The organism is Flavobacterium sp. AC267 (genome assembly GCF_979258715.1).
This window is the reverse complement of the sequence record NZ_OZ409875.1, coordinates 4,436,982-4,494,652: the sequence shown is the minus strand read 5'-3', so window position 1 is coordinate 4,494,652 and position 57,671 is coordinate 4,436,982. Positions and strand designations below refer to the sequence as shown.

The 57,671-nt window shown below is 34.0% G+C and carries 52 protein-coding genes and 10 pseudogenes (1 of these 62 only partly in view); 36 read left to right on the top strand and 26 right to left on the bottom strand.

What is annotated here, in order from left to right; all coding sequences use genetic code 11:
• Nucleotides 1-43 precede the first annotated feature (43 nt).
• The 3 genes from ACZZ95_RS23785 to ACZZ95_RS23775 form a co-directional block, all read right to left on the bottom strand.
• Nucleotides 44-775: a GNAT family N-acetyltransferase gene (locus ACZZ95_RS23785; protein WP_463470973.1), complete on the bottom strand. Its 732-nt coding sequence runs from the start codon at nucleotides 773-775 to the stop codon at nucleotides 44-46.
• Nucleotides 776-846: 71 nt separating this feature from the next.
• A complete protein-coding gene (locus ACZZ95_RS23780) occupies nucleotides 847-1,176 on the bottom strand; it encodes a Crp/Fnr family transcriptional regulator (protein WP_463470972.1) in 330 nt (109 codons plus the stop codon).
• Nucleotides 1,157-1,453, bottom strand: coding sequence for a cyclic nucleotide-binding domain-containing protein (locus tag ACZZ95_RS23775; protein ID WP_463470971.1), 297 nt, complete (start codon nucleotides 1,451-1,453; stop codon nucleotides 1,157-1,159). Before ACZZ95_RS23775 ends, ACZZ95_RS23780 begins: the two co-directional genes overlap by 20 nt.
• 311 nt (nucleotides 1,454-1,764) lie before the next feature.
• On the opposite strand from ACZZ95_RS23775, the gene ACZZ95_RS23770 reads away from it, so the two are divergent.
• The 3 genes from ACZZ95_RS23770 to ACZZ95_RS23760 all read left to right on the top strand — a co-directional run bounded on the left by ACZZ95_RS23770 (nucleotide 1,765) and on the right by ACZZ95_RS23760 (nucleotide 2,689).
• Nucleotides 1,765-1,893, top strand: coding sequence for a hypothetical protein (locus tag ACZZ95_RS23770; protein WP_463470970.1), 129 nt, complete (start codon nucleotides 1,765-1,767; stop codon nucleotides 1,891-1,893).
• Nucleotides 1,894-2,022: 129 nt separating this feature from the next.
• Nucleotides 2,023-2,151, top strand: coding sequence for a hypothetical protein (locus ACZZ95_RS23765; RefSeq protein WP_463470970.1), 129 nt, complete (start codon nucleotides 2,023-2,025; stop codon nucleotides 2,149-2,151).
• A 403-nt stretch (nucleotides 2,152-2,554) separates the two neighbouring features.
• Complete coding sequence (locus tag ACZZ95_RS23760; RefSeq protein WP_463470969.1) at nucleotides 2,555-2,689, top strand: hypothetical protein; 135 nt, start codon at nucleotides 2,555-2,557, stop codon at nucleotides 2,687-2,689.
• 195 nt (nucleotides 2,690-2,884) lie between these two features.
• Here ACZZ95_RS23760 and ACZZ95_RS23755 read toward each other — a convergent pair whose 3' ends face one another.
• The 6 genes and pseudogenes from ACZZ95_RS23755 to ACZZ95_RS23730 all read right to left on the bottom strand — a co-directional run bounded on the left by ACZZ95_RS23755 (nucleotide 2,885) and on the right by ACZZ95_RS23730 (nucleotide 9,890).
• Nucleotides 2,885-3,904 carry a TolC family protein gene (locus ACZZ95_RS23755; protein WP_463471760.1) on the bottom strand — a complete coding sequence of 340 codons (1,020 nt, stop codon included), beginning with the start codon at nucleotides 3,902-3,904 and terminating at the stop codon, nucleotides 2,885-2,887.
• Entirely contained in the window at nucleotides 3,795-4,304 is a 510-nt protein-coding gene (locus ACZZ95_RS23750) for a TolC family protein (RefSeq protein ID WP_463470968.1), read from the bottom strand. Before ACZZ95_RS23750 ends, ACZZ95_RS23755 begins: the two co-directional genes overlap by 110 nt.
• Nucleotides 4,305-4,642: 338 nt before the next feature.
• A pseudogene (locus ACZZ95_RS23745) lies at nucleotides 4,643-7,817 on the bottom strand (efflux RND transporter permease subunit).
• 40 nt (nucleotides 7,818-7,857) lie between these two features.
• On the bottom strand, nucleotides 7,858-8,538 hold the full coding sequence (locus ACZZ95_RS23740) for an efflux RND transporter periplasmic adaptor subunit (RefSeq protein ID WP_463470967.1): 681 nt from the start codon (nucleotides 8,536-8,538) through the stop codon (nucleotides 7,858-7,860).
• A gap of 96 nt (nucleotides 8,539-8,634) precedes the next feature.
• Entirely contained in the window at nucleotides 8,635-8,874 is a 240-nt protein-coding gene (locus tag ACZZ95_RS23735; protein ID WP_463470966.1) for a hypothetical protein, read from the bottom strand.
• Nucleotides 8,875-9,296: 422 nt separating this feature from the next.
• A complete protein-coding gene (locus tag ACZZ95_RS23730) occupies nucleotides 9,297-9,890 on the bottom strand; it encodes a TetR/AcrR family transcriptional regulator (protein ID WP_463470965.1) in 594 nt (197 codons plus the stop codon).
• A gap of 741 nt (nucleotides 9,891-10,631) precedes the next feature.
• Here ACZZ95_RS23730 and ACZZ95_RS23725 point away from each other — a divergent pair.
• The 8 genes from ACZZ95_RS23725 to ACZZ95_RS23690 all read left to right on the top strand — a co-directional run bounded on the left by ACZZ95_RS23725 (nucleotide 10,632) and on the right by ACZZ95_RS23690 (nucleotide 16,141).
• On the top strand, nucleotides 10,632-11,069 hold the full coding sequence (locus ACZZ95_RS23725) for a cupin domain-containing protein (RefSeq protein ID WP_463470964.1): 438 nt from the start codon (nucleotides 10,632-10,634) through the stop codon (nucleotides 11,067-11,069).
• Between the two features lie 228 nt (nucleotides 11,070-11,297).
• The gene (locus ACZZ95_RS23720; RefSeq protein ID WP_463470963.1) at nucleotides 11,298-11,846 is read left to right on the top strand and encodes a type 1 glutamine amidotransferase domain-containing protein; all 549 of its coding nucleotides are present in this window, start codon (nucleotides 11,298-11,300) and stop codon (nucleotides 11,844-11,846) included.
• A 1,008-nt stretch (nucleotides 11,847-12,854) separates the two neighbouring features.
• Nucleotides 12,855-13,088: a hypothetical protein gene (locus ACZZ95_RS23715; protein WP_463470962.1), complete on the top strand. Its 234-nt coding sequence runs from the start codon at nucleotides 12,855-12,857 to the stop codon at nucleotides 13,086-13,088.
• Between the two features lie 193 nt (nucleotides 13,089-13,281).
• Nucleotides 13,282-14,148, top strand: a complete 867-nt coding sequence (locus tag ACZZ95_RS23710) for a nucleoid-associated protein (protein ID WP_463470961.1) — start codon at nucleotides 13,282-13,284, stop codon at nucleotides 14,146-14,148.
• Nucleotides 14,093-14,317, top strand: coding sequence for a hypothetical protein (locus ACZZ95_RS23705; RefSeq protein WP_463471806.1), 225 nt, complete (start codon nucleotides 14,093-14,095; stop codon nucleotides 14,315-14,317). Before ACZZ95_RS23710 ends, ACZZ95_RS23705 begins: the two co-directional genes overlap by 56 nt.
• 165 nt (nucleotides 14,318-14,482) lie before the next feature.
• The gene (locus ACZZ95_RS23700) at nucleotides 14,483-14,923 is read left to right on the top strand and encodes a hypothetical protein (protein ID WP_463470960.1); all 441 of its coding nucleotides are present in this window, start codon (nucleotides 14,483-14,485) and stop codon (nucleotides 14,921-14,923) included.
• Between the two features lie 74 nt (nucleotides 14,924-14,997).
• A complete protein-coding gene (locus ACZZ95_RS23695) occupies nucleotides 14,998-15,651 on the top strand; it encodes a hypothetical protein (RefSeq protein ID WP_463470959.1) in 654 nt (217 codons plus the stop codon).
• A 190-nt stretch (nucleotides 15,652-15,841) separates the two neighbouring features.
• Nucleotides 15,842-16,141: a hypothetical protein gene (locus ACZZ95_RS23690; protein WP_463470958.1), complete on the top strand. Its 300-nt coding sequence runs from the start codon at nucleotides 15,842-15,844 to the stop codon at nucleotides 16,139-16,141.
• Nucleotides 16,142-16,261: 120 nt separating this feature from the next.
• Here the strand turns inward: ACZZ95_RS23690 and ACZZ95_RS23685 are convergent, their stop codons facing one another.
• From ACZZ95_RS23685 to ACZZ95_RS23665, 5 genes and pseudogenes are all read right to left on the bottom strand, one after another.
• Complete coding sequence (locus ACZZ95_RS23685; protein WP_463470957.1) at nucleotides 16,262-16,894, bottom strand: efflux RND transporter periplasmic adaptor subunit; 633 nt, start codon at nucleotides 16,892-16,894, stop codon at nucleotides 16,262-16,264.
• Nucleotides 16,812-17,348 carry an efflux RND transporter periplasmic adaptor subunit gene (locus ACZZ95_RS23680; RefSeq protein WP_463470956.1) on the bottom strand — a complete coding sequence of 179 codons (537 nt, stop codon included), beginning with the start codon at nucleotides 17,346-17,348 and terminating at the stop codon, nucleotides 16,812-16,814. The genes ACZZ95_RS23685 and ACZZ95_RS23680 overlap by 83 nt, the downstream gene beginning before the upstream one ends.
• A gap of 219 nt (nucleotides 17,349-17,567) precedes the next feature.
• Nucleotides 17,568-20,857: pseudogene (locus tag ACZZ95_RS23675) on the bottom strand (efflux RND transporter permease subunit).
• A 10-nt stretch (nucleotides 20,858-20,867) separates the two neighbouring features.
• On the bottom strand, nucleotides 20,868-21,638 hold the full coding sequence (locus ACZZ95_RS23670) for a TolC family protein (protein WP_463470955.1): 771 nt from the start codon (nucleotides 21,636-21,638) through the stop codon (nucleotides 20,868-20,870).
• Nucleotides 21,639-21,686: 48 nt separating this feature from the next.
• Nucleotides 21,687-22,250 (bottom strand): TolC family protein, encoded by a 564-nt coding sequence (locus ACZZ95_RS23665; protein ID WP_463470954.1) that lies wholly within the window; start codon nucleotides 22,248-22,250, stop codon nucleotides 21,687-21,689.
• A gap of 174 nt (nucleotides 22,251-22,424) precedes the next feature.
• Here ACZZ95_RS23665 and ACZZ95_RS23660 point away from each other — a divergent pair, with 174 nt between their 5' ends.
• The 4 genes from ACZZ95_RS23660 to ACZZ95_RS23645 are packed head-to-tail and all read left to right on the top strand — an operon-like array spanning nucleotide 22,425 to nucleotide 24,774.
• Nucleotides 22,425-22,943, top strand: coding sequence for a hypothetical protein (locus ACZZ95_RS23660; protein WP_463470953.1), 519 nt, complete (start codon nucleotides 22,425-22,427; stop codon nucleotides 22,941-22,943).
• Complete coding sequence (locus tag ACZZ95_RS23655) at nucleotides 22,861-23,463, top strand: sensor histidine kinase (protein ID WP_463470952.1); 603 nt, start codon at nucleotides 22,861-22,863, stop codon at nucleotides 23,461-23,463. Before ACZZ95_RS23660 ends, ACZZ95_RS23655 begins: the two co-directional genes overlap by 83 nt.
• Nucleotides 23,460-24,257, top strand: a complete 798-nt coding sequence (locus ACZZ95_RS23650; protein WP_463470951.1) for a LytR/AlgR family response regulator transcription factor — start codon at nucleotides 23,460-23,462, stop codon at nucleotides 24,255-24,257. Before ACZZ95_RS23655 ends, ACZZ95_RS23650 begins: the two co-directional genes overlap by 4 nt.
• 43 nt (nucleotides 24,258-24,300) lie before the next feature.
• Entirely contained in the window at nucleotides 24,301-24,774 is a 474-nt protein-coding gene (locus ACZZ95_RS23645; RefSeq protein ID WP_463470950.1) for a hypothetical protein, read from the top strand.
• Between the two features lie 264 nt (nucleotides 24,775-25,038).
• Here the strand turns inward: ACZZ95_RS23645 and ACZZ95_RS23640 are convergent.
• The 9 genes and pseudogenes from ACZZ95_RS23640 to ACZZ95_RS23600 all read right to left on the bottom strand — a co-directional run bounded on the left by ACZZ95_RS23640 (nucleotide 25,039) and on the right by ACZZ95_RS23600 (nucleotide 33,907).
• Nucleotides 25,039-25,804, bottom strand: a pseudogene (locus ACZZ95_RS23640) (SDR family oxidoreductase).
• A 190-nt stretch (nucleotides 25,805-25,994) separates the two neighbouring features.
• Complete coding sequence (locus tag ACZZ95_RS23635) at nucleotides 25,995-26,723, bottom strand: SDR family oxidoreductase (protein ID WP_463470949.1); 729 nt, start codon at nucleotides 26,721-26,723, stop codon at nucleotides 25,995-25,997.
• 250 nt (nucleotides 26,724-26,973) lie between these two features.
• The gene (locus ACZZ95_RS23630; protein ID WP_463470948.1) at nucleotides 26,974-27,897 is read right to left on the bottom strand and encodes a helix-turn-helix domain-containing protein; all 924 of its coding nucleotides are present in this window, start codon (nucleotides 27,895-27,897) and stop codon (nucleotides 26,974-26,976) included.
• Between the two features lie 428 nt (nucleotides 27,898-28,325).
• Entirely contained in the window at nucleotides 28,326-28,583 is a 258-nt protein-coding gene (locus ACZZ95_RS23625) for a hypothetical protein (RefSeq protein WP_463470947.1), read from the bottom strand.
• Entirely contained in the window at nucleotides 28,543-28,887 is a 345-nt protein-coding gene (locus tag ACZZ95_RS23620; RefSeq protein ID WP_463470946.1) for a 2'-5' RNA ligase family protein, read from the bottom strand. The genes ACZZ95_RS23625 and ACZZ95_RS23620 overlap by 41 nt, the downstream gene beginning before the upstream one ends.
• An 83-nt stretch (nucleotides 28,888-28,970) precedes the next feature.
• Nucleotides 28,971-30,758, bottom strand: a complete 1,788-nt coding sequence (locus ACZZ95_RS23615; protein WP_463470945.1) for an amidohydrolase — start codon at nucleotides 30,756-30,758, stop codon at nucleotides 28,971-28,973.
• Between the two features lie 210 nt (nucleotides 30,759-30,968).
• Complete coding sequence (locus ACZZ95_RS23610; protein ID WP_463470944.1) at nucleotides 30,969-31,658, bottom strand: hydrolase; 690 nt, start codon at nucleotides 31,656-31,658, stop codon at nucleotides 30,969-30,971.
• A gap of 231 nt (nucleotides 31,659-31,889) precedes the next feature.
• Nucleotides 31,890-32,204, bottom strand: coding sequence for a hypothetical protein (locus ACZZ95_RS23605; protein WP_463470943.1), 315 nt, complete (start codon nucleotides 32,202-32,204; stop codon nucleotides 31,890-31,892).
• Between the two features lie 671 nt (nucleotides 32,205-32,875).
• A complete protein-coding gene (locus ACZZ95_RS23600; protein WP_463470942.1) occupies nucleotides 32,876-33,907 on the bottom strand; it encodes a helix-turn-helix domain-containing protein in 1,032 nt (343 codons plus the stop codon).
• A gap of 107 nt (nucleotides 33,908-34,014) precedes the next feature.
• On the opposite strand from ACZZ95_RS23600, the gene ACZZ95_RS23595 reads away from it, so the two are divergent.
• The 5 genes and pseudogenes from ACZZ95_RS23595 to ACZZ95_RS23575 all read left to right on the top strand — a co-directional run bounded on the left by ACZZ95_RS23595 (nucleotide 34,015) and on the right by ACZZ95_RS23575 (nucleotide 39,183).
• Nucleotides 34,015-35,472, top strand: a complete 1,458-nt coding sequence (locus tag ACZZ95_RS23595) for a TonB-dependent receptor plug domain-containing protein (RefSeq protein WP_463470941.1) — start codon at nucleotides 34,015-34,017, stop codon at nucleotides 35,470-35,472.
• Nucleotides 35,473-35,503: 31 nt separating this feature from the next.
• Nucleotides 35,504-36,409 (top strand): TonB-dependent receptor domain-containing protein, encoded by a 906-nt coding sequence (locus ACZZ95_RS23590; RefSeq protein WP_463470940.1) that lies wholly within the window; start codon nucleotides 35,504-35,506, stop codon nucleotides 36,407-36,409.
• A 141-nt stretch (nucleotides 36,410-36,550) separates the two neighbouring features.
• A pseudogene (locus ACZZ95_RS23585) lies at nucleotides 36,551-36,778 on the top strand (DUF4374 domain-containing protein); the annotation flags it as partial.
• 60 nt (nucleotides 36,779-36,838) lie between these two features.
• A complete protein-coding gene (locus ACZZ95_RS23580) occupies nucleotides 36,839-37,672 on the top strand; it encodes a DUF4374 domain-containing protein (protein ID WP_463470939.1) in 834 nt (277 codons plus the stop codon).
• Nucleotides 37,673-37,749: 77 nt separating this feature from the next.
• A complete protein-coding gene (locus tag ACZZ95_RS23575; protein WP_463470938.1) occupies nucleotides 37,750-39,183 on the top strand; it encodes a PepSY-associated TM helix domain-containing protein in 1,434 nt (477 codons plus the stop codon).
• 120 nt (nucleotides 39,184-39,303) lie between these two features.
• Here the strand turns inward: ACZZ95_RS23575 and ACZZ95_RS23570 are convergent, their stop codons facing one another.
• Nucleotides 39,304-39,798: an alpha/beta hydrolase gene (locus ACZZ95_RS23570; protein WP_463470937.1), complete on the bottom strand. Its 495-nt coding sequence runs from the start codon at nucleotides 39,796-39,798 to the stop codon at nucleotides 39,304-39,306.
• Nucleotides 39,776-40,243, bottom strand: coding sequence for an alpha/beta hydrolase (locus ACZZ95_RS23565; protein ID WP_463470936.1), 468 nt, complete (start codon nucleotides 40,241-40,243; stop codon nucleotides 39,776-39,778). The genes ACZZ95_RS23570 and ACZZ95_RS23565 overlap by 23 nt, the downstream gene beginning before the upstream one ends.
• Before the next feature lie 407 nt (nucleotides 40,244-40,650).
• On the opposite strand from ACZZ95_RS23565, the gene ACZZ95_RS23560 reads away from it, so the two are divergent.
• The 8 genes and pseudogenes from ACZZ95_RS23560 (at nucleotide 40,651) to ACZZ95_RS23525 (ending at nucleotide 50,410) form a co-directional block, all read left to right on the top strand.
• On the top strand, nucleotides 40,651-42,120 hold the full coding sequence (locus tag ACZZ95_RS23560) for an MFS transporter (protein ID WP_463470935.1): 1,470 nt from the start codon (nucleotides 40,651-40,653) through the stop codon (nucleotides 42,118-42,120).
• 97 nt (nucleotides 42,121-42,217) lie between these two features.
• A complete protein-coding gene (kduI, locus tag ACZZ95_RS23555) occupies nucleotides 42,218-43,057 on the top strand; it encodes a 5-dehydro-4-deoxy-D-glucuronate isomerase (protein ID WP_463470934.1) in 840 nt (279 codons plus the stop codon).
• Between the two features lie 4 nt (nucleotides 43,058-43,061).
• Nucleotides 43,062-43,854, top strand: a pseudogene (locus tag ACZZ95_RS23550) (gluconate 5-dehydrogenase).
• 24 nt (nucleotides 43,855-43,878) lie between these two features.
• Nucleotides 43,879-45,282, top strand: a complete 1,404-nt coding sequence (gene uxaC, locus ACZZ95_RS23545) for a glucuronate isomerase (protein ID WP_463470933.1) — start codon at nucleotides 43,879-43,881, stop codon at nucleotides 45,280-45,282.
• 99 nt (nucleotides 45,283-45,381) lie between these two features.
• Nucleotides 45,382-46,406, top strand: a pseudogene (locus ACZZ95_RS23540) (PfkB family carbohydrate kinase).
• Nucleotides 46,407-46,416: 10 nt separating this feature from the next.
• Nucleotides 46,417-47,086: pseudogene (locus tag ACZZ95_RS23535) on the top strand (bifunctional 4-hydroxy-2-oxoglutarate aldolase/2-dehydro-3-deoxy-phosphogluconate aldolase).
• 218 nt (nucleotides 47,087-47,304) lie between these two features.
• Nucleotides 47,305-48,749, top strand: a pseudogene (locus tag ACZZ95_RS23530) (tagaturonate reductase).
• Nucleotides 48,750-48,786: 37 nt separating this feature from the next.
• Nucleotides 48,787-50,410, top strand: a pseudogene (locus tag ACZZ95_RS23525) (UxaA family hydrolase).
• Nucleotides 50,411-50,736: 326 nt separating this feature from the next.
• Here ACZZ95_RS23525 and ACZZ95_RS23520 read toward each other — a convergent pair.
• Nucleotides 50,737-51,765 (bottom strand): LacI family DNA-binding transcriptional regulator, encoded by a 1,029-nt coding sequence (locus ACZZ95_RS23520; protein WP_463470932.1) that lies wholly within the window; start codon nucleotides 51,763-51,765, stop codon nucleotides 50,737-50,739.
• Between the two features lie 289 nt (nucleotides 51,766-52,054).
• On the opposite strand from ACZZ95_RS23520, the pseudogene ACZZ95_RS23515 reads away from it, so the two are divergent.
• From ACZZ95_RS23515 to ACZZ95_RS23480, 8 genes and pseudogenes are all read left to right on the top strand, one after another.
• Nucleotides 52,055-53,494 (top strand): annotated as a pseudogene (locus tag ACZZ95_RS23515) (glycoside hydrolase family 28 protein).
• 106 nt (nucleotides 53,495-53,600) lie between these two features.
• Nucleotides 53,601-54,335, top strand: coding sequence for a carboxypeptidase-like regulatory domain-containing protein (locus ACZZ95_RS23510; protein WP_463470931.1), 735 nt, complete (start codon nucleotides 53,601-53,603; stop codon nucleotides 54,333-54,335).
• A 10-nt stretch (nucleotides 54,336-54,345) separates the two neighbouring features.
• Nucleotides 54,346-55,071, top strand: a complete 726-nt coding sequence (locus ACZZ95_RS23505) for a hypothetical protein (protein WP_463470930.1) — start codon at nucleotides 54,346-54,348, stop codon at nucleotides 55,069-55,071.
• A complete protein-coding gene (locus ACZZ95_RS23500) occupies nucleotides 55,020-55,643 on the top strand; it encodes a hypothetical protein (RefSeq protein WP_463470929.1) in 624 nt (207 codons plus the stop codon). Before ACZZ95_RS23505 ends, ACZZ95_RS23500 begins: the two co-directional genes overlap by 52 nt.
• Nucleotides 55,603-56,112, top strand: a complete 510-nt coding sequence (locus tag ACZZ95_RS23495; RefSeq protein WP_463470928.1) for a TonB-dependent receptor domain-containing protein — start codon at nucleotides 55,603-55,605, stop codon at nucleotides 56,110-56,112. Before ACZZ95_RS23500 ends, ACZZ95_RS23495 begins: the two co-directional genes overlap by 41 nt.
• Nucleotides 56,079-56,666 carry a hypothetical protein gene (locus tag ACZZ95_RS23490; RefSeq protein ID WP_463470927.1) on the top strand — a complete coding sequence of 196 codons (588 nt, stop codon included), beginning with the start codon at nucleotides 56,079-56,081 and terminating at the stop codon, nucleotides 56,664-56,666. The genes ACZZ95_RS23495 and ACZZ95_RS23490 overlap by 34 nt, the downstream gene beginning before the upstream one ends.
• A gap of 43 nt (nucleotides 56,667-56,709) precedes the next feature.
• Nucleotides 56,710-57,285 (top strand): RagB/SusD family nutrient uptake outer membrane protein, encoded by a 576-nt coding sequence (locus ACZZ95_RS23485; protein ID WP_463470926.1) that lies wholly within the window; start codon nucleotides 56,710-56,712, stop codon nucleotides 57,283-57,285.
• A protein-coding gene (locus tag ACZZ95_RS23480) for a RagB/SusD family nutrient uptake outer membrane protein (RefSeq protein ID WP_463470925.1) crosses the window boundary here: on the top strand, nucleotides 57,260-57,671 show its 5' portion. The gene runs 692 nt beyond the window's last position; 412 of the gene's 1,104 nt are visible here — the first part of the coding sequence; it begins with the start codon at nucleotides 57,260-57,262; the stop codon falls past the right edge of the window. Before ACZZ95_RS23485 ends, ACZZ95_RS23480 begins: the two co-directional genes overlap by 26 nt.

Sequence of the window (57,671 nt, the reverse complement as noted above, 5' to 3'; positions counted from 1 at the left end):
CCATAGAATGCGAAATTGGAATTTGGAATTTTTTATTTGGAATTTAAGCCAAAATATAATTCTTAATCACAAACAAATCTTCAAAACCCAATCTTGTATAAATGTCTTTTCCCATTGCAGAAGCTTGTAACTGCGCATATTCCATCTCTAAATCGATGGATAAATTAAGGGCAAATTTCATAATTTCTTCGGCGAAACCTTTTCTTCGCATTTCTGGGAGTACGCCAACACCATGAATTCCGATAGTTTTTCCGGTTTCAAATAGCATAAAAGTTCCAATTGGTTTTTCTTCTAAAGAAACCAAATAGAAATGTACGTTTTGATGATTCTGAACTAGAATTTCTTTGCTGATTACATATCCAAAAGCATTCGGATACAAATCAGACCAGACTTTGGCATTCTCTTCATTCATTACTTTTTTGAAAGTCAGATTGTTTTGTAAATCAAATTTTTGACCCAGTTTTAAAACCATTGCCACTTGTTCGGTTTTTAATGTAAAACCATACGCATCCAATATTTCAAAAGCTTTTGATTCATAAATATCAAAGTAAGGCAAAACCAAATCCGAATTTGATTTCATTGTTTTGCTAATATCAGGCAGATCGTTTTTGGTAATATCATTGCGAAACCAAAGTTTATTTGGCCAGCCAGAATTTTCTATTTTGCAATATTCAAAAGAATCGTTTTTATGATAGGAGAGGAAAGGAGCGCCTACGGTTTTCCACAAACCGGTAAGATTGTCAATATTATCTTTTATGAGATTTATAGGATTCATTGTAATAACAAGTTTGAATTATGGAGTAAAGATAAATCTGGTCTTTTAGAAAAACCTTTACATATGTTGATTTACAAATCTTTTTCAAGACTTTTTCTGATTCGGCTTAATTGTGTTGGCGTGATTCCTAAATGCGAAGCAATATGCAATAACGGAACGCGATCTGCAATACTAGTATGTCTTTCTAGAAGTTCCAGATATCTCTCTGTTGCGTTTTGCATGACTAGCGCCACTTCTCTTTGTTCTTTCTCGATAATCCAATTTTTCTCTAAATGAGCGATATAAAAGTTTTTGAGATCTTCATTTTCATTAATTAACGAAAGGTATTTTTTATAATTAAGATTGATGATAATACAGTCTTCAAGCGCTTCAATTGTAAAATTAGAAGGAGATTGTTGCATCAATGAAACCTTGGAACCCGCAAAATAATTTTCTAAAAAAAAGGTTTTTATTGTAAAAATTCCCCTGTTGATCGGTTATAAAAGCTCTTAAAATACCTTTTGCCACAAAATGAAGATTTTTTGCTATTTCTCCGTTTTGTAATACTGTTTCTCCTTTTTTGATTTCTTGAAATTCTGCAATGTTCTCAATCAATTTCCATGACCTTTCAGAAATAGGGTAGTAACTTTCAATGGTTTGTTTTAATTGATTGAGATATTTCTGTTGGTGAGATGTCATTTTATTTTTGCTTTTGCGAAAGACTAAAATTAGATAAGTTTTTTGTTTGATGCAAACTGAATAATGGCTCTCAAAAAGTCGCAGAGGCGTAAAGTTATTTAATGATATATTTCACGTAGATTTAAAAAAAGATTTAAGCAGATTTGCACAGATAATTTAATATACTTTAAAAAAAATCTGCTTAAATCTGCAAAATCTGCGAGAAACAAATCTTTGTGTCTTTGCGAGAAAATAAAACGATTGTCAGTCTGAGCGAAGTCGAAGACCTTTTATGTGTTGAAGTGCTTCGACTTCGCTCAGCATGACATAAAATGAGAATAATAGCTCTCGCAGATTTTAGAGATAAAGCAGATAAAAATCTCCAAAATCAGCAAAATCTGCGAGAGACTTCAGTTATTCCGCAGAGTGACATTCCAATCTTTGTAGAGTTTCGTGTGTGATCCTTCGTTCCTCAGGATGACAAGATTACGTGAAAAATATTCTATGTATAATAATGATTGTCAGTCTGAGCGAAGTCGAAGACTTGTATGTGTTGAAATTGCTTCGACTTCGACTCAGCATGACATAAAATGAGAATAATAGCTCTCGCAGATTTTAGAGATAAAGCAGATAAAAATCTCCAAAATCAGCAAAATCTGCGAGAGACTTCAGTTATTCCGCAGAGTGACATTCCAATCTTTGTAGAGTTTCGTGTTTGATCCTTCGTTCCTCAGGATGACAAGATTACGTGAAAAATATTCCATGTATAATAATGATTGTCAGTCTGAGAGAAGTCGAAGACTTGTATGTGTTGAAGTGCTTCGACTTCGCTCAGCATGACATAAAATGAGAATAATAGCTCTCGCAGATTTTAGAGATAAAGCAGATAAAAATCTCCAAAATCTCCAAAATCTGCAAAATCTGCAAAATCTGCGAGAGACTTCAGTTATTCCGCAGAGTGACATACCAATCTTTGTAGAGTTTCGTGTGTGATCCTTCGTTCCTCAGGATGACAAGATTACGTGAAAAATATTCTATGTATAATAATGATTGTCAGTCTGAGCGAAGTTGAAGACCTTGTATGTGTTGAAATTGCTTCGACTTCGCTCAGCATGACATAAAATGAGAATAATAGCTCTCGCAGATTTTAGAGATAAAGCAGATAAAGCAGATAAAAAATCTCCAAAATCTGCGAGAGACTTAAAAATCTTTGCGACTTCGCGCCTTTGCGAGAAAATAAAAAGATTCTCAGTCTGAGCGAAGTAGAAGACCTTTTATGTGTTGAAGTGCTTCGACTTCACTCAGCATGACATAAAATGCGATCGGCATAAAAAAAACTTTGTGCCTTAGCACCTTAGCGCAATAAAAAAAAACAAAAAACGCCATGAAACCTAAGTCTCACAGCGTTTTCATCTCAAAAAATAAATAATTAACGGGTAATTGTATTGGGTATTATTTCCAGCCTCCGCCTAGAGCGCGGTACAAATCTGTATTAGCTGTAAGTTGTTGTCTTTTTAGGTCTGCCAGTTCCAATTCGCTTTGCAATAAGTTTGCCTGCGCTGTTAAAACTTCAAGATATTCTGCCATACCGTTTTTGAATAATAAGTTGGCATTTCTAATCGCTTGTTGCAAAGTTTTTACTTTTTCTTTTAAGAAAGTTTCCTGTCGCTGTAATTTCTCTACCTTAACCAAAGCATCCGAAACTTCGCTTACGGCAACCAAAACCGATTGTCTAAAGCTTAAAACTGCTTTTTCTCTTTCCGCGACAGCGATATTATATTGCGTTCTCACTCTTTTGTTGTTTAAAAGTGGCTGTGTTAAACCTCCCGCAACAGTTCCAAATAAAGAAGCCGGAATATTGAACCAATTGCTGGTTTCAAAAGAGTTCAAACCGCCCTGCGCTGTGATTCTTAAAGCTGGATATAAATCAGCTTTTGTGATTCCAACGTTGGCGTTTGCTACTTTAAGAGCTAATTCAGCACTTTTAACATCAGGCCTTCTGCTAACTAAAGCAGACGGAATTCCGATTGCAGTATTTTGTTTTACATCAATCGCACTCAAACGAATTGTTCTTTCTTTTGAATTCGGAAATGAACCTGTTAAAACACTTAAAGCATTTTCCTGAATCGCAATGTTTTGTTCCAATAACGGAATCAACTGCGCTGAGTTTAATTTCTGTGCCTCAGATTGTTGAATTGCTAAAGAAGTTACTTGACCAGCATCGTATTTTAATTTGATGATATTCGTTGTGCTATCATTCAAACGAAGATTTTGTCTCGCAATTTCCAATTGTGCGTCCAACATCAAAAGATTATAATATCCTCTTGAAACATTTGCCACAATATTGGTTTGCAATGCTTTTTTAACTTCTTCTGACTGAAGATATCCTGCATAAGCACCTTTTTTTCTGATTTCTGATTTTCCCCCAGATATCTGCTTCCCAAGAAAGTGAAGCTCCGGCAGAATAATCATCAATATGTTTAGCACCAATTGCCTGGTTTAAGTTCAATCCTGTAAAACTATTGTCAGACGGGTTACTTGTACTTGCGTTTATTAATAAATTTACCTGAGGCACATTTCCCCATTTTGACTGCGTAAAACGGTATTGCGCAATTTCAATGTTTTTTTCGGCAATCTGCAAATCGTTGTTTCTGGCAACAGCACTGTCGATTAACTTGATAATATCTTTTTCTGTAAAGAAGTTTTTCCACTCCACATCGGCAATACTTGTTGTATCACTCGAAACCGATGCATTCCTGAAATTCTCAGGAATTGCATCTTTTGGAGTTTCAATATCCTTCGAAACTTTACAGGATATTAAGGTCGTGATCAGAATGGCGAAGGTCACGATTTTGGTTATATGATTTTTCATTCTTTCTTTTATTAAATTTCTGTACCCATAGGGTGTAATTTTTAAACACATAGAAGCATAGTTTTTTGAAAATTAAAAAAGGCGTTTCACTAGTTTAAGAGCACATAGTTTCGCTATGTTTGGAAACCTGTTTCCTTTATTTTCTTTTTTTGACACAATCCCGAAGCCTCGGGACTGTGTTTCTATGTGTTAAAGTTTATTTTTAAATTTCACCCAACGGGTTAGATTTCTGTACAAGTATCTTTTCTAGTTTCAAGATCTTTTGAGATTCTGTACGATATATAAGCGATGCCAATGATGATGGCGACTAAAGCTGTTGTGATATAGTTTTCCATATATTATTTTTCTTCATTATGAATTACGGCAACTGGTTTTCCAGTAACCTTTTCTTGTAAATGCTGGAAGATGATAAAGAGAACCGGAATGATAAACAAACCTAGAATTACTCCTGAAATCATACCTCCCGCGACTCCAATACTAATAGAGTGGTTACCCTGAGCCGATGGTCCTTTGGCACTCATCATTGGCACTAAACCAACAATAAAGGCAAGAGAGGTCATTATAATTGGTCGCAGACGTAATTTTGCAAAGCATCAATAGAAGCTCTTACTAAAGCTTGTCCCGATTTTCGTTTTTGAACGGCAAACTCGACAATCAAAATGGCATTTTTCGCCAGAAGTCCGATCAGCATGACCAGTGCAACTTGTACGTAAATGTTATTTTCAATTCCAGTTAAACCAATCGCAACGAATACTCCAAAAATACCTGCAGGAATTGACAAGATTACAGCCAAAGGCAAAATGTAACTTTCATACTGTGCAGACAAGTAAGAAATAAATGAATATCAAACACAGTAAGAATATTGTTGCAGACTGCCCTCCAGAAGAAATCTCCTCACGAGTCTGACCCGAGAATTCGAACCCGTAACCTGCAGGTAATTGTTGTGTCGCTACTTCTTCAATTGCCTTAATGGCATCTCCGGAACTAAATCCTGGCTTCGGAATTGCATTAATAGAAATTGAGTTAAATAAATTGTATCGTGAAGCGGTTTCAGAACCGTAAATACGAGTTAGTTTTACTAAAGTATTTATTGGCACCATTTCGCCAGTTTTGTTTTTTACAAAAACTCTGTCAATTGCAGTTGGATCAGCTCTATCTTGGATGTCAGCCTGAACAACCACACGATAATATTTACCAAAACGGTTAAAATCAGATGCTTGTGCGCTACCAAAGTAAGCCTGCATAGTTTGCAAAATGTCTTTTACATTGACACCCAATTGATTCGCTTTTTCATCATTAACCTCTAATTGTAATTGTGGATAATCTGCTTTGAAAGAAGTAAAGGCAACTGCAATTTCTGGACGTTTCATTAATTCGCCGATAAAGTTTTGAGAAATACCGCTGAATTTGTCCAGTTTTCCTCCCGTTTTATCCTGAAGAACTAAATCTAAAGCCTCAACGTTACTAAATCCGGGAACAGTTGGGAAACTGAATACGAAGAAACTTCCGCCAGAAATAGCGCCCAGTTTACCACGAACCTGATTCATGATTTCGTCAATATTTTTTACATCGCCGCGTTCTTCATTTGGTTTAAGCAATACGAAAACTACTGCAGATGATGGACTTGTTGAATTCGTCAATAAGTTGAAACCAGAAATTGCGGTTACATCTCTTGAAGCATCAAGTTTACTTAAAAGATTTTCGGCATCGGTCATTACTTTTTGAGTTCCTTCTAATGATGTTCCAGATGGTGTATTTACTGCAATCGCAATAAATCCTTGATCTTCTGTTGGAATAAATCCTGCAGGAGTTGTTTTTACCATAATTACCGTTGCAACAGTAATTAAAACCAATCCGCCGATACTCAACCATTTTCTTCTGATTAAGAATTTCAATCCGCCAACGTAACGATTTGTCAACGATTCAAAACTGCTGTTAAAAGCGGTAAAGAATTTCTCTTTAAATCCTTTTTTTACATAAGGCGCGTCTGGATTGTGATCGTGTGTCGCGTGATTATCTTTTAAAAATAATGCCGCAAGCGCCGGACTCAATGTTAACGCATTTACTGCCGAAATTACAATTGCAATAGCCATTGTAAAGGCAAACTGACGATAGAAAACTCCCGTAGATCCTTCCATAAAACCAACCGGCAGGAAAACAGCGACCATTACCAGCGTAATCGAGATAATAGCACCCGTTATTTCGTGCATTGCTTCATGGGTGGCGATTTTTTGGAGACAAGCGCTTGTGCTCCATTTTCGCATGCACCGCTTCGACTACCACAATGGCATCATCGACCACAATACCAATCGCCAGAATTAATGCGAAAAGTGTTAAAAGGTTGATCGAAAATCCGAATAACTGCATGAAGAAGAACGTTCCTAAAATTGCTACAGGTACAGCAATGGCCGGAATTAATGTTGATCTAAAATCTTGTAAGAAGATAAATACCACAATAAAAACTAATATAAAAGCTTCTATTAATGTATGCTCAACCTGCTCAATAGATTGGTCAAGAGATACTTTTGTACTATAGAAAATATTATGTTTGATGCCTTTTGGAAAATCTTTAGAAGCCTTTTCCATCATTTTATTAATGGCAATCTGAATATCATTAGAGTTAGAACCAGCCAACTGGATAACCCCGATTACAATTCCTTTTTTACCATTTAAACGAGTTAAACTGTTGTAAGAGTAAGCACCAAGTTCTACTCTCGCTACATCTTTTAAGCGAAGTACTGAGCCATCTGCATTAGAACGTATAGCAATATTTTCATAATCTTCTGGTTTAGTTAATTTCCCTTTGTATTTAATAACGTATTCAAAAACTTCTTTGCTTCGTTCTCCAAATTTCCCGGGAGCCGCCTCCAAACTTTTGTCCTGAATAGCGCCCATAACTTCGCTAGGCGTTACTTTGTAAGTTGACATTTGTGTTGGATTCAACCAAACACGCATAGAGTAATCTTTTACACCACCAAAAATACTGGCAGAACCCACACCCGGAATACGTTTTAGTTCCGGAATAATATTAATCTGCGCATAGTTGGCAACAAACGTTTGGTCGTATTTCGTCTCATCATCCGTATACATACCAATCGCCATGATGAAACTGTTTTGCTGTTTCGCCGTAACAATACCTTGCTGTACAACCTCGGCAGGAAGCTGACTCGTTGCCTGAGCAACTCTGTTTTGTACGTTTACTGCGACCTGATCTGCATCTGTACCCAGTTTAAAGAAAACAGTAATAGCTAAAGTACCGTCGTTACTGGCTGTAGAACTCATATAAGTCATGTTTTCTACACCATTTATAGATTCTTCGATAGAAGGTGCCACAGAACGTAAAACCGTTTCTGCATTTGCTCCAGGATATACCGCCGTTACCAAAACCGATGGAGGCGCAATATCTGGAAACTGTTGTAAAGGCAGTTTAGTTAAACCCAATACCCCCAGAATAACCAATAAAATGGAAATTACGGTTGCCAGTACAGGTCTTTGTATAAATATTTTGAACATTTTATTTTGGAATTATTTTTTATTAGTTACTTGGGCAACTTTAGCAGACTTTCTCTGGCTGAATAGCTTGTCCGTCCTGAAGTTTATCAATACCGCTCATTACGATTTGATCACCCGTTTTTACACCATCTTTAATTAAATAATTAGTACCGCTTTTACCTACAACTGTAATAGGCACTTTAGTTACATTATTATCCTTTCCTACAGTGAAAACAAATACTTTATCCTGCATTTCAATAGTAGTCGCTATAGGCACTAAAATCGCATCGTCGTGCTGTAATCCTAAACGGATTCTACCTGTATTTCCAGAACGTAACGTTCCGTTTGCATTTGGAAAAGTTGCTCTAATCGTGATCGCTCCAGTAGTTTTATCAAACTGTCCGTCAACCATATCGATTTTTCCAGTTTGAGGATATGCGTTATTATCAGCCAAAATCAAAGTAACCGGAGGCAGTTTTTTAATTTTATCGCCAAGAGAACTTCCTGCATATTGCGATTTAAAGTTGATGAAATCTGTTTCGCCCAAAGAGAAATAAGCGTAAACTTCATGAACATCAGATAAAGTAGTTAAAGGCTCTACATCAGCAGCAGAAACTAAACTTCCTTGTTTTTTAGGCAGTCTTCCTATGTAGCCGCTTACTGGGGCTGTCACATTCGTATAGCCTAAATTAATCTTAGCAGAACCTACCATTGCTTTTGCCTGTTCGATATTAGCAAGCAAGCAATTTTTTGAGACGCTTTAGCTGTTTTCAATTGATAGTCTGAAACTACTTTGTTTTGTACTAAAGGCGTTAATTTATCCACTTCTAGATTAGCGTTAATCAAAGCCGCTTCTGCGACTGTGAAGACTTGCCAAAGCATTATTTAACTGCTCACGAAACGGACGCTCGTTTATTTTAAATAAAGTTTGTCCTTTGCTTACATAAGCACCTTCGTCAACAAAAATTCTGTCAAGGTTACCGCTTACCTGCGGACGAATTTCAACATCAACAGTTCCTTGTATTGCGACAGGATATTCAGCGTCAGTAGTTGTATTTGCACTTGTGATGGCCAACACAGGTAAAACCGGCGGAGGTGGAGCAGTAGGCGCCTGATTTTTATCGGCAATAGCCGCTTAATACTAATGCCAGGATAAAACTGGTTATAATTAAATTTTTCATTTTCATATTGGTTTTAATTGGTTGAACATTTTCTCGTTTAATTTGTGGTATTCTGGCATTCTCGGGATTCATATTTAATTGAATTAAATTATCTAACATTGTTAAGTAAATATGCACAAACTCTCTACTTTAAGCATTTTCATTTTTACTTTAAATCACTATTAAAATATTTAACGGTGTTAAGTAACGGTCTAAAAAAAGAGTTTTTTATTACTCTATTAAATTTTCTAACAGTGTTAAGTAATGGTTATAAAAAAAAGGATTTTATATTATCCAAATTAAATTATTTTACACTGTTAAGTAAAAATTGAAAAAAAAATTATTGTATTGATTTGATGATACCGCCAATGGCATCTTTCAAAATTTGTGCATTTATAGTTTCTAAAATATCACTTTTATTAATGATGTTGATGGCGATTAAACCATGAATTACAGAAAAGAAAGTAAAATATTTTTGTTTAATGATATCCTGACTCGGATTGCTGTCTTTCATTACTTCAGCAATTACATGAGTAAATAATTTGTAAGGTCCCTCTTGAGCCGAACAGCGCTGAGCGCGACACGTCATTTGAACACCAAACATTAACTGGTACATTTCAGTATTCGTAAAAGCGAAGTCCCAATAGGTCATCCACATGGCTTCCAATTGATCTTCTGGTTTTTCAAACTTATCTATTGCAATCTGCAATTCTTTAGTCAGCTTTATAAAACCTTTGCCAGTCAGTTCTTCTAGTATTGCTTCTTTATTCGAAAAATATTCATAAATAATAGGAGCAGTATATTCGATTCTGTCGGCAATTTTACGCATACTCAAACCATTCCAGCCTTCATCTTTCACGATATCATAAGCGGCCCCAAGGATGTTGTTCCTTGTCTCTTCTTTTTGTCTTAAAATTCGATCTTTACTAGCCATTTCATTTGAGTATTAAATTGTTTAACACCGTTAGGCAAATGTATGACCGTTTTTCTAATTATGAAATAATATTATCATAATATTTTCTTATCGTGTCATAGATCAATTTAAAAAAACTTCGGAAAGCCTCTATTTTATTCAATTTTTTAGTTAAGTAAATTTTTTAAGAAGCAGAAATTTTTTGGTTTTTCAAGACCATTTGTCCCGCTCTCCATTATATCTTTTATGTTTCGTTAGAAAAAAACGAGACATAAAAGGATGCCATTTCGATCGGGGCTAGGCTAGAACGTATCTTTTTTATTAGAGCATTGTCAAAGTTACTATGAATGATTTTCTCGAAGGTAAAATTCCAGAGGAATGAAATATTTATAGATTGTTAAATAGCGGTTTACAAAAGCTCCAGCGGAGCGATATAATAATTATCGAAATCAACAGGGATTATTTCGCCCCACTTGGGCTCTATTAAAATGTAATTAATTGTTTCTATAAATATTTCGTCCCGCTGGGACTTTTAATGAAAAAATTAATGTTTTGTTTTGTCAGGCTCAGCGATCCCGAGGCTTCGGGAGAAGCCCGAGCAATCCAAATCCATAGTATTAGCATAATGACAAAAAAAAATCTGCCAAATCTGCGTGAACCAAAATTGAGAAACATTTACGACTTAGATCACTTCTTCAAATAGCAAAAGCAAGCTCACAACCACCTGTATCATTTTTTTTCGTAACATTACAATAAAAAAAAATGAAACCACTAACCATCCTAAAAACCACAATCACTGTTTTATTTTTCCAGCAGATAACATTTGCACAAGGAACCAAAAAAGAAACAGCCTCACCAGAATACACAATCGAAAACTGTGTCAATCATTTTGAACTGGATAAAGCCACCAAAACAAAAGTAGGTTATCAATATTGGTTTGGCGATAAAAACTTCACTCAGGAAAACACGCTCAAAATGAGTATCGTTGAACCTGGGAAATCTACGCACGCGCCACACCATCATGTCGAAGAAGAATTTTTTTATATCCTCGAGGGCACTGCCGAATTCTACTTAGACGGAAAAACCAAAACTGCCGGTCCAAACACGAGTTTCTACTGTCCCTCAAATATGGAACACGGAATCAAAAATATTGGAACTACCGATTTGAAGTATTTGGTTATTAAGAAGGATTTGAGGTGAGTCCTTACTACGATTATTTAATCATTCTCTAAGTTGTCATTCCTATAAAATAGTAGACTAGATTGACATCAATCTTACATAATTTCAATTTAATTTTTAATAAAAATCTGAATACCAATTAATTAACTTTTATTAAAGAAAGGTTTAACATAGTCCGTTTTCGCTGGCTGTTTGAAATAAGTAATTTTATCTAAATCAAAATTAATAACGTTTTAAAAATTTAAAATTATGAAAAAGAATATAGCCATATTAGCAACAAACGGTTTTGAAGAATCAGAATTAGCATCGCCTAAAGCATATTTAGAAGAGCAGGGTTGGAATGCAGATATCATCAGTTTAAAATCTGGAACTATTAAATCTTGGAAAGATGGTAATTGGGGCAAAGAATATAATGTTGATGTAGTATTAGATCAGGCAAATGAATCAGATTACGATGCTTTGGTTCTTCCAGGAGGAGTTATAAACCCTGATTTACTGAGAAGAGAAGAGGCGACTGTAAATTTTGTACGTTCCTTTTTTGAAAGTAAAAAACCAGTAGCCGCTATTTGTCATGGACCTCAAATTCTGGTAGATGCTGAAGTTTTACAAGGTCGAAAAGTAACTTCCTTCTTCTCTGTTAAAAACGATTTGAAAAATGCAGGAGCACAATGGGAAGACTCAGAAGTAGTGGTAGACAATGGTTTAGTAACCAGCCGAAACCCTGATGATTTGCCAGCCTTTAATAAAAAAATGGTAGAAGAAATTAAAGAAGGAAAACACGAGCGTCAGACGGTGTAAAAAATGTTTTCTATTTAGATTTATCAAGTTGCAAAAAATGCAAGATCAATTTTGGTCTTGCATTTTTTTGTTGAATAGCCACTAGTTTTAACTAGGTTATCAAAAAAATCAATGGTAATATGGCTTTAGCCAAAATGCGCATTTGGCTAAGCCTTTTTTCTCCCTTTTATTTCTCCCTCCAGTTAAAACTGGAGGCAATTGATTTTTTTAAATAAAATGCGGTAAATCTTTGTGTTCCTCTGGTTGAAACCAGAGGCTATGTTTTAAAATGATTGAGGAGTTTAATGTGTTTTTTTCCTTTTGCTAGTGTGAAGCGTTCCTGTTTTCCATCTACTTTGTCATTTCGACCGAAGGGAGAAATCTCCACAAGTAGCTCGACAAAGATTAGAAATGAATAGCCCCTAGTTTAACTAGGTTATTTGATAAGATTTTATAAGAATAGGCTTTAGCCAAAATGCGCATTTGGCTAAAGCCTTTTTTCTCGCTTTTATTTATACCTCCAGTTAAAACTGGAGGCAATTGATTTTTTAAATAAAATGAGGATAAATCTTTGCGTTCCTCTGGTTGAAACCGGAGGCTATGTTTTAAAATGATTGTGGAGTTTCTCCCGATGCCTCGGGATTGCTCAGCCTGACAAATGTTTACGTACAGTTTGTCATCCTGAGGAACGAAGGATCACATGCGCATATCGACAAAGATTTTCGATTTAGTTAGCGTCCCGAAGCTTCGGGATCGTGAAGATTTCTCCTTACGTCGCAATGACAAAAATGCGATAAGTACTTCCTAAAATATAGAATTCTTATATTTGATAAAAGCAATATACTGATTGAAAGAAAAATCTTTCTTTTTGAAATAATTTTCTCTATATTTGAAGTTCTTAAATCTTCACATTAAGACAACATAAAATTTGCCCTCGTGCTATGTAGTAAAGCTCCGAAAGGACTTTGACGCCGTGAAGAAGCGTAAGACTGCTAAGGTATGAGGGTTTTTTCTTAAATTCTTCACTTTATGAAAACAAACACCCTTTCCAAAGAAGCCGAAACAAGGCTGATTGATTTTTTTAACCATATTATAGATCCCGAAGATATGGCTAAAATTTTAAGACAAGTAAATTGCATTTTAGCTCTCGGCGTAATGCGACAACACGACACCCTCCAAATTGGACTAAACAATTTTGAAGACAATTATTATTGGCTCAATGAATTGGCGGAGATTTTGAATCCTTATTTGAGTGAGGAGTAAGGTATATAATGGAAAAACCTCGATTTTTTTTAAGATCGAGGTTTTTAGATGATATTGTTACTTGTGTTTAAGATCATGAACTTTCAATAACACTTAAATAATTTATATTTTTTTACTGTACAAAATTTCTTGCAGTTGTGTACGTTTTTTTTATATATTACAGAAATTTTATTTAACTGATTTATTGTAAGATATGGGAATAAAAATACTTAAATACACTATCCATTTATTAGAAAAGGAATTTCAAAAAACGGATGCAAGACTAGATTTATCGCAGGAAGTGATGATGGAAGATGAGTTTTCTGTAGCATTAATAACTTTAATTCATAAATCAATTACAGAAAGTTCTTCTTTAAAAAATACTCATTTTAAGGATAATGAAAGTAACGTTTTTTCAAATAGTTTAAATGATTATTTAGCAACCGATGATAATGATGAATTTTATAAATTTTCTGAAAGCTTAAGTGATTTAAAAGATAAAATAGAAAAAGTGCCTTTTGCGACAGGTGGTTATTATCTATTTGTTGATTATACCGTTGATGAAAAAAGATATATAACTGTAGTTTTGTTAAGACAAAAAGCTGGAATGAATATTTCAAAAGTTTCAGGAACATACAAATTAATAACTGCTGATAATATCAATATAGATAAAATAGCAATGGCATGTAGACTAAATCTTCAAATCTTTTCAGAGACAGAAGATGATAGAAACTATTTAGCATTAATTACAACTCAACAAGATGGAGTGGTATCAAAATATTTCAGAGAATGGGTTTTAGCAACTGGTTATATTAAAAATGATAAAAATACTTCAAATTTAGTTTCAATTATTAAATCCATTGATTTGCCTAAAGACGAATTGGGTAAACCTTTGTATCGCAGTCAAAATGAATTTCAAAAAGCAGTTTATGAGTATGCTAAATCTAAATCTAATAAAACTGTGAATCTTATAGAAATGGGTAAGCATTTTTATGGAGATAAAAACGAAATGATATTTTTAGAATATGCTCGCAAAACACGCAATTATTTTAGATACAGAATTTGTAAGACATCCTGCTAAGTGGAAAACTTTGGTAACAATTAGAGCTAAAGTTGAAGGAGTAGAAATAAATGTAGATTATAATAAAATTAATAAGGATTATGTTGTTTTGGAAGATAACAGAATAATAATAAATTCTCAACCTTTAGTAAATCAGATAAAGAAACAATATTCCTTGCTAGATGAATAATTCTTCAAATATTATTGAAAATTTTAGAGAATTTTTGTTACAAATGTAATTGTAGAAACTATATTATTTGATGGAAGAACTTTATCGTTTAAAGTCAAGGATAACAAAGATAAAGCTAGAATTAGTCAAATAATTACTAGTCTCTTTAGTAGATACGATGCTTTATTGGACAGTAAATATGAAATTATTTTAAGTTCATGTTTAATTAAAGATTTTTTTGTTTTTTATAATCTCGATGATTTTTATAATAATTATTCTAAATACAAGGATAATTTTGATAAATCATTGATATTAATTTTAAAAGATGGTGATTTTTCAATTTTAAAAAGCAATGGAGAAACATTTACTCCAGAAAAAGCTGTAATTTTTAATTTTTATGTATATCAGAAACTATTAGAATTCTTAAAAGAAAATTCTTTGTTTACTACACTTTTGAATGAATCAAGTAATCAGTTCATAATTATTAGTAAAGATAATGGAGTATTTCATATCGGTTATAAAAATAAAGAGGATCGTGTTAGATATTTAGACAACTTGAAACCTATTTTTGAAGATTTAAAGATTTCATTTCAAAAAAAGAGTTTATACAATTTTTTAAAGAAATAATAACGAATACAGGTATTCACGAAAAAGATATTCAGGATCGTTTTTATGAAATAATTAGAAGCTTAAAATTACTTTTGAGTCTAGCTGAAAAGGATTATGAAAATTATGTTTTAGATTTTGCTTTTGATAAAATAAGATCAAAATTTAAAGAAGAAAGAAATAAGTATTTTGAAAGTTTAGAAAAAAATATAGATACAGTTAATAAACAAGTTTTTGCATTCCCATTAACTTTTAGTGCCACTGCATTTGCAAGTTATCAAGTAAAAGAAAAGCCGTGGATTTTAGGCTTGATAATTTTGGCATATTTTTTATATACAATAATTGCCTTTTATATTTTATCGATTGTAAAATATAATATTTTTTGTCTTAAAGAAGATGTAGAAAAAGAAGAGAATGAAATTAAGAAATCGTATAATAAAATATATTCTGATTTTGAAAATGACTTTAAAAAAGTATGGAAAAAAATTTCAAAATTAGAATTTTTAATTACTATTTTAAAAAGTATACTTTCAATTTTGCTTGTTACTTTTATTATTTACTCATTAATTCAGATAATATCACCAAAAAAAACTGAAGATGTACAGATAATAAATGTTCCATCAAAAAACATTCAGCTACATATCCACAAATCTCAACCTTTAATTAAAAAAGACACTATAAATAAAATAAAAGATAAAGTGATATCAGATGCTAAAAAGGACTCACCTATTAAAATTCAAAGTAATTAGAATTTAATAGTTTTAGAAAAGATCTTTAAAAAAAACAAAAAAACAAAAAAACAAAAAAAGGACAGTCCCTCCAATTAAAGAAGAACTGCCCTTTTAGGCAAATTTTTAAATTTGCATTCCTAAGAATGCGTACAGTTTTTGGTAATCACTAAATTGAAGACTAAAACACAGATTGTATTATTTTAGTAACATGAAAAAAATTAATAAAGAAAGTTTTAAAAATTATTTAAATGATGTTTATCAATCAAGAATAACATACTATGAAGAATTTAATGAATTTTTAATTTTTTTTGAGATAGACTGTTTTTCTGAAGATTGCAAATATAAGTTATCAATTGAAGTTTCAGACAATGACATTAAGTTCGGTACAGTAACCAAAGAACCGTCAATTGATTTTTCTTTATACGATTTTGTAATTGAAACAAATAAAGAAGCAGAAGAGTTTGTTGAACAAATAAATAAACTTGGATGGCCAAAACAGTTTGAATAATTAAAAAAGGACAGTCCCTCCAATTAAAGAAGAACTGCCCTTTTAGGCAAATTTAAAAATTTGCACTCTCACGAATGCGTACAGTTTTTGGTAATCACTAAATTGAAGACTAAACGCAGGTTATTCGTTTATAACATCGCCTTCCTTAGTTTCTTCGCTGGCAATTTTTACCAGTTTATCTTGAGGGTTCAAATCGCCGAATATTTCGATTTTATCGTCGATTTCTCTTCCTTTTTTTACATCAACTCTAGTTGCTTTGTGATTCACGACTTTGATTACAAACAATCCTTCTGCAGAATTCACCAAAGCCGATTTCGGAATGACGAACGTACTGTCTTTCGCGTTAAGCGGTAACAAAACTTCCGCAACCATTCCTGGTAAAAGATCTTTTTTGGTGTTTAAAACATCCATCTCAACACGCTCAGAACGTAACTTTAAATCTAAGGCGCCAGACATTCTGGTAATTTTAGCTTTAAAAGTTTCGGGTAACGATTTTACATTAAAACTCATTTCGTCGCCTTGGTGTAAATATCCTGTATACAATTCCGGAATAGAAACCGCCAAACGCAGTTTATCCTGTTGCTGAATCGTCAATAATGGTAAATCAGATCCTTTTCCTGCTGGGCCGACGTACGTTCCTAAATTCACATTTCTAGCTGCTACAACGCCGTCAAAAGGAGCGCGGATTTCTAGATAACCTCTCATAATGCCCACTTCTTTGTGTGCCGCAACGGCCAGCTTGGTATTGTGCATAATCGGAGTTCTTTTTACCGCTTGCCATTTCTAAATCATTTTTAGAAATTGTTCCTTCAACTTTGCTTGTTTGATACAAACGGTTGTACGTGCTTTTGCTGGTGGCGTAAATGGCTTCCATCGATTTTAATCTCGATTCGGTCGCTGCCAATTGCGAACTGATTTCTGGTGCTTCCAACACAATTAGAAGTTGTCCTTTTTTTACTTTTGTTCCAATATCAACTTTCAATAATTTTACGAAACTGCTCACTTTTGCATACAAATCAACTTGTTGAAAACCTGTTAATTCAGCTGGTAAACGCAATTCTGTTGTTAGTTTTTCTTTTGCTAAAAGAAAGGTTTCTACTTTAGGTTCAATTTCTGGTGTAACCGTTTCTTCTTTTTTCTTTTCACAGCTTAGTACAACTAAAGCTGTAAATAGTATCGCTGTAGATTTTATAATGTTATTTTTCATTTTTTGGTTTTATAGAATGAATATGTTTTTAGCTTTTGGGTGAAAGTGTTTAAAATTTAATTTAACACATAGAATCATAGCTCTTCTTTACGGGTAAAGGCGTTTCACTTGTTTTAATGCATATAGCTATGTGTGAAAACTAGTTTTTTCTTTTACCTTTTTTATTTAAAACTAAAATCTATTGTTTCTATGTGTTAAAAAATATTTACACTCAACAGGTTACTTTTCAACTTTCGACTTACTTATTGATGAGATATAATGGATGCTTTCTTCGTCTTCAGGATCTAAAGAAACAGATTGTGTTGTTGTTTTAGCTTGTGCCCACGCAAATATCTGAGGCAGGATCAATAATACGGCAAAAGTAGAAAATAATAAGTCGCCAATAACTGCTCTTCCTAACGGAGAAACCTGATCGCCTCCTTCGCCGTGTCCAATTGCCATTGGAAGCATTCCCGCAATCATCGCAACAGACGTCATGATAATTGGACGCAAACGTAACGCCATGCTTCACGCGCAGATTCTAAGGCATTGCCATTTATTTTTCTAAGCTGTTCGGCATTCGTAACCAATAAAACGGCGTTGGCAATCGAAACCCCAACCGACATAATGATTCCCATATACGATTGTAAGTTTAGTGTTGAACCTGTAATAGTCAGCATTAACAATGCACCTAAAACTACCGCTGGAACGGTCGTTAAAATAACCAGTGAAACTTTGAACGATTGGAAATTAGCGGCCAGCATTAAGAAGATTACAAAAATGGCAACCAACAATCCTGATTGTAAACTGCTTAATGTCTCCGTCAGTACAGTACTTAGTCCGATAGGTGTAATAAACAAACCACGTGGTAATTCACCCAAAGCACTAATTGTTTTGCCTACATCTTTTGTCGCCGTACCTAAATCGGTTTGGTTGATGTTTGCAGTAACGGTAATGTACGGCATGGCCCCTAAATTGTCATTTTCACCACTTACAAATCCGGGTGTAATTTTAGCAACGTCGCTCAAAACAGGACGAATTGAATTTTTCAATAACGGAATTTCACCGATATCGGTTTTGCTTTTCATTTTATTTAATGGCACTTGAACCTGAACGTTGTATGATAATCCCGCTCTTTCATCAACCCACATATTTTTATCGGTATATCGTGAAGATGAGGTCGAAGCCACAAGAGAACGCGAAATATCATTCATATCAACTCCCAATTCTGCGGCACGTGTTCTGTCAATATCAATATTCATCGCTGGATAGTGAATTGGCTGTCCAATCTGTACATCTCTGAAATACGAAATCGCTTTTAGTTTATCTACAATTTGATTCGCATATAATTCATTTCGTTTTTTGTCTTTTCCTGCAATTCGAATTTCGATTGGAGTAGGAGAACCTTGGCTTAAAACCTTGTCTGTCAATTCGATTGGTTCAAAAGAAACTTTAGTGTCTGGAAGGACTTTTTTTAAGCCTTGCTCTAAACTCATCTTTAAATTCATCCATATCGGCATGGTAATCTTTTAAACTTACCTGAAAAACAGCTTCATGCGAACCCGCCATGAATAAATAAATTGGGTTAATGGAGAATAAAGAAGGGTCGCCGCCCCACATAAACAGAAGTGATTCCGATATGTTCCGGCCCAACCATTTTTTTCAATTCCTTTAAAGTAATTACAGCTTGTTCTTCTGTTCTTTCCAAACGAGTTCCGTCTGGAGCACGAAGTCGCAGTTGAAACTGACTTGAATTTGTTTTTGGAAATACATCTTTTCCAATAAAACTAATTAAGACAATTGCTAAAACCGTTGCAGAAACTAGATACACGATACTCGTCAATTTTTTATGAACAAATAAGCGGTCTAAAGTTCTCATAAAGCGAATTTTGAAACGCTCAAAACCACCTATTTTTCCGTTGTTGTTGGTATCGTCTTTTTCGACATACCCTTTTTTCTGGGTAATAAGTTCTCTTTCAGATTCTGGTGTTATACCGCTGTCGTTAAATTCGGCTTCGTCATCTGTAATTTCTGGACCATGATCGTGTTTTGGATGTGCTTTCATTAACCAGTTTGCCATTACAGGCACAAAAGTCTGAGAAAGTAAAAACGAAATAACCATCGAGAATCCAATTGCTAAAGCTAAAGGCAGAAACAACGCTCCCGGAATACCAACCATTGTAAATGCCGGCGCAAATACGGCCAAAATACAAAGTAAGATCAATAATTTTGGCAAGGCAATTTCCTGACAGGCATCCCAAATGGCGAGTGCTTTTGGTTTTCCCATGTCGAGATGCTGGTGAATATTTTCGATCGTTACCGTACTTTCATCCACCAAAATTCCGATAGCCAAAGCCAATCCGCTTAAAGACATTAAGTTGATCGTCTGCCCGAATAATTTCAGAAATAAAACACCCGAAATAATCGAAATTGGAATCGTTAAAATTACAATTAACGCAGCGACGTCTATCTCCCAAGAATAATAAAACCATTAAACCGGTTAAAACCGCACCAATAATTCCTTCGGTAATTAAACTTTTTACCGAGTTAATTACATAAACCGACTGGTCAAATTCATACGATAATTTTACATCTTCGGGTAAAGTACTTTGAATTTTAGGCAGTTCCGATTTTAATTTCTGAACCACATCCCAAGTCGAAGCATCTCCCGCTTTTGCAATACTAATATAAACCGAACGTTTTCCGTTTACCAATGCATAACCCGCTGTAATATCGGCACCATCTTTTACGCTGGCAACATCGCCTAATTTTAAGTTTTGAACACCGCCTTTAAATAACGGTATATTCTCAAAATCTTTAACTTCTTTAATCGTATTGTTGGTTGGGGTAATATAATTTTTGTCGCCCATTCTCACGTTTCCGCCCGGAGCCGTCTGGTTGTTTACACGAATTGCTTCTACAACTTGATCTGGCGTCATATTGTGCGAACGCAATAAATCTGGATCTACGTTAACCTCGATTGTTCTTGGGCTTCCGCCGAAGGGTGCTGGAGAAAGCAATCCAGGAATCGAAGTAAACGAAGCACGAACATAAACGTTGGCTAAATCCTGTAATTCGTTGTTTGAACGTATTTTACTGCTCAAAACCAATTGACCAATTGGCAGAGAAGAAGCATCAAAACGAATGATAAACGGAGGCTGTGTTCCCGGAGGAAATGCCGCCTGAATCCTGTTCGAAAGCGAACTTAATTCGGTCGCAACCTGCGCCATATTGGTGTTTTCATAATAGGTTAATTTCATAATCATTAACCCCTGAATATTTTTGGTTTCTACCGATTTTACACCATTGGCAAAAGGCAGAATGTTAACATAAGTCTTAGCAAAATAAGCTTCCATCTGGTCTGGCGTGTAACCTCCAAAAGGATGCGCAATATAGATAACCGGCAAATTCATTTTTGGTAAAATATCTACCTTAATGTCTTTGATGGCACCAATTCCGAAGAAAAATAGACCCGCAACCAATACTAATATGGAGATGGGTTTGCGGAGTGCAAAACGTATTAAATTCATTTGGATCTAATTAAAATTCATTTATAAATAAGTCAAAATTGCCTGTTGCGTCGACTTTTAGCAAATACGACTGCCATACATTATTGTTGACAATATCACGATCGATTTCGGCACGGTTTAAAACGTACATGGTTTGCGTCAAATCGGTTAAATCGGTTAAACCATTTTTATATAAAGTCGATTTTTGCAAATAAGCTCGTTTTGCCGCATCAACCTGAATTGGCGCTTCGGCATAATTTTCTAAAGTAATTCTGATCTTATCTTCAGCAAAATTCAATTGTGATTTCAGTTCTCTGTCAGCCTGATTGTATTCTTCCTGCAAAGCCTGAGAAACAAATTTCTGAGCCGTTACTTGTTTGTTTGCTCTAAAAGGCGTCGTTAAATTCCATGTAATTCCAACCCCAATTAAATAATTGGTGCGATCTGGATTTACGCCGTCCCAATAATTTCGGTTAAAAGCAGTTTGATTTGTTGCATAAGAGGAATCAAATCCAGAAGCTCTGGTTTGTAAAACACCAAAAGCACTCATAGTTGGATAATAGAAACGCTGGAACAATTTAACCTGCTGATTACTGTAATCAATCCTTGTTTTGTACAATTGCAATAACGGATGCAGACTGTCTGTTGCCGCATTTTCTTTAATTAATTCTTTTGGAATCTGAGTAACGAAAAGCGTATCAGTAACAAAATCCTGAGGAAGAACCCCCATTAAATCAACTAATTTGTTGTTTTGTTCTTTAACGAAGTTTCTCGCCAGGTTTAAAGCGATTTTAGCTTTCAAACTTCGGCAGTTGCCAATGTAGAATCGACTCCGGCCAATAATCCGTTTTTAACTCTTGCGTGCTGTCTTTTTGAAAACTTCTGCACGGCTAAGGTTTTTTTGCTGTGAAATCAACAATCGCTGGCTTGCCAGTAAATTAAGATAAGCCGCAGAAATTTTGATTTCCTGTTGGAACATTTCCTGCTTCGAATCATTTTCTTTGGCTTGAACATCAATTTTAGATAAATTGATTTTCTCTTTAATTTTTCCAAAAGTGAAAAAATCCCAGTTCATATTGACCAGATAAAGAGCACCAAATGCTGAGTTCCAGTTTTGTTCAGGTAACGGAAGTCCTGATGAAGCAACGCCAAGTCCGCCAAAACCATAAAGCGGTCCGTTTTGGCCGTTTACAGTTCCGTAATCTTGTCGCGCCGACAAATTTAAGTTAGGCAGATAATCACGGCGAGATTGTTTTAGAGTCTCTTTTGATGCATTGGTGTAATTGTTTTTTGCTCGGATGGAACCGTAGTTTTCAAGCCCCGTTTTTACTGCTTCTTTTAAAGAAAGGGTTTGAGAATAACCAGCTGAGGCAAAAATCAAGAAAAATAATAAGGTAATTTTTTTGAAATACATAAACTCAAGGTGTGATATAAATAGTTTTTGATGAAACAAATTTATTTCTCTTATGCTGATAAAAGTCAGGTTAAGTGATGTACTGCACTAGTAAATGACGAATTGAATTTGTCATTTTAAAGAAATAAAAATTAAATTTTTGTTCGTACTTTGTAAACTATTTCAAAATTAAGAATGAACAAAAAAATTGATAACATACTGGATAACAAATGGTGGCAGGAAGTTGCTGTTGTCCTTTTTTCATTTACAATTTATACCTTAAAAAATGATTGGATGTTATTTAGTTCCTTCATTTCTATTTTAATGGGTGTATTTTTCTATTGCATTTTATACATGCATGCCCAATTTAACCGCTTTTTTCTCCTTCCTATTTTATTCAAAGCAAACAAACCTTTTACGTATATAATTTTGACATTATTTGGAGTTTTTGTTTTTTCCGTCATTTTGTATGAAATTACGATGCTGGATATGTTTGCAAAATGTCATTTGTACCAAAACTCACATCAAAGAAGTTATGCGTACCAATTGGCGAGTGTTTTAGGGACTTTAGTTTGTATTTTGAGTCCGATAATTGTATTTAAATTTTATCGCATTCACAGAAAACAAACTGATGCAAAGATTATTATTCAATCAAATGCAGTTGAATTCTTTAAAAGGACAATTGAACCCGCATTTTTTATTCAATACTTTTAATACTCTTTACGGAATAAGTCTTCAGTTTCCAGACAGAACGCCGGATTTAATTATGAAGGTTTCGCAGTTAATGCGTTACCAGCTCGAAAGTAACAGCAAACAATGTGTTTCTTTAGAAGATGAACTGGAGTTTATAAACAGTTACGTACAGCTTGAAAAAGAGCGCGTTGGCTATCGCTGTGATATTACATTTGATTCTAATGTTGATAACGAAAATGCGTATAAAATTTCGCCAATGCTCTTAATTGCATTTATAGAAAATGCTTTTAAACATGGAACTTGCGCTATTGAAAAGTGTTTTGTAAATATTACCATTAGTGTTGAAAAAGGTTTGTTAAACCTTCATGTTACAAATTCAATTCCGAAGAAAACAGATGTGATTTCGACTAAAATCGGTTTGAAAAATACGATTGAGCGTTTGAATTTAATTTATGGAAAAGACTATAAATTAGATATTCAAGACGATAAACAAATTTATACTGTTGATTTAGAAATACAGCTTAAAAAGTTTGTAGGATGAGAGAAACAAAAAAATGCATTATTGTAGATGACGAACCCGCCGCGCATTATGTTTTGGCTAATTATATCAAACAGAATCCGCAGTTAGAATTGGTTTTTCAAGGTTATAATGGCATTGAAACAATGAATTATCTTAGAGAAAATTCTGTTGATTTAATGTTTCTCGACATCAACATGCCCGAGATTTCCGGAATGGAACTGCTGAAAATTCTTCCAACGCATCCGAAGACTATTTTGACAACGGCATATTCTGAATTTGCTTTGGAAAGTTATGATTACGGTGTGATTGATTATTTATTGAAACCCATTTATTTTCCAAGGTTCTTAAAAGCAATTGATCGTTTTTTTGCAACAGAAAATGTAAAACCAAAGGCAGAAGAAGAAACGGTTAATTCCGTTAACGTAAAAGTCGACGGCTATTTGATGAATATAGAATTGGATCAGCTTTTATTTGCGCAGAGTTTTGGAAACTATGTAAAACTGCACACGATTAAAAGAACTTATCTGGCTTCGATTACGACAACGGAATTCGAGAAATGCCTGCCAGAAAAGAGTTTTATGCGCGTTCACAAATCGTACATCGTGGCACTCGATAAAATTGATACAACTGAAAAAGATTTTATTGTAATTAAAAACGAAAGAATCCCAATTGGAATTACTTATAAAAGAGAATTAACAGACCGACTAAAAAAAGCTGGAATTGTAATTTACTTTTTAGTTAAGTGCTTAATTCAAAATAAATTATATGTTCATAAAAATATTGTGAGGTTTATTTTTTTCTTCATTATAAAGTAGTACTTTTAATACGTTATTTAAAGTTTAATTTAAAAATGAAGCCATGAAAAACGTGTTTTTGATTTTTACTTTTTTATGCGACAGTTTTTTAATTGCACAAGAAGGAACGAATATGAAAAAAGAAGTGACACCGCCAGAAAAGGTGAAACTTGCTTTTGAAAAAGAATATCCTGGCAAAGTACCCGTTTGGTCTGAAGAATATGTGGGAGATGATAATGATGAGATTCGTTATGAAGCCAGATATAACGTAAATAACACCACAAAAGCGCTGGCTATTTACGATAATTTAGGTATTATGAAAGCATATGAATTGCAGATTCCGCTAAGTCAGTTGCCACCAAAATCGCAGGCTTATTTAAAGAAAAATTATGGTGCAAAAGCAATCCAAGAAATTGCGGTTGTAGTTAATGATAAAAATATAACAACGTATGAAGTTGGAGTAGAAAAAGACAAGAAGTTTTATGACATCCAATTCGACAAAGACGGCGGATTTGATGTGATCATTGAGAAAAATTAAATATAAGAGCTTACTAATTCAAATATATTTGAAACGACAAACCCGATAAGTTTTGATGCTTATCGGGTTTTGTTTTATTTTAAAATTTAAAATTTAAAATTAAAAATTAAAAATTAAAAATTAAAAATTAAAAATTAAAAATTAAAAATTAAAAATTAAAAATTAAAAATTCCACTTTTAATCATCAAATTAACCATGAACCATGAACAATTAACAATTAACAATTATCAATTAACCATTCACCATTCACAATTCACAATTATCTTAAAGCATCATTCCACCAGAAACTTCAATTCTTTGCGCATTTACCCAGCGTGCTTCGTCAGTACATAAAAAGGCAACAACACCGCCAATATCATCAGGTAAACCCACTCTTCCTAAAGCCGTTACCGAAGCAATCTGCTGATTCATCTGTTCGTTGTCGCGAACGACTCCGCCTCCAAAGTCAGTTTCGATTGCGCCTGGAGCAACCACATTTACTTTGATTTTTCTTGCTCCTAATTCTTTTGCCTGATATTTTGTTAAAGTCTCAATTGCGCCTTTCATAGCGAGCATAGGCGCGTAACCTGGGAAAGAAAATCTTGCTAAACCAGTTGAAATATTTACGATCCCGCCACCGTCATTCATTACATTTAACCCTTTTTGTGTTAAGAAGAATGGTCCTTTAAACTGAATATTAGTCAATTGATCAAATTCTGCTTCAGTTGTCCCAACAAATGAATTGTGAATTCCGATTCCAGCATTATTTACTAAAAAGTCAAATTTATCTGTTTTAAAAGTACTTTTTAATGTTGATTCTACTTCATTGAAGAAAGAATCAAAAGTACTTGAGGCAAAGAACGTTCAGTTGAAGCGAAGCCGCTTTCTGACCTAAATTTTCGATTTCTTTAACCACCAAGTCAGCTTCATCTTTTTTGCTGTTGTAGGTTATAATTACATCAATTCCTTTTTTAGCAATTGCAATTGCCATGTTTTTTCCTAAACCTCTGCTTCCGCCTGTTACCAAGGCTATTTTTGTATTTACTGCCATCTTTTTGATTGTTTATTGTTTATTATTTATTGTTTGTTGTTTATTGTTTGTGGTCAGTCTGAGCGATCCCGAGGCTTCGGGAGGAGACCTTACAATGTAATGACCTTTTTTCGAGACTTTATAGCACTCAATAAAACAAGTACATAGAGACAAAATTTTTAATTTTTAATTCTCAATTTTTAATTTAAAATTATAAGTTAGAATGAAGTGCATTAAATGAAGCCTTTAATTCTGGTACGCTTGCATTTAATCTCGTTTCACTGGTTCCAAAAGTAAGTTCGCTTTTTCCTTCTTTCAATTGTTCAAAAATAGAAACAATAAAATCGCTTACGCTCGGATGTGCATCATGTAAACCAACGCCGCCAAGGTCTGTATTCAATGCTGGTGGAATAATTTCGATTACTTCAATGTTTTTTGATTGTAATAAATGACGAAGTGAAAGTGTAAACGATCTAAAAAACGCCTTTGTAGCCGAATAAACAGGAACTTTTGCAAAAGGAGAAAATGCCAGTCCAGAAGTTACATTCATTACAGTTGTCAGCGATTTTAATTGAATAAATAGTGACGTTAAATGCAATGGTGCTTCAATATTGGTTGCAACTTCGCTTTTCATACTTTCGTAGAAATCAGCATCAGTAACAGAAACCCATTTTTGAATTCCGGCATTATTGATTAATACGTTTAAGTCAGGATGATTTTCTTCGATCCATTTATAAAGAGCAATTCGTTCTTTTTCTAAAGACAAGTCGCAGACTTTTGTAATAACTGATGGAAATTTTGCTTTTACTTCATTTAGAACAGATTCTCTTCGACCGCAAATAATTACGGTATTGTTTTTCTGAATAAATCGCTCAGTAAGTCCAAGTCCGATACCGCTTGCACCGCCTGTTATTAAAATTTTGTTGTTTGATAAATTCATCTTTTCGATCTTTTAAATTGATAAGACAAAGGTAGGAGTGAGGCAACATTGGGAAATTGTAAATATCAAATCGATGTTTGCGAAATTCAAATCAGGTGTATTTAAATTCAAATCTTTTAAATTCCAAATTCCAAAACGTTACGCTAAACTTTGTCAAAGTTTTAAACTTTGACAAAGTTCTATTGAACCTGAAACCTGAAACCTGAAACCTGAAACCTGAAATCTAAAATCTAAAATCTGCAATCTAAACTCAAGCCCTAAAAGCTAAAGGCGTCAACGACGTTTGTTTTTTAAAGAAATTAGAAAAGTGCGCCAGCTCCTCAAAACCTAAGGAAAAAGCGATTTCAGAAATGTTCCAATCCGTTTGTTTTAAAAGGATTTTCGCTTCATTTGTCAATCGGGTGCGGATTAATTCGGTTGTGGTTTTTCCTGTGTTTTCCTTTAAAACCTTATTTAAATGATTGACATGAACTGATAATCGTGATGCAAAATCTTTTGCCGTTCTCAATTCTAATCTTTGATTTGGAGATTCGATTGGGAATTGTCTTTCTAATAATTCAGCAAATAAAGAAGAAACTCTCGCTGCAGAATTGTGTTTGGAATAAAGCGCAGTTATAGGTTGTAATTTTTGCCCGAAGTGAATTAGTTCAGCAACATAATTTCGGATCAAATCATATTTGTAGATATAATCAGAGTTGATTTCTTTTTGTATTTTATTGAAAATCAAAGCCACTTCTTCTACTTCTTCATCAGACAATTGAAAAATAGGATAACCGTCTGCGGCAAAAATAGGAAGTTCGTCCAGATCGATTCCGCTTTTATTTTTGGATAAAAATTCACTAGTAAAAACACAAAACTGCCCAGATTGATTCGTGTCCTGCGGTAAATAGTTGTACGGAATTTTTGGCGTAGCAAATAATAATCCTTGTTTATCAATTTCGATTATTTTATCAGCATACTCGGCCTTATTCTTACCGCGAATTAAACTTATCTTGTAATAAGCTCTTCTATCATAAGGCATTCCAGGCTTTTCTTTTAGTCGTTCTAAAAGTTCTTTTATGTCAAAAACATTAAAATGACCAATTTCTTTTTTAATGTCGTTTGGTAATAATGAACTCGGCTCGACAGATGTGCCTTCGGTAATATCTTGATAAAATGAATCTAGTGATTTCATATTTGTGAATTGTAAAATTCAAATATACGAAATATTGATTTTAGTTTCAGGTTTCAGGTTTTCTTTGTTTCAGTTATTTGTTTGTGTTGAATTTAAACGCAAAGTTCGCGAGGATTTACGCAAAGAACGCTAGTGAATTCTCACAAAGACGTAAGTCGCAATTTATAAATATAGCCCACGGTTTCAACCGTGGGAAACGGATTGTGGATTGTATTTTGAATATATTGTGAATACATCTTGAATGTATCATAAATACAATGTGCTCCAATGGTTGAAACCGTTGGCTATGTTTATATAGTAACTCGATAAAGATTGGCAACAAATCAACTCCACAAAGATTGCTGGAAATACTTTACGGAGTTACGTTGTAGAGTTTCTAGTGTAATCCTTCGTTCCTCAGGATGACAAGATTGTGGTGAATTATTTTGTTAAAACAAACTTCCCTGAATTAATTCTGGCTGAGGATTACTGCCAAAAGGAATACTATCAATAACGAAAAACTGCTTAACTATAGGATCAAACTCTCTTATAACAATTTCACTGCATAGAAAGTCGAGATGAATTGTTGTAAAAAGTTCAGAAGCAATTTTAAGATTTTCGGGTGTTAACCTTCGTCCGATTGACAGGTGTGGATCTTCGCTTTTTTTAAGTTTTAATGGTTTTAAAGCCTGATGAATCTTTTTCATTAGCAGACTTAAAATTATCTTCAACATCTTCGTTAGGAGCAATGAAGAAAGCGCCGCTGTTGGGATAAGAACCAAAGTGGTCTAAAGACACTTGGAACGGCGTAAAGGTATCAGAAATTTGAGAAAGCTTTTGTTTGATTGATTCGAGCTTCGATTCATCGATCTTAAATTCACAAATTGTAATATGTGCTTCAGAATTACAGCTGTTGTACCATTTGATTTTGCTTCTTAAAAAATCTTTCAATTTCTTAACCGGCTCCACCAATGTTTTAGAATAAAAGACAACCGAATATGTTTTTTCCATTTTTAGGACTTTGAATAACACAAATTTAGAATTTAAATTGTGCATTCAAAGCCCTATAAATTATTATCTTTTTTTAATTTGATTTAGTTTTTTTGATAACCGCCAAAGTAATTTACAGGACTCCAATCCGGAATTGCTTTTGGTTTTTCGTTTGCAAATGTTCTAAAGTCATTATCGGCATAAACTACTTTTCCATTTACAACTGTCAGTTTCGATTCGATAGTGAGAATATTTTCCTCAGAAGTATTGAAGTAATCATCAGAAAGAATCGCAAAGTCGGCTAATTTATTTGCTGTCAGCATTCCTCTGTCTTTTTCAATGTTAATCAATTGTGCACTTCCGTAAGTAAATAATTTTAACGCTGTTGATCGGTCTACAATATTTTCGTCATTCATATATTTTAAACCCCCCAAAGTTTTTCCAGTTGTCAGCCAATACAAACCAACCCACGGATTGTAACTTGCGACTCGGGTTCCGTCAGTTCCCATTCCAACTTTAATTCCTAATTCTAATATTTTCTTTAGCGGAACAGTGTTTGCGGCAGCAGTTTTTCCATATCTTTTAATAAAGCTTTCACCTTGATACGCCATTCTATGCTGAATTGCTAATCCGCCGTTTAAGGCTTTTATACGTTTTAAGTTTTCTACAGAAACCGTTTCTCCGTGATCAAAGAACCATAAAAGTCCGTTTAAAGGCGTTTCTTTGTTGATGTCTTCAATAACATTTAAAAACCGTGTAATGCTTTCATTATATGTCGCATGAATTCTAAACGGCCATCTATTTTTCACCAATAAAGATAAAACTTCCTTCAATTGTCCTTCCATCGCTGGGCTCAATTCTGGTCGCGGTTTATCGAAGTTTTCAAAATCTCCCGCGCTCATTACTAAATTTTCTCCTGCGCCCTGAACATGATATTCAACTTTATCTGAATGATGATCGTCGTCGCGACCTTCACCAATTTCAACCGTCTGCATCCATTTGGTGTAATCATTCAATTCTGTTCCAGCTTTTTGGGCAAACAAATAATAAGGCATTCTAACAGTTAAATCGCTGTCTTTGCATAAACCATTTGTCACGCCGTAATCGTCTGGGAAGTTTTGAAATCCGTCGCCGGCATCCATGATCGCAGTTACACCAAGACGGTTCATTTCTGTCATAAATTGTTTGGTCGAATTGAATTTTTCTTCTTCAGATAATTCAGGAAGTTTAGCAAGAGTAGAGTATAAAATAAAAGCATTTGGTTCTGCTACTAGTAATCCTGTTGGGTTTCCATTTGCATCTTTTTCGATCAATCCCGCATTTGGATTCGGCGTATTGGCATCGATTTTTAAAGTTTCCAAACCCGCTTTATTCAAATAAGCGTGTCCGTATAAGTGAAGAATAAAAGCAGGAACATCGCCGGTTGCTTCATTGATTTCAGCTAAAGTAGGAAGTCTTTTTTCTTCAAATTGATAAGCATTCCATCCGCCTACGACTCGAACCCATTGTCGTTTTGGAGTTCGTTGTGCTTGTTCTTTCAGCATTGCTAAAGCTCTTTTTAAAGAACGAACGCCATCCCATCTTAATTCGGTGTTGTAAAATCTTCCACCGCGGATAATGTGCATATGAGAATCGAATATTCCGGGAATAATTACTTTTCCTTTAGCATCGATTACAGTTGTTTTTTTGTCTTTTAATTTTAAGATTTCGCTGTTTTTTCCTGTTTTTAGGATTTTCCCATCGGCTACAGCCATAGCTTCAACAATTGTATTTTTATCGTCTAAAGTATGAATTAAAGCATGATGAACGATTAATGTGGCTCTTTTGCCTTGAGCGAAAACAGGCAGGGAAATAATTAAAAGTAATGCGAGTATTTTAGAAGTAAGTTTCATGGCTGTGGTATATTTAGTTTGGCTTTTTTTTAATTAAAAATTAAATAAGAAATTAAAAATTGAGAATTAAAAATTAAAATTTCCTGAATCTGCTAAATCTGCGTGAAAATAAAAAACAAAGAAATTGGTTTTTTAAACTTCAAAAAACGGTTAGCCAGAACTATAAGCAAAATTTTTAATTTTTAATTCTCAATTTTTAATTCAAAAAATTTAGTGTTTCAACATTTCGTGAGCATATTGAACACCTACACCATAAGCACCGCCGTATTTTTTAACTAAGTCGGTTACGGGAACATAAGTTTCCTGACGCGCCCAGTCACGTTGTAGTTCTAATAAATATTGTAATGAAGTTATTGGATGTGCACCAGCCTGAACCATACGAGTTACAGCCATTTCATGAGCTTCTTTAGAAATATCACCGCTTGCATCTGTAATTACATAAACATCGTAACCTTCATTGATTGCAGATAAAGCTGGCCCAACGATACAAACGCTTGTCCATAAACCGCCAAAAACTAATTTCTTTTTACCAGTCGCAATAATTGCTTTGCGAGCGGGAGCATCTTCCCAAGTATTCATTGTAGTACGGTCAATATAGTTGGAAGTTTTTTGCGGGTAGAATTCTTCAATTTCTCTAAATACAGGTCCGCTAAATGATTTCTCGGCAACTGTTGTAACGATAGTTGGAACTTTAAATATTTTTGATGCGCCGGCTACAAGAGCGGTGTTGTTTCTTAGTTGATCGATTGGAATATTGCTTACTGCAAATGCCATTTGGCTTTCGTAATCAATTAGTACCAAAGTATGATTTGATGGGTCTAATAATGCTGGACTTGGTTTTTGTGCAAATCCGATAAGTGTTACTAAGACTAAAACTGTTGTAAGGATTAATTTTTTCATGATAATTTTGATTTTGTTGTGAATAATTGGGTTTTTAAATATTTTTAGAATTTGATTTTCAGTTTATTACATCCAAAATAAATGCCTTGTTTGTAAAGTGTTGATTTTAATGGGTTTTTCAAAAAAAGGCAATAGAAAGCCTCACGATATATCGTAAATTTTAATTTGATATTCGTAAAATGAATTGTTTCTAAGCTTTAGTGAAATTTTAAAAGAGAAAAATATTTGTACCTAAATTTTTCCTTTTAAGTGTAAACGGTGAAGAATTTCGGATTTTAGCAATCCGCTTCCGCCGCCAAAGTGTTCGATAACTTCTACTTCTGGCTGTTGTTTTAAACAAAAAGAAGTAAACTCTTTTTCAACGTGATCTTCGATTCCGGAACTCAAAAGAACAACATCGATTTTGTGATTTTGAAAATAGTCTTGAGCTTCTTTTTCGTTGTTAAAAGAAACGGCATTCCAGTCTTCGTATGCATTTACAAGACGAAGTAATATGGCCAATATCGCTTCGTTTTTTCCGAGTAATAAGAATTCAAGTGTTTTCATCTTTTTTAGTTTCTAAGATTCTGAGCCGCTTTTCTATTTTTTGTAGAAACATCAGTTTTACAGAACTTGTGATTTACTATGCAAATTTATTAGTTTCATTTTCTATTCGACTTAATCTAGAATAAGAAAGAAAAGGTTCTGAGATTCTAAGGTTCTGAGATTCTAAGATTTTTATTTTTCCTTTTTTATTTTTTTGAGACCCTTAACCTCGTTGCAAATATAGGTCAGGGATCAAAAAACAGGTCTTAATCTAGGATAAGAAATGATTTTTTAAGTGTGTTTTTTACACTTTAAAAGAAAAAACTGACTATTATTTACACAAATTAATGTTAAAGTTGAAAATTCAATTCGTTGATTTGTAGTATTATAAGTTTTTATTATGACCTTGAGAGTGTTATTTTTTTACGCTTATGAGGAAAGCCGTAAGGTATTTTCTTTTGCAGATTCTAATTTTGAGGTGTAGAAATTTGAAAACGGCGGCACTCTTTACCTTTTTAGATGTCACTTTGAATTTTTACAGAAAACTGTTTTTGGAGAAACGTTTTTACAATGAAATTGACATATTCATTTGATCGTGGGTTTTGTATATAAGTTTGCAGTATACAATTAATGTCTAATTTTTTAAGGGTTTTAAGATTACGTCGACGGACATAATTTTAAGACCCTTTTTTTTACCAAAAAAGTGAAAAACCAATTAACCAAAACTGAATAATGTCGGTATTGATTTTAAATTTTTGAGGAGAAAATCCGTAATAACTTTTAAACGTCGCTGAAAAATGAGAAACATCTTTATACCCGCATTTATATGCCGCTTCACTTACAGTTGCTTTTTTATTTTGAAATAATTCCTTCGCATGTTCCATTCTAAGTTTAATGATATAGCTTCTAACAGTTGTTCCAAAACAAGCTTTAAAACCTTTTTTTAGTTTAAATTCATTTAAAGAAATAAGTCGTGAAAGTTCCGGAAGAGTAGGAGTGTTTCTATAGTCGTTGTCTAATATTTTTTTTGCTTCTAGTAATTTGTTATAATCTTCTTCGTCAATTTTTTCTGTGGATGAAGGTTTAGCGAAAATATCTTCAAGCTGGTGAATCAGCAGTTCTTTAATTTTACTTTCGATATAAATTCTTTTTAAAGCGCCTTTTCTGGTACAACTTTTTATTTCATGCGTGACCCATTGTATGGCAGGTGTAAAAGGTAGATATTTTAAAGTTAAATAACTCGATTGTTTGTTCAGAATATTCTTTGAAAATTTTTCATGAAGCCGCCAATCTTCATTTATAATATTGTAATAAAACTCTTTAGACAGAATAATCGATAAATAATTGGATTGTGTAAAGGCGGGAATTGTAAAAGTGGCTTTAAAATTATTGGTATAAAAAATATTGTGTGTATTTTCTTTAGAATATCTCTCGCTTTCTAATTGATCAATGTGTGTTTCTACATTACTGCTGTAAATAAAATTCATTACCACAGATTCTTCATCAATTTCAAAAATGACCGTTTTAGCGCTCGAATAATACATTTGAGTATCTATTAAAACCAAGCCTTCGGTGATTAAATGGCGACTTGTAATTTTTTCAGAATCTTTGTTTTCTATGTTGATATTCTCTTCTGTAAGTATACTTTTTGGGTAATATTTATCTCCAATCTGAATTTTAATTATTGGCGTTTCTGGCGTTAAAAGAGTGGCTTTGATTTTCAAAATTTAATCCGTTTTTACAAAATAATAATCCGTTTTTCCCTAACTTTTTTGAAGCAGTTGAGAGTACTTTTGCGCCAAAGTTATTTATAATTAGTCTAATTAAAGATATGTCAACTCAAAAATTTTTATTTGCCAGTTTATTTTTATGCATTACGTTCTTATCGTTTTCCCAGCAAAATCAAGGGGTTTCGGTGTCTGGACAAGTTGTGGAAAATTCTGGACAAACAGTTCCTTATGCAACCATTATTATCGAAAAAACAAATCAAAGTGTAATTTCCGATGAAGATGGGAACTACATTTTTAAAAATATTACTCCAGGAAAATACACATTAAAGATTTCAGCAATTGGTTTTGCAGTACAAAAAAAACAGATTGAAGTTGCCGGAAGTAATCTAAATATTCCGGTTAAGTTAGAAAACGAATTACAAGAGTTAGAAAGTGTAACCGTATTGGGAAGAACTCAAACTGATAAAGTAAATAAACAAGCTTATAACGTAACAGCAGTTGATGCAAAAAAACTGCATAATTCCACTTTAGATCTGGCACATGCCTTAGATAGGGTATCCGGGGTACGTTTTCGTGAAGCTGGAGGTGTAGGATCGCGATCAGAATTATCGATTAATGGATTTTCTGGGAACCAAATTAAAATTTTTATTGACGGTGTACCAATGGATAATTTTGGGTCGTCTTTTCAAATCAATAATATTCCAATTAACCTGGCTGATCGTGTAGAGGTTTATAAAGGTGTTGTGCCTATTTGGCTTGGCGGAGATGCTTTGGGAGGAGCTGTTAATATCGTAACAAATAGCAAACCTCGAACATATGTGGATGCTTCTTATTCCTTTGGATCATTTAACACGTTTAAAACAGCCATAAACGCAGGCTATACTTCAAAAAGTGGTTTTACCACAGAGATAAATGCATTTCAAAATTATTCTGATAATAATTATTGGGTAAATGTTGAAACTAATGATTTGGAAACCGGTAAATATTATCCAGAAACACGAGTACGAAGATTTCATGATAATTACCATAATGAAACAGTAATTTTTAATATTGGAATTACGGGTAAAAAATATGCCGATAAATTAATGATTGGTTTTACAGCCGGACAAAATAAGGCCGATATTCAAACTGGAGCCAGAATGGTAGCAGTATTTGGCGAAAGATATAGACGAGGAAATACTTTGATGCCTACTTTAAAATATCAAGTAAAAGATTTGTTTACAAAAGGGTTGAATGTAGATGTAACTGGAAATTTTAATTTTGGTTATGAGCAAACTGTAGATACCGTAAATAGACGATACAATTGGTTTGGGCAATATACACAAAATGCAGGTCCAGGTGGAGAAGCTGGTAGATCCCTGTATAAATTTAAAAACAATAATGGAATAGCCACTTTCAATGCGAACTATGCTATTGGGGAACGTCATTCGTTATTAATAAACAATACATTTAACACATTTGACCGCAAAGGAAGTGATGAACTTTATCCTGAGTCTGTAACTTACCAGCAACCTGAAAAGCCGCAAAAGAATATTTTCGCAAACTGGTTACAAATTTGATTACAATCAAAAATGGAGCACCTCATTATTTGTGAAAAATTATACTTTAAAGACTACTCTAACAAGAAGTTATAATCCTTCTGGAAACTGGGGAGATGTTGCCTATATGGAGTTAAATGATAAGTCATCTTCTTTGGGTTACGGAGGGGCAAGCGACTACTATTTAAAGCAAAATGTACAGCTTAAGGCTTCTTATGAAAAAACCTATAGATTACCTACATCGAATGAAATTTTTGGTGATCCCAATGATAATTTACAAGGAAATAATAATTTAAAACCAGAATCAAGTAACAATATTAATTTAGGTTTTAGTTATCAAACTAGTTTTAGTGACGTTAATGCGTTAACATTTGATGTAAATGGTATCTATCGTGATGTCGCTGATTTTATTCGTACTGAATTTAATAATAATCAGAACAAAACTGTAACTGTTAATCAAGGAAGTGTTAGAACAAAAGGTATCGATGGAGAGATTCGATACTCTTACAAAAAGCGATTTACATCTGGTATTAATATGACTTACCAAGATATACGCAATATGACCAAATATGAACCAGAGCAAAATTATGTTTCCTATTACTATAAAGACAGGGTACCCAATATCCCTTATTTGTTTAGTAATCTAGATGCAACAGTTTTTTTTAACGATGTATTTAAAAAAGGAAATAATTTATCTGTAGGCTATAATCTTCTTTATGTACATGCCTATTATTTGTACTGGCCAAGTAGAGGGGGTACGAGTGGTAAGCACGATATTCCTACACAGCTTAAGCATGATTTAAACTTGGTTTACACTATGGCTAATGGAAAATACAACGTCGCCTTAGAATGTCAAAACTTACTTGATAATGAACTTGTGGATAATTTTTCACTTCAAAAACCTAGTCGTGCTTTTTATCTAAAATTTAGATACTTCTTTAACAAGTCGAATAAATAATTTTAATATAAATTTTAATACTTATGAAAACAATTACCAAATTACCTTTACTGTTAGCGAGCATTTGCTTTCACTTTTGCTTCATGTGAGAGTAACGATGAGCAAAATGAAGGAGCTAGTGGAGAAACAGGAAAATCAAAATATATAGTTACCGTTTCTACAGGAGCAACAGGAGTCGCGGATTATTTATTAACTGCCGATGACGTTTCAAAAGGATCAATTACCACAGCAGGAAATGGGTTAGAACAAGACGGTACTTATCGTTATTATTTATCAACGCAAAATAAATTTTTTAGTTTCCTATACGGTCAAGGAAATCCAGGAGCTGTTACTACATATGGTTTGACTACGAATGGAGTTTTAACTAAGACTTCAAATTTCCAAGCTGAGACAGTCCAAGTTTTTGCGCCAGTTAACAAAGATATTTTAATGGTAAAAGTACCTAGAAGCGGTGCTTCAATTTCTTATATGTATAAAGTTGATGCAGAACAATCTGTACTTACAGGAACAGTACAACAAGATACCAGACTTTTAATTGGAAATAAAAATCCAGATTTAGCAGAAAGGGCGCATTTTACTTGGGCAACTCAAGTAGGAGATAAAGTATTTATGCCTTACATGAAAATTAATGGTATTGCTCCAGATACTTTTGGAACAAGACATGCTGATAGTACTTGGGTAGCTGTATATAGTTATCCAGATTTAAAATTAGAAAAAGTAATTAAAGATAATCGTACAAGTTACTTAGGAGCTTATTTTACTAATGGATTGTTTCAGGATGAAAAAGGAGATGCCTACGGATTTTCTGGAGCTATTGGAACAGCTAATGGTGTAGTTACTTCTACAAAACCTTCGGCTGTAGTTAAAATTGCTAAAGGAACCACAGAATTTGACAAATCTTACTTCTTTAATGTTCAGGAAAAATCAGGAGGTTACAAAATTTCTTCAACAAGTTACATCTCAAATGGTAAATTCCTATTATTAATGTACGGAAACCCTGGAACTAATGCAGGAGCTGTTAAGTTAGCTGTTGCTGATGTATACAACCAAACTTTTAAATGGGTTACTGGTATGCCTTCTGTATTGTCAAATGCTACTACTCGTTATAATATTACAACAGAAGATGGAAATTCAGCTGTTCTTGGTGTAAATACTCCTGATGGAAACTGGATTTACTCTATCAACGGTACAACTGCTGTTGCTACACAAGGTATGAAAGTTGAAGGCGGACAAATTACTGCAATCCAGAAATTAAAATACTAATATTTTTTTTGCCGTAAGTCCTTATTTTTTATGAGGACTTGCGGTTTTTTTATTTATCCTATTTATCTATCCAATTTATGTTTTCGTCGAAACCAAAACCTAATAACAAGAAAAAAAGTAAAAAATCGCTCTTTAAACGTGTGATGGCTTGGTCGCATTTGTGGCTGGGTTTAGCATCAGGAATTATCGTAGTGATTGTGAGTCTTACGGGTCGCATTTATGTTTTCGAAAATGAAATTAAAGATTTTATCGAAGACTGGCGCTTTGTTGAACCTCAGGAAAAAGCATTTTTGATGCCGTCTCAATTGATTACAATTGCAGATAAAAAAATGAAAGACAAGAAAGCAACAAGTGTAACTTTTGGAGAAAAAGATGAAGCCGCAATCGTAGGTTATTTTGTGGAGAAAAAAGAAGAAGGTGGAAGAGGCAGAGGCGAAAAAACAGAAAATAATGGAGAGCGTAAAAGAGGCAGTAAAGGAAAAGATATTGCCAAAAATGAAAACCAAAGAGGGAAATCTGAGTTAAAAACTCAAGGAAATGAAAAGGGTAAAGGAAAAGGAAAGGGCGAAAAAGGCAAAGGCAAAGGAGGAAGAAGAAGCGGTACTTTTATAAGTGTTTACATGAATCCTTATACAGGAGAAATTCTTAATGTAAAAACTTTTTCAAGAGGAGACTCGCCGGATTTTTTCAGATGGATTTTAAACGGTCATCGGGCTTTATGGCTTCCATACGATATTGGGCGCCCAATTGTAGGTGTTGCCGTTTTAATTTTTGTTTTCCTGCTGATTTCTGGTATTGTTTTGTGGTGGCCTACAAAATGGATTAAGTCAATTATTGACAAAAGTTTTAAAATAAAATGGGACGCGAGTTTTAAACGCGTCAATTACGATTTGCATAATGTATTTGGATTTTACAGTTGTATTTTTCTGTTTTTTATTGCTGTAACTGGTTTAGTATGGAGTTTTGGCTGGTGGAGTAAATCTTTGTACTGGGTAACTTCAGGCGGGAAACCATTGACAGAAAACCGTGAATCTCCAAAATCGGATACCACTAATATTAAGGCATTTAATATTACAACAGCCGATAAAGTATTATTGAATATTAGAAAAGGAAATCCTCAGGCGGCCGGAATCATGATTAGTATTCCTGGTAAACCTGCAGATCCAATTGGTGCTTTTGTATACAAACAAAAACATACATTTTATAATATGGATCGTTATAGTTTCGATCAGCAGACTTTGAAAGAGATTTCGATTAAAACACCTTTTTCAGGAAAGTATATTGAAGCAAACATTCCAGACAAAATCCGAAGAATGAATTATGATATTCACGTAGGAAGTGTGCTGGGTTTAACGGGAAAATTTATTGCATTTTTTGCTAGTTTAATTTCTGCCAGTTTACCTATTACAGGATTTATTATCTGGTGGGGAAAGCAAAAATTTGGTAAAAAGAAAGCACCTGCTTCGCAAAACCAAAAGCGGCAAGTAAAGCAATTCCCGCTCCTAAATTGAAAAATAACGCAAGACAAGAAGTTACAGCTTAAAATAAAAAAATGGTTTTTTAAATTCCTTTTTGTTTTTTTTTTTTTTGATCAAAAGGCAAAACTTGAAAAAGTTTTGCCTTTCTTATTTTTAGTTATAACCATTAGCTTTTAGCCATTCTACACAATCTCTTGTCCAAAATTTACTGGTATCATTTACGCCTAATCCAAAACCGTGTCCGCCTTTTTCATATAAATGTAACTCCGCTGTAACTCCGTTATTTTTAAGTGCCAGATAATAATTGATACTGTTTTCTGGAATTACAACAGTGTCATCTGTAGCATGAATTAAGAATGTCGGCGGTGTTTTAGAAGTAACTTTCTTTTCGTTAGAATAAAAATCAATCAAATCTTGTGATGGATTGTTTCCAAGTAAATTTGTCTGCGATCCTTTATGGGTGATTTTATTTTCCATTGAAACTACAGGATAAATTAAAAGAGAAAAATCAGGGCGTGCACTAACTTTAAATGCCGATTCATAAACCTTATCGTCATAATGTGTAGACAAAGTCGATGCCAAATGTCCTCCTGCAGAAAATCCTAAAATTCCAATCTTGTTAGGATCAATGTTCAATTTCTGTCGCATTTTGCCTTACATAACGAACAGCTTCCTGCGCGTCTTGTAATGGTCCGACATTTTTATTTTTCATAATTAAATCGTTCGGAAGACGATATTTTAATACAAAAGTCGCAATTCCTAAACTATTAAACCATTCGGCTACTTTTGTTCCTTCTTTGTCAAAAGCCAAATGCATATAACCGCCACCTGGACAAATGATTACCGCAGTTTGATTGGGTTTTGCATTTTTCGGAATAAAGATGCTTAAAGTTGGTACAGTAACCTGAGTCGTACTTTGTAATTTTCCATCCGTAATACTTTCTTTTTCTTTATAATCTGCTGATTTGATTTCATCTGGAATTTTATTCCATAACGGAATTACTTGATTTTGAGCACTACTTGTAAATACTCCAGAAAATAAAAGAAAACTTAAAGTAAATCCTCTTAATAATGTTTTTTTTGTATTTTTCAATTTTGTGTATAATTATTTGATTATTAATTGTTTATTTAATTTTGCTTGCAGAAAATGCAACCGTTTGTTTCTAAAAGTAAAAATAGACTAAAAAAGTTTTTGAAGACATAGAATTAAAGACAATTTACCCCATAAAAAGGATAAATTTTACCTATTAGCTTTTAACAAATATATTGTTTAATGTGTAATTTTGTATTCTTTTTTTTATATAATATGTTTATTTAAATAGTCAAAATAATTTTTTATACAATTTATTTGGATTGTAGAGATTAAAAACTATATTTGTGCAATCGATTACATTATTTCTTTTTTGAATTGTTAAAATGTTGATTTTAACAATTTTAAATAGAAGCAGATTGAATACATTAAGATTACCAAAAATTTCAAAACTATAATACCAACTTACTATGAATCAAACCGAAACTGTTGCCGTAAATCAAGGAGTCAAATCTACAGGGAAATACCGTTGGAGTATTTGTGCCTTATTGTTTTTTGCAACAACAATTAATTATCTGGACAGACAAGTACTTTCGTTAACATGGAGTGATTTTATTGCACCGGAATTTCATTGGACAAATAACGATTACGGAAATATTACAGCTTTATTTTCTATCTTTTATGCGGTTTCTTTATTGTTCGCGGGAAGATTTGTAGATTGGTTAGATACTAAAAAAGGGTTTCTTTGGGCAATTGGTATTTGGTCAATAGGAGCTTGTCTTCATGCATTTTGCGGCATTGCAACTTCTGGAATTATTACAGGAGAATGGTTCGTAGGATTTCATGGTTCAAAGGAAATAATCAGTACGATCAGCGATACTGCATTGGTGATCAATGTGAGTGTTGCTCTTTTTATATTTGCTCGTTTTGTTTTGGCAGTTGGAGAGGCAGGAAACTTTCCTGCGGCGATTAAAACTACAGCTGAATATTTTCCTAAAAAAGACAGAGCATTTGCAACCAGTATTTTTAATGCAGGAGCGACAGTTGGAGCTTTAGCGGCGCCAATTACAATTCCGTTTATTGCAAAATCTTTTGGATGGGAAATGTCTTTCATTATCATTGGAGCTTTAGGATTTATTTGGATGGGATTTTGGATGTTCATGTACGATAAACCAGAAAGACATGCAAAGGTAACTTCAGATGAATTAGCATACATTCAACAAGATGATATCGCCGATAGTAAATTGGTGGGTTATGTTCCAGAAACATCTACTAAAGTGTCTCTCGCAGACTGCTTTAAATACAAACAAACTTGGGCTTTTGCTTTTGGTAAATTTATGACAGATGGTGTTTGGTGGTTTTTCTTATTCTGGACTCCAGCTTATTTAAGTTCTGTTTACGGAATGGATTCTACAGAAGCGACTCTGCCGTTGTTTGTGCTTTATATGATTACATTATTGTCAATTATTGGAGGATGGCTTCCAACTTACTTTGTTGAGAAAAAAGGAATGAATCCATACGAAGGAAGAATGAGAGCAATGCTGATTTTTGCATTTTTTCCATTATTAGCTTTAATCGCGCGACCTTTGGGATACATCAGTTACTGGATTCCAGTTATCATTATCGGAATTGCTGGAGCGACGCACCAATCTTGGTCAGCAAATATTTTTACAACTGTAGGAGATATGTTTCCTAAAAAAGCAATTGCAACCATTACAGGAATTGGAGGTTTAGCAGGAGGAATTGGCTCGACTTTAATCAATAAAGGGTCAGGAGTTTTGTTTGATTATGCAAAAGAAACAAATATGGCTTTTATGGGATTTAAAGGAATTGAGTCAGGATATTTTATCATTTTTTCCATCTGTGCCGTTTGTTATCTAACGGGATGGATTGTAATGAAAACTTTGGTTCCAAAATACAGACCGATCACAAATTTATAATGGATAATTTTTCTAAATAGAATATTTTTTCATTTGAATTATGGTTTTTCAATATAAAAAATTAATTTTGTGCAATCGATTACATTAAATAAAAATTATGACAAAATATAGTTCAAGATACGCGTCAAGCCCAGAAGCTGTTAAAAAATATGATACACAACAATTGAGAGAAGAATTCTTGATTGATGACCTAATGCAGGAAGATGAAGTAGTATTGGTTTATTCTCACTACGACAGGTATATTGCAGGATCTGCAGTTCCGGTAAAAGGTGATTTAGCTTTAGAAACAATTGATCCGCTTAAAGCGCCATATTTTTTAGAAAGAAGAGAAATCGGAATTATCAATGTTGGAGGAAGTGGTTCTGTTGTGGTTGAAGGAACAATTTATGAACTAGGTTTTAAAGATGCTTTATACATCGGAAGCGGTAATAAAGAAGTAATTTTTAAAAGTGCTGACAGCGCTAATCCAGCTAAATTTTACATCAACTCTGCACCAGCTCATACTTCTTACCCAACAGTAAAAGTAAGCTTAGCAGAAGCAAATAAATTAGAATTGGGTACAATGGAAACGGCAAATCACCGTACAGTAAACCAAATGATTATTGGAAGTGTTGTTACAACCTGCCAATTGCAAATGGGTATGACGGAGTCGCGACCAGGAAGTGTTTGGAACACCATGCCGGCACACGTGCACGATCGTAGAATGGAAGTTTATTTTTATTTGGATATTCCAGAAAACCAAGCAGTTTGTCACTTTATGGGACAGCCGCAGGAAACAAGACATATCTGGATGAACAATCATCAGGCAGTTATTTCTCCGCCTTGGTCAATTCACTCAGGTTCAGGAACTAGTAACTATACTTTTATCTGGGGAATGGCTGGTGAAAATTTAGATTATGGAGATATGGATGTTTGTAAAATCACAGATTTAAGATAAGAAAATGACAAACTTATTTGACATACAAGGAAAAGTTGCCCTTATTACAGGAAGTACTCACGGACTGGGAATGGCAATGGCAAAAGGATTAGGGGAAGCTGGAGCTACAATTGTGGTGAATGGAAATTCTTCACAGCAAAAAATTGACGATGCTGTAGCGACGCTAAAAGAAGAAGGAATCAATGCAGTAGGTTACAAATTTAATGTAACAGATGAGCAGGAAGTTAAAACAGCTGTTGCAAAAATTGAAAGTGAAGTAGGGCCAATTGATATCTTGATCAACAATGCTGGAATTATTAAAAGAATTCCGCTTTTGGATATGGAAGTTGCAGATTTTAGAGAAGTAGTTGATATTGATTTAGTAAGTCCGTTTATTGTTTCTAAGCATGTTGCAAAGGGAATGATTGAGAGAAGACAAGGAAAAATAATCAACATTTGCTCTATGATGAGCGAATTAGGCCGTAGTACAGTTTCTGCTTATGCTTAGCGCAAAAGGCGGTTTAAAAATGCTGACTAAAAATATGGCGACAGAATGGGCAAAATACAATGTTCAGATCAACGGAATTGGTCCTGGATATTTTGCTACAGAACAAACAAAACCTATTAGAGTTGACGGACATCCGTTTAACGATTTTATCATCAGCAGAACTCCTGCGACAAAATGGGGAGATCCAAGCGATTTAGCCGGAGCGGCAATATTTTTATCTTCCAAAGCGAGTGATTTTGTAAACGGTCACATTTTATATGTTGACGGTGGTATCCTTGCTACAATTGGAAAACCTTCAAACGAAGAATAATTCTCAAATTATATTTTAAAAGACATGAGCGCAAATACATTCATACATGACAATTTTTTATTAGAAAATAAATACGCTGAAGAGTTATACCACAATTACTCTAAAAATCAGCCAATTATTGATTACCATAATCACCTTAATCCGCAGTTTATTGCTGAAGATAAGATTTTTGATAATATAACAAATGTATGGATCAACGGCGATCACTACAAATGGCGTGCAATGCGTACATTAGGGATTAACGAGCAGTTTGTAACTGGAAATGGTTCAGATAAAGATAAGTTCTTAAACTGGGCAAAAACAGTTCCGTACACGATGCGTAATCCGTTGTACCACTGGACACATTTAGAATTAGCTCGTTATTTTGATATTTATGATTTGCTGAATGAAAAATCAGCGGAGAAAATTTATATCGAAACGTCTGAAAAAATAAATTCTCAAGCTTACAGCACACAGAATCTTCTTAAAAAAGTAAATGCTGAATTAGTTTGTACTACAGAAGATCCAATTGACAGTTTAGAGTTTCATCAAAAATTCGCGAACAATTCAGTTGGAATCAAAATGAGTACGGCTTTCAGACCTGATAAAGCCATCTTAATTTCTAGCGATGGTTATAATGCATATCTGGACACATTAGGGGATGTGTCCGGAGTTGCAATTAACACTTATGCTGACTTGCAAACGGCATTAAGAAAAAGAATTGAATATTTTAATGCAAACGGATGTAAATTAAGTGATCACGGTTTAGACCAGATTTATTTTGAAGAATTTACAGAATCTGAGGTAAATGCAATCTTCAAAAAGAAAAGAGAAAATAGAATATTGTCGCCAGAAGAAGCTTTAAAATTCCAAAGTGCTGTTTTATTATTCTTAACAGAAACGTATCATGAATTTGGATGGGTACAGCAGTTTCACTTAGGGGCATTGCGTAACAATAATGCTCGTATGCACAGAATTTTAGGTCCTGATACGGGATGGGATTCTATTGGAGATTACCCGCAGGCTCAAAAATTATCAAACTTTTTGAATGCTTTAGACAGTAAAGATAAATTGACAAAAACGATTATCTACAATCTAAATCCAGCTGATAACGAAGTTATGGCAACTATGATTGGAAATTTCAATGACGGAAGTGTTCGTGGAAAAGTTCAATTTGGTTCAGGATGGTGGTTTTTAGATCAAAAAGATGGAATGACAAAGCAGTTAAATGCGCTTTCGAATATGGGATTAATCAGCTGTTTTGTTGGAATGCTGACAGATTCAAGAAGTTTCTTATCGTTCCCAAGACACGAATATTTCAGACGTATTTTATGTAATCTTTTAGGAGATGAAATCAAACGCGGTGAACTTCCAAATGATATGGAATGGATCGGAAAATTAGTTGCTGATATTTCATATAACAATGCAAAAGAATATTTCAAATTTTAATTAAAAAGTTAACCGCAAAGTTCGCAAAGATTTACGCAAGGTTCGCTAAGTTTTTAAATCCTTTTTAATCCTTGTAATCTGTGGCAAAAAAAATATAATATGAGTAGAGTAGTTGCATTTGGAGAAATCATGCTTCGTTTATCAACAGAAAGACATTTAAGGTTTGCACAGTCAACAGTATTTGGTGCTACTTATGGCGGCTACGAATTTAACGTATGTGTTTCTTTGGCTAATTACGGTATAAATGCTGAATTTGTTACCAGATTACCAGAAAATGAAATTGGTGTTTCTGCATTAAGAGAAATCCGCAAAATGAATGTTGAATCTAAAAACATTGTTTACGGAGGCGAACGTTTAGGGATCTATTTTCTAGAAACTGGAGCGGGAACTCGTGGCAGTAATGTTGTTTACGATCGTGCTCACAGCGCAATGTCAACTATAGAAAAAGGTCAGGTTGACTGGGAAAAAGTTTTAGAAGGAGCCGAATGGTTTCACTGGAGCGGTATTACACCAGCTATTTCTCAAAGTGCTCGCTGAAGCTTGTTTAGAGGCAATTAAAACAGCTCACAAACTTGGAATTAAAATTTCTTGCGACTTAAATTATAGATCAAAACTGTGGCAGTACGGAAAAACACCAAGCCAAGTAATGCCCGAAATGCTGAAATACAGTAATGTTATTTTAGGAGATATCGATACAGCTTATTTTATGCTTGGAATTCCGAAGGTAAATCCAAATTATCAAGACGAGAAATCGCTTCCAGCTTTATACACAAAATTGTTCGAATTGATTCCAAATCTGAAAATTGTCGCTACGACACTTCGTTATTCTGTTAGTGCTTCACACCAGAGAATTGGCGGTATTTTATTTGACGGAAAAGCAATTTACAGCGCGACCGTTAAAGAAGTTACACCAGTTGTAGACCGCGTTGGTAGTGGTGATGCCTTCATGGGCGGATTAATTTATGGTTTATTAGAATATCAAAATAACAACCAAAGAGCGTTGGATTTTGCAGTTGCGAGCATGTTGCTTAAAACATACCATTGCGGGCGATTACAACTTGGTTACATTAAAAGAAGTTGAAAATATGATTGATGGTGATGGTTCTGCATTAGTATCAAGATAATAAAATAAAAATGGCAAAATATTCAAGAATAGAAGTGGCTTCGACAATGAAAGAGAACGGTATGGTTCCGTTGTTTTTTCATTCTGATATCGAGCTGAGTAAAAAAGTTTTAAAAGCATGTTACGATGGAGGTTCCAGATTAATGGAGTTTACAAGCAGAGGTGATTTTGCACACGAAGTTTTTGGAGCATTAAACAAATATGCTTTAGCTGAATTACCAGGAATGATTTTAGGAGTTGGATCTATTACAGATGCTTGCTTCGGCTTCATTATACATGAGTTTGGGAGCCAATTTTATAGTAACGCCAGTTTTTAGAGAAGATATAGCTATAGCTTGTAACCGAAGAAAAGTATTGTGGTCACCAGGTCGCGGTACGTTGACAGAAATTGCAAGAGCCGAAGAATTAGGCTGTGAAATTGTAAAATTATTTCCAGCAGATATTTACGGACCAGAATTTATCAAAGCCATAAAAGGACCTTGTCCGTGGACTAGCATTATGCCTACAGGCGGTGTTTATCCAACCGTAGAAAGTTTGAGTTCATGGCTCAATGCAGGAGCGACTTGTGTTGGTTTAGGCTCACAATTGATTTCAAAAGATATATTAGACAATAAAGATTTCGACGGTTTGACTGCAAAAGTCAGCCAGGTTCTTGATATTATAAAAGAGATTAGAAAATAGATTAAGGGGTAATCATGCCAACTCCTTATTTTATAAGTTTTTTTTAGATTTTTAGAGATTGTAATTGAACATTACGCTTGAAAAATTTAGTCTGCCATTCCTCACAGCAGGTTTTATTTTGCTAATCGGGTGTAATGTTTCATTTGCAATTTAAAAGGCAGAAATAAAGAAATAAGGTTTATAAATGGTTATTTATAACGCATTAAAGAAAATTTAAAATGAAAAAATTAAATAGAGTAAATACAGGATTAGAAAAGTTACAGCCAATTAAGGTAGTTCAGTTTGGAGAAGGTAACTTTTTAAGAGCCTTTGTTGATTATGCTTTTGACAAACTAAATAAAGAAGTTGATTTTAATGCCGGTATTGCAATAGTTCAGCCTTTGAAAGACGGTATGGTAAATATGATTAATGATCAGGACGGTCTTTATACCTTGTTTATGAACGGAATTAAAAAAGGTGAAAAGATCCAAGATATTGAGTTAATTTCTAATATTGTAAAAACTATAAACCCTTATACTGAATTTGCAAATTATTTGGCTTTAGCCAAAGAAGAAGAACTTCAATTTATTGTTTCTAATACTACAGAAGCTGGAATTGAATTTATTGAAAGTGATACGCCAGACATGCATTACCAGTGTCATTTCCTGCAAAATTGACGGTTTTATTATATGAAAGATTCAAACATTTTAATGGAGATACTTCTAAAGGAGTTACAATAATTCCTTGTGAATTAATTGACTACAACTCTGAAACGCTTAAAAAATATATTTTACAATATGTTGATTTATGGAAATTAGAAGATGCATTTAAAACTTGGGTATCAGATGCTTGCACATATCACAGTACTTTGGTTGACAGAATTGTTCCTGGATATCCAAGAGCTGAAATTGAAGAATATAATAATAAATTAGATTATGAGGACAATTTAATTGTTGCGGCTGAACCTTTTTTCCTTTGGGCTATCGAGGGTGGAGATGATTTAAAAGCAAAATTGCCTTTTCATAAAACAGATTTGAATGTAAAAATCGTTGATGATATACGTCCTTTTAAAATGATTAAAGTTCGTATTTTAAATGGTGCGCACACGGCAATGGTTCCTTTTTCACTTTTGCATGGTAATAAATTAGTAATGGAAACTGTTAACGGAGATTTTACCGGAAAATTTGTAAATAGCGTTATTAGTGAAATTAGTGAAACTCTTGATATGGACAAAAATGAAATTACGGCCTATTCTGAGGAAGTAATGGACCGATTTAAAAATCCATTTATTAAACATGCACTTGCTGATATTGCATTAAATTCTGTATCGAAATTCAAAGTAAGAGTTTTGCCTAGTTTATTAGGATATTATAAGGCTAACAAAAAACTGCCTGTTAATTTGACTTTTTCATTAGCGAGTTTAATTCGTTTCTACAAAGGAACTTGGAATGGTCAAAGTTTACCGGTTAAAGATGGTGAAGATATTACAACATTCTTTACCGGACTTTGGAAATCTGATGATTACGAAAAAATTGCTCGTTTAACATTACAGAATAAAAGTTTCTGGGATGAAGATTTAACAGAAATCCCTGGATTGACAAAAGCAATTACAATTGCATTAGAAGAAATAGATGCAAATGGTATTGAAGCTGGCTTTGCTAAGTTTCAAGAAAGAATAAAATAAAAAAACACATAAAAAGAACAAAGAACAAAGGTTAATTATGGCAACGCAGAAAAAATTAATAAAAGTTAATCCTACTGATAACGTAGCGGTGGCTTTGGTAAATCTTACAGCAGGCGAAGTAATTGATTTTGAAGGAGAATCAATTACTGTTGAGTCTGATGTAAAAATGAAACATAAGATTGCAATGGTTCCTTTTAATGTAGGAGACAGAATCATTATGTATGGTGTTTTGGTTGGTAAAGCGAGTGCAAGAATCGAAAAAGGAGGATTGCTTTCTACTTTGAACGTAAAACACGAAAGTGATAAAGTTACTGGTAAAACAGAAACTATTGGCTGGAATGCTCCAAATGTGGACAAATGGAAAGATAGAACGTGGCAGGGCTATCATAGAGAAGATGGACAGGTGGGAACAGAAAATGTTTGGTTATTTTTTCCATTAGTTTTTTGTGAAAACAGAAACATCGAAATCTTAAAAGATATTTTTGAGAAGGAATTGATGAAACCTAAAGAAAACGACTATCAATTGTTGTTGCGTTCTTTAGTGAAATCAGAAACGGGAGGAGCGGGAAATCAAGAAGCTTCAAACGATGCTAATTTATTCAATAATATTGAAGTTAAATTTATTACGCACCAAGGAGGCTGTGGTGGAATTCGTCAGGATTCTCACAGTTTGGCTAAACTTTTGGCTGGTTATGTAAATAATCCAAACGTTGCTGGAGCAACAGTTTTGAGTTTAGGATGTCAGAACTTACAGATTCAGATTTTCAAAGATGCTTTAGATGCTATTAATCCGAACAGTAAAAAACCTGTTTTAATTTACGATCAGCAGTCTATTGGAACAATCGAAACTATGCTGAGCAGTGTTGTAAAAGATACTTTCGAAGCCATTAAAAAAGCAAATGAAATTAAGAGAGAACCAGCTCCATTGTCTAAACTAAGAATTGGTTTAGAGTGTGGTGGATCTGACGGATTCTCTGGAATTTCTGCAAACCCAACATTGGGAGTGTTATCTGATCATTTAGTTGCTTTGGGAGGAACTACAATTCTTTCTGAATTTCCTGAATTATGTGGAGTAGAACAGGAATTAGTAAATCGTTGTATAGATGATAAGGATGGAAAACGTTTCTTAGACTTAATGCAATGGTACGAAAAAACAGTTGTTGATGCAGGTTCAGGATTTGATATGAATCCTTCTCCAGGTAACATTAAAGACGGTTTGATTACAGATGCAATGAAATCGGCTGGTGCTCGCTAAAAAAGGTGGAACATCGCCAATTACAGGTGTTTTCGATTATGGAGAATATATTAATGAGCCAGGTTTTACATTGTTATGTACACCAGGAAATGATGTAGAATGCACCACTGCAATGGTGGGTTCTGGAGCAAATATGGTATTGTTTACAACAGGTTTAGGAACGCCGACAGGAAACCCAATTGCGCCGGTTGTAAAAATCTCATCAAACACTCAATTAGCAAACAAAATGTCTGACATTATTGATATTGACACGGGCGGCATCATCACTGGTGAAAAATCAATTGATGAAATGGCTGATGAAATGCTTGAATTTATTATTAATGTTGCCAGCGGTACCATTAAGACAAAAGCGACAGTTTTAAATCAAAACGATTTTATTCCTTGGAAAAGAGGGGTTTCACTTTAATTTTTTAGGCACTAAGGTTCTAAGGGGCAAAGTGGCAAAGGTTTATATAGAAGACGTACAGTATTTGTGCGTCTTTTTTTTTTTTTTTTTTTTTTTTCTTAGAGAAAGCTCCAGCGGAGCAAAATATTTATAGAATTATAATAAGACAAACAAAAAAAGCTCCCGGAGGAGCGACATATATTTAGTTTGCAGAAAAAATATGTCGCTCCTCCAGAGCTTTATGTTGAAATCACTTATCTTTTGCTATAAATATTTCGCTTCGATGAAGCTTACAAAAAAAGCTATCCTTTTGAGATAGCCTGTTATATAATTTATATGAAAAAAAATTAAAAATTAGTTCTTGTAGAAGATTTACGAATGTGTAATTCTGGTGCAAGAACTACCTTTTTTTCGATTTTGATAGTGTCTGTTTTGTCTACTTGTTCTAGGAAAACACGAGCAGACATTCTTCCCATTTCTAATGGCGACTGATCAACAGAAGTGATTGATAATTCCATGAATTTAGTAAAAGGTTCGTTACTGAAACCCGCTACACAAAACTCATTTGGAATACTAATATTTCGCTCTTTTAATTCCTGAATTGCGCCCAAAGCGACAAAATCACTTGAAGAAAATAGCGCATCAGGAGGTGTTTCTAACTTCAAAAGTTTGTCAACAGATTCCTTTCCAGCGTCTACGCTACTTTTAGTGTAGATAACGTATTCTTCGTTAAAAGAAATTCCATTGTCTAATAAAGCTTGTTTGTATCCTAAAAAACGGTTTTTAAAGATGTCTAATGATTGATCTCCAGAAAAGTGGGCAATATTTCTGCGACCTTCATCTATTAAATGTTTAGTAGCTAAATAACCTCCTTTAAAGTCATTGATAGTGACAGAACTTACACCATCAATATGTTTACTTCTATCGAAAAATATCAGCGGTACATTTTTTTCTAATACATTTCTGAAAGCGCTGTCGTTTTCATCAGAAACACCAGTAACAGACATCATAATTCCGTCAACCTGTGCGTCTATAAGCGTATGGAGATTTTCGTTTTCTCGTTTAATACTTTCATGTGTCTGGCAGATAATAACTTGATAGCCATGAGGATAAAGTTCTTCTTCGATACCTCTAATTACAGAGGCGAAGAAATTGCTGTCAATACGCGGAACGATAACTCCAATATTATTACTTCGGTCACTCTTTAAAGCCAGCGCCAGTTTATTTTGTTTATAGTTCATTGCCGTCGCAGTTTTAATAACTAATTCACGTGTGGCCTCCTTAATTTTAGGATTGTTGTTCAATGCTCTAGAAACGGTGGCGACCGTGATATTTAGTTTTTCAGCAATATCATAAATAGTTACTTTTTCACTCATTGAAAAAAAAGTTTTCGGATTATTTTTAGACAAAAATACATTTTTTTTTATTACGTAATATAAAATGTTATCGATTACCTTGCGATATAACTAAAACGTTTTAGATTCTACAATGATAATAAATTATGTGTTTTTTTAAATTAAATGTAAATATAATTTATAATAAAAATTAAATATATAATTTTTTTCTAAATTAATTTGGTGTCTTAGAACAATTTTTCTACTTTCGTGTAATCGATTACATAATTCGTTTGTGTTTTTAATTTTAAATAAGAAAATACTGCTAATGATGCCAAGTAAAGACATAAGATTTAAATGGATTTTATTTTTAATAGCTTCAGGCGTATTAGCAATATCTTGTGCAAAACAAACAGCATCAGTTTCTTCCGATGCAAATCCATGGAAAAAAATGGATTTGGTTTTAAAAAGTATTCCAAATACACATTTCTTAGATAAGACATATAATATAAACGATTTTGGTGCGGTTGCAGACGGGAAAACGCTAAATACAATTGCGTTTCAAAAAGCAATTCAAGCGTGTGTCGCAAATGGCGGAGGTAAAGTTCTGGTTCCAAATGGAAAATATTTGACCGGCGCTATACATTTAGAAAGCAATGTAAATCTGCATTTAGAAGATCAGGCTGAAATTCTTTTTAGTTTAAGTCCAAAAGATTATCCTATTGTCCATACTTCTTGGGAAGGGACAGAAGTGATGAATTATTCCCCGCTGATTTACGCTAAGAATAAAACAAATATCGCTGTAACCGGAAAAGGTACATTAAACGGTCAGGCAGACAGTACAAATTGGTGGATTTGGTCTGGAGGAAAAAATTACGGATGGAAAAAGGAGTTCCGTCTCAAAATGATCCAGCAAATCGTGAAGTTTTAGTAGATATGGCTGAAAAAGGAGTTCCAGTATCAGAAAGAATTTTTGGTGACGGACGTTATTTAAGACCCAATTTTATTGAGTTTTTTGAATGCAATACTGCTTTAATAAAAGATGTTACAATCATTAATTCTCCTTTCTGGATTCTACATCCAATTAAGACAAATAACATGATTATTGACGGTGTAACGGTTAACAGCCATGGCCCAAATAATGATGGCTGTGATCCTGAATATTCTCAGAACATTGTAATCAAAAACTGTACGTTTAATACAGGCGATGATTGTATCGCTATTAAGGCAGGACGTGATGGAGACGGACGACGAGTGGCAATTCCGAGTAAAAATATAATTGTGCAAAACTGCAAAATGATCGATGGTCATGGCGGCTGTTGTAATTGGGAGCGAAATTTCTGCAGGAGTAAATAATGTTTTTGTTGAAGACTGCGTAATGGACAGTCCAAATCTGGATCGCGCAATTCGTATTAAAACCAACTCAAAAAGAGGGGGGATTATAGAAGATATTTTTGTTAGGAACCTTGAAGTGGGAACCGTTAAAGAATGTGTTTTAAAACTAAACATGTTTTACAATGTTTACGGTTCTCAAACAGGGAATTTTATTCCGACAATTAGAAATGTCAGTTTAGAAAATGTGAATGTAAAAAACGGCGGAAAATACAGTGTTTGGGCAGAAGGATATGCATCATCTCCAGTAGAAAATATTACACTTAAAAATGTGAAAATTCAAAAAGTCGATTCTGTTTATCGATTAAAAAATGTAAAAAATATAAACTTTATAAATACCTATATCAATGAAAAAAAAGTAGAATCTATTAAACACTAAACACTATCAATTAACCAAACTTTAAACCACACTATGAGTATTAAACAATTATCTAAGAAAAAAAGAAAAATACGGCTTTGTATTTTTGTTTTTCCTGAATTTACTTTTGTGCAGTAATGTAAATGCACAATCAACCACAATTGAAGGAAAAATTACAGATGCAGCAGGATTATCTCTGCCAGGCGTAAATGTTCAGGAAAAAGGAACTAAAAACGGAACTTCAACAGATTTTGAAGGAAGTTTTAAAATTAATGTAACCAATTCAAAAGCTACTTTAATAATCAGTTATTTAGGTTTTCAAACACAAGAAATAAGTGTCGCAGGTAAATCTAAAATTAATGTAAGTCTTGCAGAACAATCAAACTCACTTAATGAAGTTGTTGTTGTTGGATATGGTTCTGTAAAAAAGACAGATCTTACAGGATCTGTAAGTACAATTAGTGCGACAACGATTACAGAAAGAAATACAATTAACCCATTAGAAGCAATTCAGGGAAGTACGCCTGGAGTTCAGATTTCATCTTCATCTGGTCGTGCTGGAGACGGATTTAAAGTTGTAATTAGAGGAAATAATTCATTAATCGCCGATTCTAGTAATCCAAATATGGTTGGTTCTTCACCTTTATATGTTGTGGATGGTGTTCCAATGGACGGAATCGACTTTTTAAATCCACAAGACATTGCTAGAATGGACGTTTTAAAAGATGCTTCATCTGCCGCTATTTATGGTTCTAGAGGATCAAATGGTGTAATCATAGTAACGACTAAAAGTGGAACAAGTGCCAAAGCAGGTATTAGTGTAACTTTTGATACTTCTTATGGAAATAAAACTGCTCGCTAGACTACCAAAAATGATGAGCGGTGAAGAATGGTGGAAATTTCACCAAGTTGCTTATATGAGCGCTACACCTCAAACTCAGACTCCGGCGCAATTGGCATCTTTGGCAGGAAATCAAAGTCCGCTTCTGGTTTCTCGTGCCAACAGCGGTTACAATTTTGATTGGTACGATGCGGTGCTTAGAACTGGTATGACCGAGAATAATTATTTAAATATTACAGGTCGTTCAGATTCTGGCTTAAGTTATAATTTAGGTTTCGGAATTCAGAGTGACCGTGGTCTTATAGAAAACGATGCTACTGATAAATACTCTTTCAAATTAGGACTAAATCACAAAATAAATGATAAATTTTCTACAGGAGTAAATGTTACAATCGCCAGATTAAACAATCAATTAGGTAGTGATTTAGCAATGCAGGATGCATTTAGATTAAGTCCATTAATGTCTCCTTGGGCAGTCGACGTCGCGGGTAATGAGAAAGTAGGAACTTTGTTTTTCCTTCCTGGAAAACTGACTTACCCTGATGGTTCTTGGGCAATTAATAAAACATCAACTGTAAATCCGTTAATGGAGATTGCTAATTCTTCTCAAACAGAAAAAACATGGCAGACAGTTGGAAATGTTTATTTCCAGTACCAGCCTATAAAATGGCTTTCGTTTAAAACTACTTTTGCAAAGCAGGAATTATGGATACATCAGAATCTGCGACTTATACCGCGCAGACAAATGCGGGTGTAACATTAAATGGAAAGAATTCTGCCATTTTAGAAAGTTCTAATAACTTTAATTATACTTGGGATAATCAAATAGATTTGAAACATACTTTTAATGAAGTACACGATTTTAGCTTATTGTTACTTCAAAGTTTGTATTCTAATGTTGATGAAAGTTCTTATATGGCTTCAAACAATCAGCCTTTTGATGTAGGTACAGATAATATGGGGTCTGGTGTTCAGACAAGTTATGTAATCAAATCTGCTTATGCTAAGAATACCTTAAATTCATATGCGGTACGTTTGAACTATGCATTTAGAGACAAATATTTAGTTACAGCATCTACCAGATGGGATGGTTCTTCTGTTTTATCTGAAGGCAACAAATGGCAGAGTTTTCCGTCGCTTGCTTTAGGATGGAAATTAAGTAAAGAATCATTTTTGGAAAACAGCTCAGTGGTTTCGGACTTAAAAATACGTGCGAGTATTGGTTATACAGGAAATGATAACGTAGCTCCATATACTTCTCAGGCTTTATTAAATCAGCAGACGTTTTATGCTCGCAGGACCAAATGTTGTTCCTGGATGGCAGTCTGAGAATTTAGCAAATCCAAATTTAACTTGGGAAAAAACCAGAGAATACAATTTAGGGATTGATTTCGGATTTTTACAAAATAGAATTTCAGGTAGTGTAGATGTTTATGATAGACTTTCAGATGACTTAATTTACAAACAGCAGTTACCAGCAGAAACAGGTTGGAAAAATACTTTTGCAAATGTTGGATCGGTAAGCAACAAAGGGATAGAGGTTTTATTAACGACTAAAAACATCAAATCTAAAAATGTAAATTGGGAAACTACTTTTACATTTACTAAAAACGTAAATAAACTAGAATCAATTTACAATCAAGATCAGGTTAGTGATATTGGTAATAAATTAATTCTTGGTGCACCGTTAAATCCAAATTACAATTATGTTTACGACGGTGTTTGGCAGGAAAGCGAAGCAAGACAGGCAAGACATCTTACGGAATGGCTCCAGGGCAGGCAAGACCAAAAGACTTAAACGGAGACGGTGCATTTAACCAAGACGACAGAACGGTAATTGGAAATCCGAATCCAGAATGGCAGGGAAGTTTATATTCAAAATTGACTGTAGGTCAGTTTGATTTTAATTTCTCAGTTTTGACAAGTCAGGGGCAGACAGTTTTAAGTACTTTTCACCAAAACTTTGCCGACGTAAGTGATCGAGGCCGTCAAAAATTAGCAATGGATTATTTTATTCCAACTAATGGTACAGGCATCGAAGCAAATGCAAACAATACAAACCCAAGACCAGGACCGGTTGCAACTGGAGCTGGTGCTTATTGGACTTCTTTATTTGGTTATTACAGAGACGCATCTTATGTAAAAATCAAAAATATATCTTTAGGTTACACCTTAGATTCAGAGTTGCTTAAAAGGTTAAAAATAAGTAATTTAAGAGTTTATGTAAATGTTCTCGATCCATTTGTGTTTACAAATTTTGATGGGTATGATCCAGAATGGGCAGGTTCGCCTTTTGGTGTGAATCGTCCAGCATCTGTGACTACACAATTGGGATTAAGTGTTAAATTTTAATAAAGATATCAAATGAAAAAATTTATAGTAATGTTAGGAATAATTGCTTGCTTCTGTAAGTTCATGCAGTGATTATATTGAAGAAGACAGCCGTTCTTACGTGCCCGCTGATGAAACATACAAGACCGCATCAGGATTTCAGTTATTGGTTAATTCTAACTATGCCTGGTTAAAAGGAATTTATGGAACTAGCAATAGTCCGTGGTTATTTTGTGCCGGTACAGATATGTATGCAGAAGGAAGATCTCCAGAACCAGCAGGTTTAAGCCAGTATACGCTTTTAATTCCGTCGTCAGATTATGTTGGTGAATTGTATAATTCATGTTATCAGCAGATTCAGGCTGTGAACAAAACAGTATATTATTCTACAATAACAGAGCAGACTGCAAATGTCAGTACGCTCGTTGGAGAAGCTCTTTATTTAAGAGCCAATGCATACTTTTTGCTAGTTCAGACTTATGGAGGAGTTCCAATTGTTTTAGACAATTTCACAACGCCTGTTTTATCCTTCACCAGAAATTCTGCAGAAGAAGTCTACAAACAAATCATAACAGATTTAGAAGCATCGTTAGCGGCTGTTGGAACAGGATCTTATGCGAGCAAATGGAAAAGTAAATAAAAGAGCCGTACAAGATTTATTAGCAAAAGTACATTTAACAAGAGGTTACGAATCATTCGCCGCTCCAGATGATTTTACAAAAGCGATCGCTTATGCAGATTTAGCAATTGCAGGGCAAGCTCTGAATGTTGCTTTTGACCAATTATTTAAACCTGGAAATGATTTGAACGCAGAGACTATTTTTTCTGTTCAGTATGATAAAGCTTCTACAAGCACAGATCCTACAAAACTTGGAAATAGTCAATTTTATTATTTCAGTTCTTATTTAGGAGGTGCAGAAAGCGGCGCTCCGTTAAGAAGTTACAATTTATGTCCAACGGGTTATGCATTAGGTTTATATGAAAAAGGAGATAAAAGATGGGAAGCTACTTTTATGACCGAAATTG

Coding starts and splice junctions, on each gene's coding strand:
- ACZZ95_RS23785 (WP_463470973.1), bottom strand. CDS start 775: ATGAATCCTATAAATCTCATAAAAGATAATATTGACAATCTTACCGGT.
- ACZZ95_RS23780 (WP_463470972.1), bottom strand. CDS start 1,176: ATGCAACAATCTCCTTCTAATTTTACAATTGAAGCGCTTGAAGACTGT.
- ACZZ95_RS23775 (WP_463470971.1), bottom strand. CDS start 1,453: ATGACATCTCACCAACAGAAATATCTCAATCAATTAAAACAAACCATT.
- ACZZ95_RS23770 (WP_463470970.1), top strand. CDS start 1,765: ATGAGAATAATAGCTCTCGCAGATTTTAGAGATAAAGCAGATAAAAAT.
- ACZZ95_RS23765 (WP_463470970.1), top strand. CDS start 2,023: ATGAGAATAATAGCTCTCGCAGATTTTAGAGATAAAGCAGATAAAAAT.
- ACZZ95_RS23760 (WP_463470969.1), top strand. CDS start 2,555: ATGAGAATAATAGCTCTCGCAGATTTTAGAGATAAAGCAGATAAAGCA.
- ACZZ95_RS23755 (WP_463471760.1), bottom strand. CDS start 3,904: ATGATTATTCTGCCGGAGCTTCACTTTCTTGGGAAGCAGATATCTGGG.
- ACZZ95_RS23750 (WP_463470968.1), bottom strand. CDS start 4,304: ATGAAAAATCATATAACCAAAATCGTGACCTTCGCCATTCTGATCACG.
- ACZZ95_RS23730 (WP_463470965.1), bottom strand. CDS start 9,890: ATGGCTAGTAAAGATCGAATTTTAAGACAAAAAGAAGAGACAAGGAAC.
- ACZZ95_RS23725 (WP_463470964.1), top strand. CDS start 10,632: ATGAAACCACTAACCATCCTAAAAACCACAATCACTGTTTTATTTTTC.
- ACZZ95_RS23720 (WP_463470963.1), top strand. CDS start 11,298: ATGAAAAAGAATATAGCCATATTAGCAACAAACGGTTTTGAAGAATCA.
- ACZZ95_RS23715 (WP_463470962.1), top strand. CDS start 12,855: ATGAAAACAAACACCCTTTCCAAAGAAGCCGAAACAAGGCTGATTGAT.
- ACZZ95_RS23710 (WP_463470961.1), top strand. CDS start 13,282: ATGGGAATAAAAATACTTAAATACACTATCCATTTATTAGAAAAGGAA.
- ACZZ95_RS23705 (WP_463471806.1), top strand. CDS start 14,093: ATGCTCGCAAAACACGCAATTATTTTAGATACAGAATTTGTAAGACAT.
- ACZZ95_RS23690 (WP_463470958.1), top strand. CDS start 15,842: ATGAAAAAAATTAATAAAGAAAGTTTTAAAAATTATTTAAATGATGTT.
- ACZZ95_RS23685 (WP_463470957.1), bottom strand. CDS start 16,894: ATGCACAATACCAAGCTGGCCGTTGCGGCACACAAAGAAGTGGGCATT.
- ACZZ95_RS23680 (WP_463470956.1), bottom strand. CDS start 17,348: ATGAAAAATAACATTATAAAATCTACAGCGATACTATTTACAGCTTTA.
- ACZZ95_RS23665 (WP_463470954.1), bottom strand. CDS start 22,250: ATGTATTTCAAAAAAATTACCTTATTATTTTTCTTGATTTTTGCCTCA.
- ACZZ95_RS23660 (WP_463470953.1), top strand. CDS start 22,425: ATGAACAAAAAAATTGATAACATACTGGATAACAAATGGTGGCAGGAA.
- ACZZ95_RS23655 (WP_463470952.1), top strand. CDS start 22,861: ATGCAAAGATTATTATTCAATCAAATGCAGTTGAATTCTTTAAAAGGA.
- ACZZ95_RS23650 (WP_463470951.1), top strand. CDS start 23,460: ATGAGAGAAACAAAAAAATGCATTATTGTAGATGACGAACCCGCCGCG.
- ACZZ95_RS23645 (WP_463470950.1), top strand. CDS start 24,301: ATGAAAAACGTGTTTTTGATTTTTACTTTTTTATGCGACAGTTTTTTA.
- ACZZ95_RS23635 (WP_463470949.1), bottom strand. CDS start 26,723: ATGAATTTATCAAACAACAAAATTTTAATAACAGGCGGTGCAAGCGGT.
- ACZZ95_RS23630 (WP_463470948.1), bottom strand. CDS start 27,897: ATGAAATCACTAGATTCATTTTATCAAGATATTACCGAAGGCACATCT.
- ACZZ95_RS23625 (WP_463470947.1), bottom strand. CDS start 28,583: ATGAAAAAGATTCATCAGGCTTTAAAACCATTAAAACTTAAAAAAAGC.
- ACZZ95_RS23620 (WP_463470946.1), bottom strand. CDS start 28,887: ATGGAAAAAACATATTCGGTTGTCTTTTATTCTAAAACATTGGTGGAG.
- ACZZ95_RS23615 (WP_463470945.1), bottom strand. CDS start 30,758: ATGAAACTTACTTCTAAAATACTCGCATTACTTTTAATTATTTCCCTG.
- ACZZ95_RS23610 (WP_463470944.1), bottom strand. CDS start 31,658: ATGAAAAAATTAATCCTTACAACAGTTTTAGTCTTAGTAACACTTATC.
- ACZZ95_RS23605 (WP_463470943.1), bottom strand. CDS start 32,204: ATGAAAACACTTGAATTCTTATTACTCGGAAAAAACGAAGCGATATTG.
- ACZZ95_RS23595 (WP_463470941.1), top strand. CDS start 34,015: ATGTCAACTCAAAAATTTTTATTTGCCAGTTTATTTTTATGCATTACG.
- ACZZ95_RS23580 (WP_463470939.1), top strand. CDS start 36,839: ATGGTAAAAGTACCTAGAAGCGGTGCTTCAATTTCTTATATGTATAAA.
- ACZZ95_RS23575 (WP_463470938.1), top strand. CDS start 37,750: ATGTTTTCGTCGAAACCAAAACCTAATAACAAGAAAAAAAGTAAAAAA.
- ACZZ95_RS23570 (WP_463470937.1), bottom strand. CDS start 39,798: ATGCGACAGAAATTGAACATTGATCCTAACAAGATTGGAATTTTAGGA.
- ACZZ95_RS23560 (WP_463470935.1), top strand. CDS start 40,651: ATGAATCAAACCGAAACTGTTGCCGTAAATCAAGGAGTCAAATCTACA.
- kduI (WP_463470934.1), top strand. CDS start 42,218: ATGACAAAATATAGTTCAAGATACGCGTCAAGCCCAGAAGCTGTTAAA.
- uxaC (WP_463470933.1), top strand. CDS start 43,879: ATGAGCGCAAATACATTCATACATGACAATTTTTTATTAGAAAATAAA.
- ACZZ95_RS23520 (WP_463470932.1), bottom strand. CDS start 51,765: ATGAGTGAAAAAGTAACTATTTATGATATTGCTGAAAAACTAAATATC.
- ACZZ95_RS23505 (WP_463470930.1), top strand. CDS start 54,346: ATGATGAGCGGTGAAGAATGGTGGAAATTTCACCAAGTTGCTTATATG.
- ACZZ95_RS23500 (WP_463470929.1), top strand. CDS start 55,020: ATGGATACATCAGAATCTGCGACTTATACCGCGCAGACAAATGCGGGT.
- ACZZ95_RS23495 (WP_463470928.1), top strand. CDS start 55,603: ATGCTCGCAGGACCAAATGTTGTTCCTGGATGGCAGTCTGAGAATTTA.
- ACZZ95_RS23490 (WP_463470927.1), top strand. CDS start 56,079: ATGGCTCCAGGGCAGGCAAGACCAAAAGACTTAAACGGAGACGGTGCA.